This window comes from Serratia sp. 2723, from assembly GCF_050434425.1.
Taxonomy (GTDB): domain Bacteria; phylum Pseudomonadota; class Gammaproteobacteria; order Enterobacterales; family Enterobacteriaceae; genus Chania.
Genome location: NZ_JBNDIN010000018.1, coordinates 1 through 57,671, shown reverse-complemented (window position 1 = coordinate 57,671; position 57,671 = coordinate 1). Strand labels below are relative to the sequence as shown.

53 protein-coding genes and 2 pseudogenes (1 of these 55 running past the window's edge) are annotated in these 57,671 nt (G+C 53.6%); 25 read left to right on the top strand and 30 right to left on the bottom strand.

From position 1 onward, the window contains the following. Positions 1–46, bottom strand: the beginning of a protein-coding gene (gene lpxP / locus ABIE29_RS21320; protein ID WP_024483954.1) for a kdo(2)-lipid IV(A) palmitoleoyltransferase. The gene continues 875 nt to the left of window position 1, outside the view; 46 of the gene's 921 nt are visible here — the first part of the coding sequence; its start codon is at positions 44–46; the stop codon falls past the left edge of the window. Positions 47–409: 363 nt separating this feature from the next. Between lpxP and ABIE29_RS21315 the strand changes: the two genes are divergently transcribed. After that, entirely contained in the window at positions 410–3,733 is a 3,324-nt protein-coding gene (locus ABIE29_RS21315) for an autotransporter outer membrane beta-barrel domain-containing protein (RefSeq protein ID WP_429621077.1), read from the top strand. Positions 3,734–3,816: 83 nt separating this feature from the next. On the opposite strand, the gene fis is transcribed toward ABIE29_RS21315, so the two are convergent. The 17 genes from fis to ABIE29_RS21230 form a co-directional block, all read right to left on the bottom strand. Beyond that, a complete protein-coding gene (gene fis, locus ABIE29_RS21310) occupies positions 3,817–4,113 on the bottom strand; it encodes a DNA-binding transcriptional regulator Fis (protein WP_000462905.1) in 297 nt (98 codons plus the stop codon). Between the two features lie 21 nt (positions 4,114–4,134). Beyond that, on the bottom strand, positions 4,135–5,100 hold the full coding sequence (dusB, locus tag ABIE29_RS21305; RefSeq protein ID WP_429621075.1) for a tRNA dihydrouridine synthase DusB: 966 nt from the start codon (positions 5,098–5,100) through the stop codon (positions 4,135–4,137). 355 nt (positions 5,101–5,455) lie between these two features. Beyond that, entirely contained in the window at positions 5,456–6,190 is a 735-nt protein-coding gene (locus ABIE29_RS21300) for a carbonic anhydrase (RefSeq protein ID WP_429621072.1), read from the bottom strand. A gap of 191 nt (positions 6,191–6,381) precedes the next feature. Then, a complete protein-coding gene (prmA, locus tag ABIE29_RS21295) occupies positions 6,382–7,263 on the bottom strand; it encodes a 50S ribosomal protein L11 methyltransferase (RefSeq protein ID WP_429621070.1) in 882 nt (293 codons plus the stop codon). A gap of 10 nt (positions 7,264–7,273) precedes the next feature. Beyond that, on the bottom strand, positions 7,274–8,719 hold the full coding sequence (gene panF / locus ABIE29_RS21290; protein ID WP_429621068.1) for a sodium/pantothenate symporter: 1,446 nt from the start codon (positions 8,717–8,719) through the stop codon (positions 7,274–7,276). Then, positions 8,709–8,951, bottom strand: a complete 243-nt coding sequence (locus ABIE29_RS21285; RefSeq protein WP_024486310.1) for a YhdT family protein — start codon at positions 8,949–8,951, stop codon at positions 8,709–8,711. The genes panF and ABIE29_RS21285 overlap by 11 nt, the downstream gene beginning before the upstream one ends. Positions 8,952–9,128: 177 nt before the next feature. Beyond that, complete coding sequence (locus ABIE29_RS21280; protein ID WP_429621066.1) at positions 9,129–9,815, bottom strand: fimbria/pilus chaperone family protein; 687 nt, start codon at positions 9,813–9,815, stop codon at positions 9,129–9,131. Positions 9,816–9,861: 46 nt separating this feature from the next. After that, the gene (locus tag ABIE29_RS21275) at positions 9,862–12,207 is read right to left on the bottom strand and encodes a fimbria/pilus outer membrane usher protein (protein WP_429621064.1); all 2,346 of its coding nucleotides are present in this window, start codon (positions 12,205–12,207) and stop codon (positions 9,862–9,864) included. Positions 12,208–12,304: 97 nt separating this feature from the next. After that, positions 12,305–12,952: a DUF1120 domain-containing protein gene (locus ABIE29_RS21270; RefSeq protein WP_429621062.1), complete on the bottom strand. Its 648-nt coding sequence runs from the start codon at positions 12,950–12,952 to the stop codon at positions 12,305–12,307. Between the two features lie 65 nt (positions 12,953–13,017). Beyond that, entirely contained in the window at positions 13,018–13,659 is a 642-nt protein-coding gene (locus ABIE29_RS21265) for a DUF1120 domain-containing protein (protein WP_429621060.1), read from the bottom strand. A gap of 223 nt (positions 13,660–13,882) precedes the next feature. Next, on the bottom strand, positions 13,883–14,530 hold the full coding sequence (locus tag ABIE29_RS21260) for a hypothetical protein (RefSeq protein WP_429621058.1): 648 nt from the start codon (positions 14,528–14,530) through the stop codon (positions 13,883–13,885). A gap of 596 nt (positions 14,531–15,126) precedes the next feature. Beyond that, entirely contained in the window at positions 15,127–16,476 is a 1,350-nt protein-coding gene (gene accC, locus ABIE29_RS21255) for an acetyl-CoA carboxylase biotin carboxylase subunit (RefSeq protein ID WP_429621056.1), read from the bottom strand. An 11-nt stretch (positions 16,477–16,487) separates the two neighbouring features. Continuing rightward, positions 16,488–16,949, bottom strand: coding sequence for an acetyl-CoA carboxylase biotin carboxyl carrier protein (gene accB, locus ABIE29_RS21250; protein WP_429621054.1), 462 nt, complete (start codon positions 16,947–16,949; stop codon positions 16,488–16,490). Between the two features lie 32 nt (positions 16,950–16,981). Beyond that, entirely contained in the window at positions 16,982–17,434 is a 453-nt protein-coding gene (gene aroQ / locus ABIE29_RS21245; RefSeq protein WP_024483777.1) for a type II 3-dehydroquinate dehydratase, read from the bottom strand. A 285-nt stretch (positions 17,435–17,719) separates the two neighbouring features. Beyond that, the gene (gene msrQ / locus ABIE29_RS21240; RefSeq protein WP_429621051.1) at positions 17,720–18,319 is read right to left on the bottom strand and encodes a protein-methionine-sulfoxide reductase heme-binding subunit MsrQ; all 600 of its coding nucleotides are present in this window, start codon (positions 18,317–18,319) and stop codon (positions 17,720–17,722) included. Next, positions 18,320–19,321 (bottom strand): protein-methionine-sulfoxide reductase catalytic subunit MsrP, encoded by a 1,002-nt coding sequence (gene msrP, locus ABIE29_RS21235; protein WP_429621049.1) that lies wholly within the window; start codon positions 19,319–19,321, stop codon positions 18,320–18,322. A 134-nt stretch (positions 19,322–19,455) separates the two neighbouring features. Further along, complete coding sequence (locus ABIE29_RS21230) at positions 19,456–20,436, bottom strand: MDR family oxidoreductase (protein WP_429621047.1); 981 nt, start codon at positions 20,434–20,436, stop codon at positions 19,456–19,458. Between the two features lie 294 nt (positions 20,437–20,730). Between ABIE29_RS21230 and csrD the strand changes: the two genes are divergently transcribed. The 9 genes from csrD (at position 20,731) to tldD (ending at position 34,212) form a co-directional block, all read left to right on the top strand. Then, the gene (gene csrD / locus ABIE29_RS21225; protein ID WP_429621045.1) at positions 20,731–22,662 is read left to right on the top strand and encodes an RNase E specificity factor CsrD; all 1,932 of its coding nucleotides are present in this window, start codon (positions 20,731–20,733) and stop codon (positions 22,660–22,662) included. A 321-nt stretch (positions 22,663–22,983) separates the two neighbouring features. Next, positions 22,984–24,027: a rod shape-determining protein MreB gene (mreB, locus tag ABIE29_RS21220; RefSeq protein WP_021180765.1), complete on the top strand. Its 1,044-nt coding sequence runs from the start codon at positions 22,984–22,986 to the stop codon at positions 24,025–24,027. Positions 24,028–24,123: 96 nt separating this feature from the next. Continuing rightward, the gene (mreC, locus tag ABIE29_RS21215; RefSeq protein ID WP_429621043.1) at positions 24,124–25,113 is read left to right on the top strand and encodes a rod shape-determining protein MreC; all 990 of its coding nucleotides are present in this window, start codon (positions 24,124–24,126) and stop codon (positions 25,111–25,113) included. Further along, positions 25,110–25,598 (top strand): rod shape-determining protein MreD, encoded by a 489-nt coding sequence (gene mreD, locus ABIE29_RS21210; protein ID WP_024483772.1) that lies wholly within the window; start codon positions 25,110–25,112, stop codon positions 25,596–25,598. The genes mreC and mreD overlap by 4 nt, the downstream gene beginning before the upstream one ends. A 10-nt stretch (positions 25,599–25,608) precedes the next feature. After that, positions 25,609–26,193: a Maf family protein gene (locus ABIE29_RS21205; protein ID WP_024483771.1), complete on the top strand. Its 585-nt coding sequence runs from the start codon at positions 25,609–25,611 to the stop codon at positions 26,191–26,193. 85 nt (positions 26,194–26,278) lie between these two features. Continuing rightward, the gene (gene rng / locus ABIE29_RS21200) at positions 26,279–27,748 is read left to right on the top strand and encodes a ribonuclease G (RefSeq protein ID WP_021180761.1); all 1,470 of its coding nucleotides are present in this window, start codon (positions 26,279–26,281) and stop codon (positions 27,746–27,748) included. 344 nt (positions 27,749–28,092) lie between these two features. After that, positions 28,093–31,905 carry an AsmA2 domain-containing protein YhdP gene (gene yhdP / locus ABIE29_RS21195; protein WP_429621040.1) on the top strand — a complete coding sequence of 1,271 codons (3,813 nt, stop codon included), beginning with the start codon at positions 28,093–28,095 and terminating at the stop codon, positions 31,903–31,905. Further along, positions 31,902–32,759, top strand: a complete 858-nt coding sequence (gene nit1 / locus ABIE29_RS21190; RefSeq protein WP_429621038.1) for a deaminated glutathione amidase — start codon at positions 31,902–31,904, stop codon at positions 32,757–32,759. Before yhdP ends, nit1 begins: the two co-directional genes overlap by 4 nt. A gap of 7 nt (positions 32,760–32,766) precedes the next feature. Continuing rightward, positions 32,767–34,212: a metalloprotease TldD gene (gene tldD, locus ABIE29_RS21185; RefSeq protein WP_429621036.1), complete on the top strand. Its 1,446-nt coding sequence runs from the start codon at positions 32,767–32,769 to the stop codon at positions 34,210–34,212. A 142-nt stretch (positions 34,213–34,354) separates the two neighbouring features. Here the strand turns inward: tldD and ABIE29_RS21180 are convergent, their stop codons facing one another. From ABIE29_RS21180 to aaeR, 10 genes and pseudogenes are all read right to left on the bottom strand, one after another. Next, entirely contained in the window at positions 34,355–36,481 is a 2,127-nt protein-coding gene (locus ABIE29_RS21180; RefSeq protein ID WP_429621034.1) for a peptidase domain-containing ABC transporter, read from the bottom strand. Further along, positions 36,474–37,766 carry an HlyD family secretion protein gene (locus ABIE29_RS21175; protein WP_429621032.1) on the bottom strand — a complete coding sequence of 431 codons (1,293 nt, stop codon included), beginning with the start codon at positions 37,764–37,766 and terminating at the stop codon, positions 36,474–36,476. The genes ABIE29_RS21180 and ABIE29_RS21175 overlap by 8 nt, the downstream gene beginning before the upstream one ends. Before the next feature lie 180 nt (positions 37,767–37,946). Next, complete coding sequence (locus tag ABIE29_RS21170; protein WP_429621030.1) at positions 37,947–38,147, bottom strand: hypothetical protein; 201 nt, start codon at positions 38,145–38,147, stop codon at positions 37,947–37,949. Positions 38,148–38,172: 25 nt separating this feature from the next. Beyond that, positions 38,173–38,361: a hypothetical protein gene (locus ABIE29_RS21165; protein ID WP_429621028.1), complete on the bottom strand. Its 189-nt coding sequence runs from the start codon at positions 38,359–38,361 to the stop codon at positions 38,173–38,175. 79 nt (positions 38,362–38,440) lie between these two features. Continuing rightward, a complete protein-coding gene (locus ABIE29_RS21160) occupies positions 38,441–38,689 on the bottom strand; it encodes a hypothetical protein (protein WP_429621026.1) in 249 nt (82 codons plus the stop codon). A gap of 360 nt (positions 38,690–39,049) precedes the next feature. After that, positions 39,050–39,202: pseudogene (rihB, locus tag ABIE29_RS21155) on the bottom strand (ribonucleoside hydrolase); the annotation flags it as partial. Between the two features lie 33 nt (positions 39,203–39,235). Beyond that, positions 39,236–39,440, bottom strand: a pseudogene (locus tag ABIE29_RS21150) (zinc ribbon domain-containing protein); the annotation flags it as partial. Between the two features lie 738 nt (positions 39,441–40,178). Then, positions 40,179–41,522 carry an APC family permease gene (locus ABIE29_RS21145; protein WP_429621023.1) on the bottom strand — a complete coding sequence of 448 codons (1,344 nt, stop codon included), beginning with the start codon at positions 41,520–41,522 and terminating at the stop codon, positions 40,179–40,181. Between the two features lie 10 nt (positions 41,523–41,532). Beyond that, positions 41,533–42,435: an acetamidase/formamidase family protein gene (locus ABIE29_RS21140; protein ID WP_429621021.1), complete on the bottom strand. Its 903-nt coding sequence runs from the start codon at positions 42,433–42,435 to the stop codon at positions 41,533–41,535. Between the two features lie 399 nt (positions 42,436–42,834). Beyond that, positions 42,835–43,746: an HTH-type transcriptional activator AaeR gene (aaeR, locus tag ABIE29_RS21135; RefSeq protein ID WP_024483740.1), complete on the bottom strand. Its 912-nt coding sequence runs from the start codon at positions 43,744–43,746 to the stop codon at positions 42,835–42,837. A gap of 327 nt (positions 43,747–44,073) precedes the next feature. Here aaeR and aaeX point away from each other — a divergent pair, with 327 nt between their 5' ends. From aaeX to ABIE29_RS21110, 5 genes are all read left to right on the top strand, one after another. After that, positions 44,074–44,277, top strand: coding sequence for a p-hydroxybenzoic acid efflux pump operon protein AaeX (gene aaeX, locus ABIE29_RS21130; RefSeq protein ID WP_021180732.1), 204 nt, complete (start codon positions 44,074–44,076; stop codon positions 44,275–44,277). A 7-nt stretch (positions 44,278–44,284) separates the two neighbouring features. Beyond that, positions 44,285–45,220 carry a p-hydroxybenzoic acid efflux pump subunit AaeA gene (gene aaeA / locus ABIE29_RS21125; RefSeq protein ID WP_429621018.1) on the top strand — a complete coding sequence of 312 codons (936 nt, stop codon included), beginning with the start codon at positions 44,285–44,287 and terminating at the stop codon, positions 45,218–45,220. Continuing rightward, positions 45,220–47,187, top strand: coding sequence for a p-hydroxybenzoic acid efflux pump subunit AaeB (gene aaeB / locus ABIE29_RS21120; RefSeq protein WP_429621016.1), 1,968 nt, complete (start codon positions 45,220–45,222; stop codon positions 47,185–47,187). Before aaeA ends, aaeB begins: the two co-directional genes overlap by 1 nt. 206 nt (positions 47,188–47,393) lie before the next feature. Beyond that, positions 47,394–47,843: a ribonuclease gene (locus ABIE29_RS21115; protein WP_429621014.1), complete on the top strand. Its 450-nt coding sequence runs from the start codon at positions 47,394–47,396 to the stop codon at positions 47,841–47,843. Positions 47,844–47,847: 4 nt separating this feature from the next. After that, positions 47,848–48,150, top strand: a complete 303-nt coding sequence (locus ABIE29_RS21110) for a barstar family protein (RefSeq protein WP_429621012.1) — start codon at positions 47,848–47,850, stop codon at positions 48,148–48,150. A gap of 33 nt (positions 48,151–48,183) precedes the next feature. Here ABIE29_RS21110 and yjgA read toward each other — a convergent pair whose 3' ends face one another. Further along, positions 48,184–48,732 (bottom strand): ribosome biogenesis factor YjgA, encoded by a 549-nt coding sequence (gene yjgA, locus ABIE29_RS21105; protein WP_429621010.1) that lies wholly within the window; start codon positions 48,730–48,732, stop codon positions 48,184–48,186. A 201-nt stretch (positions 48,733–48,933) separates the two neighbouring features. On the opposite strand from yjgA, the gene pmbA reads away from it, so the two are divergent. Together pmbA and cybC are read left to right on the top strand one after the other, a co-directional pair. Beyond that, positions 48,934–50,274: a metalloprotease PmbA gene (pmbA, locus tag ABIE29_RS21100; protein WP_021180725.1), complete on the top strand. Its 1,341-nt coding sequence runs from the start codon at positions 48,934–48,936 to the stop codon at positions 50,272–50,274. Positions 50,275–50,559: 285 nt separating this feature from the next. Beyond that, the gene (gene cybC / locus ABIE29_RS21095) at positions 50,560–50,946 is read left to right on the top strand and encodes a cytochrome b562 (RefSeq protein ID WP_429621007.1); all 387 of its coding nucleotides are present in this window, start codon (positions 50,560–50,562) and stop codon (positions 50,944–50,946) included. Between the two features lie 66 nt (positions 50,947–51,012). Here cybC and rnk read toward each other — a convergent pair whose 3' ends face one another. Next, positions 51,013–51,423, bottom strand: coding sequence for a nucleoside diphosphate kinase regulator (gene rnk, locus ABIE29_RS21090; protein WP_021180723.1), 411 nt, complete (start codon positions 51,421–51,423; stop codon positions 51,013–51,015). A gap of 467 nt (positions 51,424–51,890) precedes the next feature. Between rnk and ABIE29_RS21085 the strand changes: the two genes are divergently transcribed. The 8 genes from ABIE29_RS21085 (at position 51,891) to dagF (ending at position 57,449) form a co-directional block, all read left to right on the top strand. Continuing rightward, entirely contained in the window at positions 51,891–52,193 is a 303-nt protein-coding gene (locus ABIE29_RS21085; RefSeq protein WP_370572534.1) for a glycine dehydrogenase, read from the top strand. 37 nt (positions 52,194–52,230) lie between these two features. Then, on the top strand, positions 52,231–52,596 hold the full coding sequence (locus tag ABIE29_RS21080) for a glycine-rich SFCGS family protein (protein ID WP_021180720.1): 366 nt from the start codon (positions 52,231–52,233) through the stop codon (positions 52,594–52,596). Continuing rightward, a complete protein-coding gene (locus ABIE29_RS21075) occupies positions 52,596–52,892 on the top strand; it encodes a DUF4312 family protein (RefSeq protein ID WP_429621005.1) in 297 nt (98 codons plus the stop codon). Before ABIE29_RS21080 ends, ABIE29_RS21075 begins: the two co-directional genes overlap by 1 nt. Before the next feature lie 85 nt (positions 52,893–52,977). Continuing rightward, the gene (locus ABIE29_RS21070; RefSeq protein WP_021180718.1) at positions 52,978–53,754 is read left to right on the top strand and encodes a DUF4311 domain-containing protein; all 777 of its coding nucleotides are present in this window, start codon (positions 52,978–52,980) and stop codon (positions 53,752–53,754) included. Positions 53,755–53,765: 11 nt separating this feature from the next. Beyond that, a complete protein-coding gene (locus ABIE29_RS21065) occupies positions 53,766–54,416 on the top strand; it encodes a DUF4310 family protein (RefSeq protein ID WP_024483730.1) in 651 nt (216 codons plus the stop codon). 54 nt (positions 54,417–54,470) lie between these two features. Then, entirely contained in the window at positions 54,471–55,610 is a 1,140-nt protein-coding gene (locus ABIE29_RS21060; protein ID WP_429621003.1) for an amidohydrolase/deacetylase family metallohydrolase, read from the top strand. Continuing rightward, complete coding sequence (locus tag ABIE29_RS21055) at positions 55,594–56,712, top strand: DgaE family pyridoxal phosphate-dependent ammonia lyase (RefSeq protein WP_429621000.1); 1,119 nt, start codon at positions 55,594–55,596, stop codon at positions 56,710–56,712. Before ABIE29_RS21060 ends, ABIE29_RS21055 begins: the two co-directional genes overlap by 17 nt. Continuing rightward, positions 56,709–57,449: a 2-dehydro-3-deoxy-phosphogluconate aldolase gene (gene dagF, locus ABIE29_RS21050; RefSeq protein WP_429620998.1), complete on the top strand. Its 741-nt coding sequence runs from the start codon at positions 56,709–56,711 to the stop codon at positions 57,447–57,449. Before ABIE29_RS21055 ends, dagF begins: the two co-directional genes overlap by 4 nt. Positions 57,450–57,671: the final 222 nt, after the last annotated feature.

The window sequence follows — 57,671 nt, the reverse complement described above, 5'->3', positions numbered from 1 at the left end:
AGCGTGGGTGTAGTAACGCACGTTTAAAAGTTTGTGGACGCTTCATATTAACTCTGTATGCGAAGTGGGGTAGAAACCTGTAGCGCATAAAGAAGCGACTCAATAGCGATACCATACTCTGACACCCAGTCATGACAATCGTTTAGCCATTGACTAAACCTTTACATTCGAAGGGCGGCTCGCATTGCTATCAGGCTTCGGAAGGACGGCTGCTTGCCAGCAAAGGGGGCTCTCGTGCTCATGATTATACCACACAAAACGTGGGTGTGAGAGTGGGTGGGTAATACGTCGCCAATATCACTGTCTGTGGGCCATTTGGCGTCTCTTGTTTGATCTATTTACTCTTTGTTTAGAGGAAGTATGACTTTCTATATTAGAAGGAAATGGTTCCTTTCTTTGCAGACAAAGGATGGTTGATTTGAAAAAGCTTTTCATCACGGCGGCGTTAACCAGTTTTTTCGCCAGTCACCATAGCTACGCCGGGGACAGCTATCTAGTTTATAACACCAATAATGTTGCTGTCTTCCAGGTACGTTTCTTTGATGTGGGTGATGGCCCTTTTATGCCGGACTTTCCGCGGCCAATTGAGTCGACCTGGGACCTGAATCGTCAGCAGAAAGAAAAAATACTGGATGCCATGCGGTACTGGGCTGAGATTATTACCCCCAGACCCGATCAATTACCTGCCATCATCAACGTAGGCACTTTTGAGGAGGTGAACGCTGCAGGTTCCAGCGAGTCGGTAACCGTAACCGATGGCGTAATCAGCATGACCCAATTGCAGGGGGCTTTGAACGGTGTTGATACCGGCGAGTTAACCCTCGGTTCTCATGGCCAATTTATGATGGGCAAATTGGATTTTGATAATATTCCCTATGTCCCTGCGCAACTCCCCCGTTCCGGAAAAACGGATCTGGTCAGTGTTGCCGTTCATGAATTGGCTCATGGGCTGGGTATCTCTAATATGGTCACCGATTGGGCTGGGGAGGGGACATTTACCCCGGCTTTTGACACCGATCTGCCTTTTGGTTCCTGGACTGCGCATCTGCGTGATGACAATGGAAACCCTGCTCGGCCAGGTCAGGTAATATTATGCGAGGGATGTAATAACTCATGGGATCCGCAAGGCTTTGATGTGCGCCTCGATAAGGGGTATTTCGCGGGTAAACATGTGGATCAAGTGCTGGCAGGGGCCATGCCCGGTGTTCCGGTGAAAATGCTGGATGACGATGGCTGGGTTGATGATAATTATATGAGCCATATCGAGCTGAAAAACAGCATGATGAGCCACCAGGATTACCGCAACTACACCACGTTTATGGAAGCCGAGCTGGCGTTATTGCAGGACATGGATTATCAGATCGATCGGCGTAATTTCTTCGGTTTTTCGCTTTACGGTGATGGGCAGACGCTGGTTAATCGACATGGTTACTTTTTACGTAACAAGCAGGGCGATGGCTACATTGCAGGGCAGTATAATACCGCGACATTGGGCGTTGGCCTGCATGTTTACGGCAGCAATAACCACATCTTTCAGCAAGCGGACTTGTTAACGCAGGGTTTCGGTGGGGCAGGTATTCGTATCGATGGGCAAAACAACACGCTGAGCGTTGAGCCTGGCACTCGCGTCTACGCAGATGGGATCAATGGCCGCGGCGTGATGTTTGCTTATGGCAAGAACCATAATCTTATTCAGCGTGGCGAAGTTCAAGCGTTGGGAGCTAATGGTGTGGCCCTCAGTTTTGATTTTGGCAATAACTTGATGGGCAACGATGCGGATTACCGGGGGTCCTGGATACATGATGTTGGCGGGGAGGCTGTAACGTTATTGCCGGAGCTACAGGGAGCGCTGGTAAATAATGTTGATATTAGCGGCCGGGTTGCCGCTAAAGGTGCGGCGATTTATATCTCGCCGAACGCACTGGTCGGCAATATTAATATATTAAACGGTGCTCGGCTGGAAGGTAATATCTACTCTCATTATGACGAGTTGGATAGTTATGGGCAGCAGCGTCTGACCCAGTTTACCTTTGGGCGTATGGCGAATTCGCAAGGGCAGGCCACCGATCAACCAGACCCCAATTTCAGGTTCGACTACCGAGGAAATATCTCTGGTATCGACAATCTGGCGCTGAGTACTCGCGGGGGGCTCACTTCGCTTAATGGTCACCACCAGATTTACAGCATGTCTATCGCACCAGGTTCCACGCTGGCGGGCAACAGCGATTATACCTTGAACCCGGCGGGGCGCTTTGTGAATGATGGTGTTCTCGCACCGGGTAATTCCCTGGGGAAAATCGAGATAACCGGCCTCTATCAACAGGGCGAGAAGGGGCAGTTGTTGTTGGAGGTCGATGGCCGGGGTGGACACGATACTCTCGTGGTTAATGGCCATGCGGAATTTAACGGTCAACTCACGTTTGCACCGCAGCCAGACTGGTACGCGACAGACTGGCGGCTGGATTCGGGCGATGTGCTGAAAACCACCTCGCATAGCGGAGAATTCCGCACGGTGAACGGTTTGCTCAGTTCACCTACGCTGACCTTGCAGGCAACGCCGCAGGGGGAGGATCGTTGGCAACTCGCGATGCTGCGTGCTGACAACGCCTACAGCCAGTATGCGCAGGACCGCAATGCGCGGCAGGTCGGCCAGGCGCTGGACCACATTGTGTCGGTCGCGGGGGCAGACATCCAGCCACTGTACCGGACGCTGGACTTTTCTGCCGCCGACGGTGGCAGCATCAGCAGCGCTTTGCCACAGCTCTCTCCAGCTGCGTACAGTGCGATGTTCGCCAGCTCTCTCAATCGTGAACAGCAGATTACGCGGATCGTCAGCGGTTCTCATCCCACCACGCCAGAGCAGCAGGTTGCAGGCGAATGGCATAGTTTTGCCATACCCTTTGGCGGCGGTTTTTGGCAGCAACGCGAAGGTGATCGGGTTGGCTATGATGCCAGCAGCTACGGCATAGTCTTCGGTGCTGAAAAGCATAGCGAACAGAATAGCGACTGGGTTTATGGCTTCCATGGTGCGGTCAGTGGGCAATCGGTAACGGTAAAATCGCCGGAAAACGCCAGCGGTAAAACTACGGCTTTCGATCTGGGTATCCAGGCCCGTTATGCCGCCGATCGGCGAGCGGGGATGTATCTATTCGGCAATGGTCGGTTTGGCATTGAAGATAGCCGCTTGGATCGCCGCATAAACATCGAAACTTATCAGGCGAACCAACATGCCAGTTGGACCGGATTGGCGGGTTCTGTTGCTGCTGGTGGCGGTTATCGTTGGGCGTTGAATGACCAATGGAGCGCTGGCCCGGTGGCCGCACTGAATTACACTACCCTGCATCGCCCAAGCGTGACAGAAACGGGCAACGACAGTAGTCGCTTGGCGCTAGGTTCGAGCACCTTTGATTCGCTCCGCTCAAGCATTGGGGTAAATAGCAGTTGGGATCTGCCGCTCTCTTCGGGCGCTGCTATCGCCGCCGATCTGCAACTCACCTGGGATCACGAGTTGCTGGATAGCGCTGTGTCGCAAAAGGCCGCTTTCGCCAGCTACCGCGCGGCGAGCTTTAGCAACCAGAATCAGGTGGTTGGGCGTAGCTCCATGGGGGTGAAAGCCGGGGTTCGTTATCAAATCAATAGGGATGTGGAGCTGGGCGTGGGGGTAGAGAGCGAGCTGTTCCGTTCTGGCTATGACTCGGTAGCGGGCAACCTTTCGGCCACCTGGCGTTTCTGACAGGCCGGTATCAGCAGACAAAGAAAAAGGCGCTTGACCCATGAGGTAAAAGCGCCTTTTTTCAACATCTTAACTGATTGTTATCAGTTCATGCCGTATTTTTTCAATTTCTTACGCAGTGTACCGCGGTTGATCCCCATCATCAGGGCAGCGCGGGTTTGGTTGCCACGGGTGTACTGCATCACCATGTCCAACAGTGGCTGTTCAACTTCAGCCAGTACCAGCTCATACAGATCGTTAACGTCTTGACCGTTCAGTTGAGCAAAATAGTTCTTCAGTGCTTGCTTAACCGAGTCACGCAGAGGCTTTTGAGTCACTTGGTCCTGTGAGTTCACGGTTGAAACGGTCAGTACGTCAGAATTTACGCGTTGTTCGAACATAGTTCTGTCAGCTCTTTTTTGTTACGCAAGATTTTCGAAATATGCCTCCAACGCCTCCAGCTGTTCGCTGGCATCCTCTATGGCGTTGAATGTGCGCCGAAACTGGTCATTAGGGGCATGCTCCTGTAAGTACCAAGAGACGTGCTTTCGAGCAATCCGGAATCCCTTGCCTTGGCCGTAAAAGCCGTGCAGTTCCCGAATATGCCCTAGTAACAAGCGCTTCACTTCGCCAAGTGGCATCGGTGGCAGCAGCTCCCCAGTGTCCAGATAATGCTGGATTTCCCGGAAGATCCAGGGTCTCCCCTGAGCAGCACGGCCTATCATCAGGGCATCAGCCCCAGTGTAGTCGAGCACTGCTCTGGCTTTATGCGGGTCAGTAATGTCGCCATTCGCGATGATCGGAATAGCGACACTCTGCTTAACTGCCCGAATGCTGTCGTACTCCGCGTTGCCGTTGAACAGGCAGGCACGGGTTCGGCCATGAATCGTCAGGGCCTGTATACCACAATTTTCGGCCAGTTGGGCAATTTCTACACAGTTACGGTTCTCTGGTTCCCAGCCGGTACGGATCTTAAGTGTTACCGGCACATCCACCGCGTTAACCACCGCGAGGAGGATCTGCTTAACCAGATCCGGGTACTGCAGTAACGCAGACCCTGCAAGCTTCCGGTTCACTTTCTTGGCTGGGCACCCCATATTGATGTCGATGATCTGAGCACCGCTGGCCACATTAATGCGCGCCGCGGCAGCCATATCATCAGGATCACATCCGGCTATCTGCACGGAACGGATCCCTGGTTCATCGCTATGTACCATACGCAGACGTGACTTATCCGTGCGCCAAACCTCCGGGTTGGAGGAGAGCATTTCGGATACAGCCATCCCAGCACCCATTGCATGACATAAGGTTCTGAATGGGCGATCTGTGATGCCGGCCATCGGGGCCGCAATCAGGCAATTTGTTAACTGGTGGTGTCCAATGCGCATAGACAAAGAGTGACCATACTGTGTCCGCAAGGGCGCGTATATTACGCATTTTTTCATTCAGATGAAAGGCCAAACTTTGACCAATCGCCAGTTATTGGGCAATAAAACTGCGCTTATGCCCCCTTGGTGAGAATATTGTGGTTATTTAACAATATGTTGGATTATTTTGCTTAATTTGCGTGCGCTAAAATATTCCATTAACGGCAGGATTTTATCTTTACCCGCTGGCAATAACAGATCGTAACATCAGGTTATTTGTAACATTGTCAGCTTAATACTTTGACAAATCGACAAGAATGGTGCTGGCAGTTACCGCCACCCTGGTGAGGGCAGCGGCAGTGGTAGCTGGCAAAGATCAATCGACGATGACGCGGCCGTTCAGCGGCTGTATCGGACGATTGTTGTCATGGTGGACTACCGAGTGGAATTGACTGATTTGTTCGGCAGAAGCGCTTACAGGCTGATCTAGCACCAACCAGCTGACCCCTTCAGAGCAAGGTGGCGTAGTCAGTGAACCGCTGAAGCGGTAGAAGTTAAACTGTTTCGGCAGCAACGCTTTGATATCCAACGGCTTGTTCAGCGCAGTGGTCTGATCGACGACGGCAGGCATTTGTTGCCAGGCCTGTGCCAGTTGCGGATTGGCTTTACCTTGCTGGAACATCAGAGCCAGCACTGCCAGGGCACCGTCTTTGTCCTTGTAGACAAAGTGCGCTTCCAGTGGGAACTGCTTGCCGTCGATCTCGTTTTCGCTCGGGGCATGGAAATGGAATTGTTGCAGCGTGAAAGTGTCGTTATCCAACCGTAGGGTGTAGCCTTCGCTGACGTTGATCTGGATGGTGTGTCCGTTGTTGACAATTTGCTGTTTGCCCGGCTGGAAAGCCAGCTCAAGCTTGCCGTGCTGGGTTTTCAGCGCGCCCTGGATGTTGACCGGGGACTGGTTTTTACCGGTTTCACACAGTGAAAAATCGGGTGAAAGCTTGCCCCAATGCGCCGGGTCTTCCTGGCCTTCATAACCCCAATGAGCATGTTCTGCGGCACCGATCGAGAAGCTGGCGGCCAACAGGGCGGCAAGCAACATTTTTCCTTTCATTTCCTAATCCTTGTCCAATGAAGATACCAATTATCCTGGGTGGGCGGCTCATATGCTGCGGGCCACCTTCACTCCGGGCTGGAGAATACGCCCAGCAAGTGTCGGGATAAACTGGCGGATTCTTAGGAAAAGGAAAAACCATCGGAACTGTTTAAATTTCCGATGGTTTTTGGCAGGTGGGGAAAATGTAACTAGTTGCGTTGGCCGGTGATGCGGCACCATTCTTCACGCTCGGCCACCGGGTCGAGGTTGAATTTATCCTGGTAGGCTTCGGCTACGCTGGCGGCCTGGGTTGCCAGTACGCCTGACAGGCCCAGATAGCCGCCGGGTTTTGGCAGATCACTGATTAGCGGTGCCAGCTCACGCAGTGGGCCGGCGAGAATGTTCGCCACCACCACATCGGCCAGCAGATCGGCCGGCTGGTCTTTTGGCAGGTACAGCTCCAGGCGCTCTGAAACGCCGTTACGCTGCGCGTTGTCGCGGCTGGCCTGAATGGCCTGGGGATCGATATCGATGCCAATGGCGCGTGCGGCACCAAGTTTTAACGCGGCAATCGCGAGGATGCCGGAGCCACAGCCGAAGTCGATGACGGTTTTGCCAGCCAGATCCAATCCATCCAGCCATTGCAGGCAAAGCGCGGTGGTTGGGTGTGTGCCGGTGCCAAACGCCAGGCCAGGGTCGAGCATGACGTTCACAGCGTCCGGATCGGGCACGTCACGCCAGCTTGGGCAAATCCACAGGCGCTCGCCGAAACGCATCGGGTGGAAGTTATCCATCCACTCACGTTCCCAGTCTTTATCTTCCAACTGCTCGATTTTGTGGCGGAAACCGCTGCCCAACAGCGGATGCTGTTCCAGTATGGCGACCACTTCGGCCATATCGGTTTCGGCATCATACAGGCCGATCACATCGGTATCGCCCCACAGCAGGGTTTCGCCTGGCAGCGGTTCAAACACCGGGTTGTCGTGGGTGTCCTGAAAGGTGACCGACACCGCGCCACTTTCAACCAACGCATCGCTCAGGTCTTCTGCCTGGCTGCCGGTGGTGTTCAGTTTTAGTTGGATCCAAGGCATAACAATTCTCTCAAGAGGGTAAGGACGACGCCAACTGGCGTTTTTCGCCGTAGACATTGCCGAGATAAAACGCCATCAGGCTGATTAACAGCGAGGGCACAATAGGGTGCAATCCGGCCAGGTGCAGATCGAAGCTGGCTAATAGCGTATAGCATAACGCACCGGTGACCATTGAGCTAAGAGCGCCCTGCGCGTTGGCGCGTTCCCAGTACAGGCCCAACACCAACGGCCAGAGGAATACGGCCTCCAGCCCGCCGAACGCCAGCAGGTTCAGCCAGATGATCATTTCTGGCGGACGCCAGGCGGCCAGCAGCACCAACAGGCCGAGGATCAGCGTAGTCAGGCTGGAGAAGCGTTTGATCATCTTCTCATTGTTCATCTGCAGCGGACGTACGCCCAGATAGAGGTCTTTGATGATAGTGGCAGAGGATTGCAGCAGCTGCGCATTGATGGTCGACATGATCGCCGCCATCGGTGCGGCCAGGAAAATCCCTGCGGCGTAAGGGGGCAGCACGGTGATCATCAACGTCGGGATCACCTGATCGGGGATCTTCAGATCCGGCAGCACCGCCCGGCCCAGGGCGCCAGCCAGATGCATACCAAACATCAGAATGGCCACCACAATGGTGCCGAGGATAATGCCACGGTGCACGGCTTTGCTGTCTTTATACGAGATACAGCGCACGGCGGTGTGCGGCAGGCCAATCACGCCAAAGCACACCAGGATCCAGAACGAAGCCATAAACGGCAGGCTGAGGATCTGATCGCCGCCTTGCGGTGAGACCAACGCCGGATCGATCTGTTGCAGCTTATCAACTGCGCTGTGCAAGCCGCCCGCCGCGTGGATCACCGCAACCAGCAGCAATATCGTGCCCAGTAGCATGACCAGCCCTTGCATGGCATCGTTCAGCACGCTGGCACGGAAGCCGCCAAACGCGGTGTACAGCGCAATGCTGATACCAAATATCAGCAGGCCGGTGTCGTAAGGAATGCCCGCCGCAGTCTCGAGCAGGCGGGCACCGCCGATAAACTGGACCGTCATCGCCCCAAGGAAGGCGACCAACAGACTTAGACTAGCTAGCCACACCAGCAAACGGCTCTTATAGCGAGCGAACAGCATGTCGTTAAGGGTGATGGCGTTGTAGCGCCGTGCCAGAATGGCAAACTTTTTCCCCAGCACGCCAAGTGAAAGCCATACGGCGGGCAGTTGGATCATCGCCAGCAGCACCCAGCCAAGGCCGTACTTATAGGCGGCACCAGGCCCACCGATAAACGAACTGGCGCTGATATAGGTGGCGGTCAGCGTCATGGCCAGCACAAAGCCGCCCATCGAACGGTTGCCGAGGAAATATTCACTCAGGAAGTTACCGCTCTGGCGACGGGTATAGGCATACACCGACAGGCCAAACACCAGCAACAGATAGGCAATCAGCGGCAGAATGACCTCAGTTTGCATCGCTATCCTCCAGGGGGATATCGCGGAAGATGCCGCGTACCATCAGCCAGCACAGGCCAATAAACAGCAGCGGTACCAGCAGGCAGGCCATTTCGAACCAGTGCGGCAGCCCGGTGATCCCGGCGTTGCTGTCTGGCAGATAGGCCGCCAGCGACCAGGCCAGCAGGTAAAGCAGCGTCAGGCCCAGTGCCCAGCGTGCTTCGCGGTTAGCTTGAACAAAGCGTTGTTCCATCCGTGCCTCCAAGGGGTTTACGGTGATGGATTGGCAAAGGAGGGGATTTTACGACAAGGGACGGTTTTGCCAAGCCGTTATGTTGCCATGTGGATAAAAAAACCGGCCAGGATTGGCCGGTTTTTATGCTGTCTACGCAATAAAAGGTGCGATCTGCGCCAGGTTTCCATTGGCCCCTTACTTCACGGGTAACGTGACATCGCTCTGTTTAAAACCATAACGGCTCAGCGGAGTGATGCTCACGGAGGTGACCTTACCTGATACGGTCAGTTTCTTTTCTTCACCCGCCATCAGGTAGTAATTATCCAATGCTGCGATTTGCTTTGATGGCAACAGGGTTAGCTGAGGGGATAAACGCACCACATGCAAGCCGGTATTCTTTACCATCAGGGTCGTCCCGGTTTGAGTCAGTTGCAGATCTTCCCAAGGGGTTTTGCTCACCGCCACCGCTTTCGGCTGCACAATCAGCCCAATACTCTGGCGTACCGGTATACGCGCACTGTTATCCACCGCCTGGCCTACCCCTTCAAAGGACGCCTTCAGCATCACTTCATGGGGTAACACCGTCCCCTGCTTCAGCACAAAATTCACCTGTTGGCTCTGGCCAGCCTCAATCCGGGCAATCGGCGGTGAAACCAGGACCAACTTGCCAAACGCCTTGCCATCCAGGTCTTCAACCTTGGTCGCCAGCAAAATTGGCTCAGAGGTCGTATTCTTGATACTGAAATTTGTCCGCCCGGTACTTTCCTCCAACACTATCCCCATACTTTCTAACTGGAAAGAGGCTAGGGCAGAGGGCATTCCCACCGCAATCAGTAATATAGTGCCGATAATTCGACTAAAGAACCACATTCTCTTGTTCATGTTTTATCCTATCTGATGACTCTTGATTATTGTGTGCAACAACGGTCTAACGGCAGACAGCGTCTCGTTCCTCATACAATACCGACGGGTCAAATTCCGTCGGTACGTCATAACTCACCTGACATTCATTCCTATTGACGCGACGCACGCGCAATGATTTGCCAATATCTTCATTGATTAGCATAAGGTTGCCTTCACCAATCAGGGTGCCCAACAGTTGCCCTTTCTCATCATGCACAGATGCCCCTGTGGGCAATATGTTCCCCTGCTCATCGCGGAGAGTCAGTAATAACTGGTGGACCTCGGTGACTCTAAATTGCCTTTTCGCCACGGTACCGCGCGCCAGTTCCAGCTCCAGAGCCGTACTGTCCAGGCGTAGGTTTAACGGTAATGACAAGGTATCTATTTGCGCTTTTAACGGCATATAGGGGGTGGCCGAGGGCAGTAACACATCACCGGCAAAATCGGTGATGCCATCACCTGCGCCTGTCACCCTGGTGCCAGACTGTCCTGGCACGCTGACGACCACCAAGGTATCGCCCACACGTTGAGGTGATGTCACCCAGGTACCGTTGGCCACGCCCATCGAACCCGAAGAGATCAAAGACTGCGAGAAAGTCCCCTGACTGGAACGCGATGCCCCCAACGACAAACGGGTGTAGGCGGTATTTCCACTCAGGTTGCCACTGGTCTGATACTCGCCGCTACTATCCCGGGCGATGTCCAGAGTTCCACTTAATTGTTCCCCGACAGCGCCCTGCCAGCTGCTTCCCAGCGTCATTTGATTGTTCCTGCGCAGTTGCAGACGGCTATTAACACTCCCTCCACCGAACGGTAAATTCACCCCGGCATAAACGACAGCGCGATCGTGAGGCGAGGATTGCACACTCAGGTTCAACATCGCCGTCCCCAGCCTTTTGTTGTAGGCCAGCGTTTGCATCCAGCCTGGCGTATTGTCGTGGTAATACCGTTCATGGGATAAACTGTAGGTAAACGCTCCCCATGCCTGGGTATTCCAGGACAAAGCCAGCCCCCCGGTATAATGCAAGCGTGAGCCCGAATACTCTTCGGGCCTGCCCACAGGCTGACGCAATGATTCATCCGCATCCCGGAATCCCAGGGTGCGATACTGTGAAGTCAGGGATAACGACAGGTTCTGGCTCACGGCCACCTGTCCCTGTGCATCTAGTTGCATACCCTGTTGGCGCCCCCGGCTGTACACCACGTTACCGGATAACCAATTACCCAGTTCATCCCCAAGGCCCGCCTGCCAAGCCAGCCGTTGGTATTTGGCCGAGGCCAGCCCCCCCACGCCCATCTGCCGGGAGCCACTTAAACTGAACTGTTTCTCTCCCATCAACAACGCTGGCGGAGAAGCGGAGTCTTGCTGCCCCCCCTGGATACGGTAGCGTCCCACAGCGAACTGATAGCCGCCTTGCCGATCTTGCCCACCGCCGAAGCTCGGAGTCACGGTAAAACGCTGTTGATACCCCTCGGCATCGGTCACAGTGACCTGTGTTTCTACCCCTGCGCTAGCCTGACCCAGGTTGTCCAGCGTAAAAGGGCCCGCAGGCAGCAACGTGCGATACATCACCTGTCCACGTTGTTTAACTTCCACCGTCGCCTGGCTTGATACTGTGCCTTGTAGGGGGACTAACAAGGTTGCATGAGAAAGTTGGAAACGTTCGCTGGAGAGTTGCAAACCGGTGATAGGCACCCCGCCACTCAATGCGCCACCGGCGCTGAACTCCCCGACCTGCGCAAATGCCCCCCAGTTTGGAAAATCCCGCGTCGCCGAGGTCTCATACACATCCAGCTGGCTCCCGAACTCACTCTTGCTGTAGCTGGAACGATTACGGACCACCCAGTTGCTGATATTCAGGCCTGGCTCCAACATGGCTTGCCACGATTGCTGGTTGCCATAACTGCCCTGTGTGCGGTTACCGTACAGATCATAATTCAGCATGACGGCATAACCCCCACGCTGCTCACTGCGCAGCTTGTCCGGATCAAATGCCTCTTCCGGTAAAGTGATCTCTACACGGAAGGTGCCGGGAAACACTCGGACCTGGGCCTGTGGCCAGCGTGATCCAATACGTTCACAGTTCCCAAGAGGTGATGTCAGGTGCAAACGCAGCGTTTCGGCTAAATGTGCATCCAGGCACAGCTCTCCCTCTTGACCAAAACGGACCTCTTCCTGATAGCGTTGTGCAGCATTCACCTCCAGCGTGACCCGCTGAACCCCTGGTAAAAACCGTGATGTCGAAAAAAACTCGGCGATATCCGCGTTATAGCCCAGTTGTTCAAGGGTTTTCACATCAAATCCAGCGGCCCCCGCACGCGCCATCAGCAGGGCCGACAACACCCATACCACCGATGTCTTTTGCCTCATGGGCAGATATGTTCCCTTGATTTTCCGACCTGCGTCGACATAAACAGAGGGGGAAATATCCCCCTCTCAATTAACCTAAAACATGGCCTGTCGAAATTTATAGCCCGAAGCCAAACTCCAAGGTGGCAGAACCGTCCAGGCTTACATCTTCACTAATGCCACCCTGCATCTCGCTCTTTTTTGCCAAGAACGCTTTTGAAGTTAGAGGAAGCTCAAATTGTTTCCCGATAGCCAGCTCCGTAGGATTGCCCATAGCCCTCCAACCAAGGCGTTGACCACTATGCTCAAGCGTCGAGGACATTGGCGCACCCGAGATCGTTCCGTTTGGCGACACCACAATTATTGCGGCTGGTTGCCCATCAACAAAACCAGCCCCCGTATTTAGGGTGTAATAGCCCAGTTTCCCGCTACCGTTTACATTACCAAGGCCAAAATATTTGCTCCCAGCCATACTGGCTGTGCCTAACCGATTATCTGTTAGTTTGAATGTCAATGGAGTAGGAGCACTACACTGCACTTTTACCGTATCGTTTAAATCATTTCCCAACGAGGTCGGTTGCTTATCATTGATTAGCGTTTGGTTGATCTTGCCATAATCAAACACGCCATTTTTATTCAGCGTCACGTCACATGTTGGCGTAATCAATTCGCCAGTCACTTTGATCTCAGCGCTTGGGGCCGCTAGCGTCGCAGCAGAAAGCAGTAGCGATGAAAGGGCTGTTATTTTCAGCACGCTTTTTTTCATCAATAAGTATCCTTATGTATATCCTTCCCTTAATAATCAGGAAGCGTATTTATCCGTAGTAGAGATCAGAGACCGTAGCTAAAGTTCAGCGTGGCTGAGCCATCCAGTTTGACATTATCCGAAATCGGGCCACCCATAACGCTTGACGACGCCAGTACGGGCTCCATACTCATAAGAGCCATGAAATGCTTACCACTAGCCTGAACATTTCCCGATTTTGCCCAACCGGTTACTTTGTTTTTATCAATATAGGTCTCTGATGTTGCAGAAAATGAAGAGCTACCTTTATTGGCGCTATAAAGAGATGTGGCGGTACTATCAACTACAGCACTTTTCAATTTCATTTTGTAATAGCCTAATTTCCCGTCGCCGTTCACATTCCCGAGACCGAAACTGGTACTTGCGGTTGAACTGGACGTACTTGCACGATTATCAACGACGGTGAAGCTCAAGAAGGTGTCAGCTTCACAGATAACATTTAGATTATTACTCATTGTTTTCAAAGAGGTATCCTTGTTAGGACTAATCAATGAATTGGAGATTTTTCCCAAATCATAAACGCCATCATTAGCGATTGAAACCTGGCAAGAAGGTACGGCCATCTGCCCTTTCACTTTTAATTCTGGCGACATATTTGCCGCCATCGCTGTCCCCATGCTCATCATTACAACGGAAATGATCGCACCAGAAATCATTGTTTTTTTCATAAAAATATCCATATAGTTCATTAAATTATATTCGCCGCCCACCATCGGGCATAGGCAAGACCAGAGAGTGATAATCCCTCTCTATACTTTATTACCGACCAGGTTTCCCCTACAGCAATGAGTATAAAAGCGCACCTCCTCTATATAAAGAGAAATAAATGGAGGGCGTTCTTATATATCAAGGATGAAATTCAACGTCACAGAGCCTAAATAGAATGTGTTCTTATATACCAAAGATAAAATCTAACGTCACAGAACCATCCAGTGACACGGCTTCCGTCACGGCGCCTTGAGGAATTGTCAACCGTGGGGAAACCGTGATATCCAGGGAGAAGACTCTTCCCGCCCGCATCACGTTTTCCGGCATCAACCAACGAGTACGCATACCGGGGATAAGTGGCATAACACCGCTCCGCGATTGGGCTTGCCCGGCAGTTTGTGACATGGCTACTGCTCGGTCAATCTGAGCGTTACTCACCCCTAATCTGTAATTACCCAGCGTATGAACACCATTTCCCCCAAGGCTAAAATATGGCGTACTTATGCCATTGGCAGCCCTGTTTCGGTTATCCTGCGGAATAACTTCCAGATACGTCGCGTTGTCACACTTCACCCGCCAAGATTGGGTCATATCAGGCAAGCTGACTGGGTTATCGGATCCGGTTGGCAGTTTTATTTTCCCAAAATCATACACTCCATTATTAGGTGCAATAATTTCACAACGAGATGAGGCTATTTCTCCGGTTACTTTTACATCACTTGATGGCACGCCAGCCAATGCATTCACCGATGATAAACCTATTACTCCGACCATCCATTTGAGTTTTTTTATATTCAGGAAGTGACCTCCATTTATATATCCCAATCCCATAAAAGCATTAACTTTAAAATCTGAACGACTTCATTTAACAGACGATAAACAGTCTAAACAAAGTAATAAAAAATGGAAATGTTTTTAATATTGGAGGATTCTCAAAAAAAAAGGGAAAAAATGCCACCAAAAATAGAGTGTAAAGTTACATCAATAATATAAATAAAGAATTTTATTCTAAAAAATAAATAAAATATAGATATTTAAACTTTTTATTAAATTAAAAATAGATTTATATCTTTGATTTGGCATGGAGGAATGGAATACAAAAGTTAGGATCATCAAAATACCACTTCGAAGATTCTGGTACCTTGTCGGTCAGACCCATATGCAGGCACTAGCGATAGGTGAGATTAACCTGGATTCTCTTGGCCAGACGGCATTGATTGGGAATGTCAAAGCGATAGCCCAGCAGATTTTAATCAGGCGAACAGGTTCAATAGCGGGGTTGCCACTGTCAGGGGGAAGGGGTCTTTGAGTATGGTAGGTAGTTCATTTTTTTGCACTGACCTAATGAGATCAAAGTCCTGGCGTCGCCGCCAGGACTTTGTCATCAATCTGACACCGTATAGAGGGTTATGCGGTGCTTTTTGTTATCAGGTTTCCTGCAGACCCAGCTTCTTCTCCAGATAGTGGATATTGGTGCCACCATGCTGGAAGTTTTCGTCGGTCATGATCTTTTGCTGCAGTTCAACGTTGGTTTTGATGCCATCGATGATCAGCTCAGCCAGGGCGTTCTTCATGCGGGCAATCGCCACGTCACGGTTTTCACCGTAGGTGATCAGCTTGCCAATCATGGAGTCATAGTACGGCGGCACGGTATAGCCAGCGTAGATATGAGATTCCCAACGCACGCCGAAACCACCAGGAGCGTGGAAGCGGGTGATCTTGCCTGGGCTTGGCAGGAAGGTGTTCGGGTCTTCGGCGTTGATACGGCATTCCACCGCATGGCCTTGTACCTTCACTTCATCCTGTTTGATCGACAGCGGCTGACCGGCAGCGATACGCAGCTGCTCTTTGATCAGATCCACGCCGGTGATCATTTCGGTAACCGGGTGTTCCACCTGGATACGGGTGTTCATTTCAATGAAATAGAACTCGCCGTTCTCATACAGGAACTCAAAGGTACCCGCACCACGGTAGCCGATTTCCACACAGGCTTTTGAACAGCGTTCGCCAATGTAGCGGCGCAGCTCTGGGGTGATCCCCGGCGCTGGTGCCTCTTCGACCACTTTCTGGTGGCGGCGCTGCATGGAGCAGTCACGCTCAGCCAGATAGATGGCGTTGCCCTGGCCATCTGCCAACACCTGAATTTCGATGTGGCGTGGGTTTTCCAGGTACTTCTCCATATACACCATGTCGTTGTTGAAAGCCGCTTTGGCTTCCGCTTTGGTCATGGAGATGGATTGTTCGAGATCTTTGTCGCCGCGCACAACGCGCATGCCGCGACCGCCGCCGCCGCCGGAAGCCTTGATGATCACCGGATAACCGATGCGCTTGGCGAAGGCACGGTTTTTGTCCATGTCATCGGTCAGCGGGCCGTCGGAGCCAGGTACGCAAGGTACGCCAGCTTTTTTCATCGCGTTGATGGCCGAAACCTTGTCGCCCATCAGGCGAATGGTTTCGGCGCGTGGACCGATGAAGATAAAGCCGGAGCGCTCGACCTGTTCGGCAAAGTCGGCGTTCTCGGACAGGAAGCCATAGCCCGGGTGGATCGCCACGGCGCCGGTAATTTCGGCGGCGGAGATAATGGCCGGGATGTTCAGATAGCTTTTAACCGACGGTGCAGGGCCGATACAAACGGTCTCGTCCGCCAGCAGAACGTGTTTCAGATCGCGGTCGGCGCTTGAGTGAACGGCAACGGTTTTGATGCCCAGTTCTTTACAAGCGCGCAGGATACGCAGCGCGATCTCGCCACGGTTGGCGATAACAATTTTATCTAGCATGGTGCGCCTCGTTATTCGATGACGACCAGTGGCTCGTCAAATTCAACCGGTTGGCCGTTTTCTACCAGGATCGCTTTAACCACACCGGATTTGTCCGCTTCAATCTGGTTCATCATTTTCATGGCTTCAACGATGCACAGAGTATCACCGGCGTTCACTTTCTGGCCCACTTCCACGAAGGCTTTCGCGTCCGGGCTTGGGGTGCGGTAGAAGGTCCCTACCATTGGTGAACGAACGATATGGCCACTCATGGCCGCTGGTGCTGCTGGGGTTTCTGCGCCAGCAGGGGCAACGGCGGCGGCCAGAGCAGGTTGCTGCTGAGCTGGCGTTGCGTACTGTTGCATCATTGGGTAAGCCTGCACCGGTGCGGCACGGCTGATGCGAACCGACTCTTCGCCTTCAGAGATTTCCAGTTCAGAAATGCCTGATTCTTCAACCAGTTCGATCAGTTTCTTGATTTTACGAATATCCATGAGTGTGATTCCGTACTCTTTTTGTGTAGCAATTAGTGGGTTTTTGACAAACGGCGAACCGCTGCCTGTAAAGCAAATGTGTAGCCATCCGCGCCGAGGCCACAGATCACGCCTACCGCGATATCTGACAGATATGAGTGATGGCGGAAAGGCTCACGAGCGTACACGTTGGACAGGTGGATCTCGATAAACGGGATCTGCACTGCCAACAGTGCATCGCGCAGCGCCACGCTGGTGTGCGTGAATGCAGCAGCGTTAATCAGGATAAAATCCGTATTGCCGCGTGCCTGATGAATGCGATCGATGAGCGCATGCTCGGCGTTGGACTGCAGATGGCTCAGGGTAATATCTAGCGCGAGCGCCTGGTTTTCCAATCCGTTAACAATCTCTGCCAGCGTAGCGCTGCCGTACTTTTCCGGCTCACGTGTCCCCAGCAGATTTAGATTGGGGCCGTTCAGAAGCAAAATGTGAAACTTATCCGCCATTGTGCAGGTATCTCCGGCAATAAAACCATCATCGTAGAAAATAACCCGATGTCACCGATTTGTCACCTGTTACACGCAGATTTTACAGCTGCGACAGGAACAAGGTCGGGCATTATAACGATATCGTGGCAATTCGCAGCTAAATACTGGTCTTATCAGCGAAGATATTCAACCCTAAATCAGCAAACACCAAGTGCCGCTATTGGATTATGAGGGGTAGAACACAGAAAATTTCCGCGCCCCTGTAAGGGGGTTTTACCGTCAATCTTGCCGGTTTTAGCGCGGTTAGCGCCACCACGAGCGGAATTTTTTGTAACGCAGAGCTAACAGCAGCAGCGCCAGCGACGCGTAAATAAAAGGCTGCGGTGATAACGTTTTTACCGACCATAAATAATGGATCGGTGCCAGGATCGCCACCAGATAGACGAAGTTATGCAACTTCTGCCAGTTGGCCCCCAATTTGCGCTGCGCCCATAGGGTTGAGGTGGCCGCCAGAGCCAGCAAGATCAACCAGCAGAGGATACCTAGCGTCAGATAAGGGCGGGTCAGCAGCTCGCGCCCCAGCAGGCCAATGTTGCTCAACCCCAGTTCCAGCGTCGAGTAGCTTACCAGATGCAGGCTTCCCCAGGCAAAACACCACAAACCCAGCAGGCGTCGGCAACGGATCAGCAACGGCTGGCGCGCATAGCGGGCCAATGGAGTGACAAGCAGGGTGGCCAGCAGCAATTTCAGCGTCATCCTGCCGGTAAAATGCTGGATATCCTTCGCCGGATCGGCGCTGAACCAGCCCTGATCGACTGACAACAGTAGCCAGAGAAAGGGCAGGAACGCCGCCAGGTAGATGGCTACTTTTAGCCAGGTGATCTGCTTGGGGGTTAAGCGCACTCAGAAGTTCTCCCGTAAATCGAGGCCGTGATACAGCGAGGCCACCTGCTCGGCATAACCGTTGAACAGCAGCGTCGGTTGCCGTTTCACATCCAAAATGCCGCCGGATCCGATGAAGCGTTCGGTAGCCTGCGACCAGCGAGGATGATCGACATGGGGATTCACGTTGGCGTAAAAACCATATTCGTTGGGCGCAGACAGATTCCAGGTGGTTGGCGGTTGTTCTCGAGTCAGGGTGATCTGTACGATGGACTTGATGCCTTTGAAGCCGTACTTCCATGGGGTGATCAGGCGCAGTGGCGCACCGTTTTGCGGTGGCAGCATCTTGCCATACACGCCCACGGTCAACAGGGCCAGTGGATGCATGGCTTCATCAAGGCGCAAACCTTCGACATAGGGATACTTGAGGCCACCACCAATAAAGCGATCTTTCTGGCCGGGCATCTGTTCTGGATCGTACAGCGTTTGAAAGGCCACGTAGCGTGCGTTGCTGTTGGGCTCGACCAGCTTAAGCAGTTTGCCCAGTTCAAAGCCGATCCACGGCACTACCATCGACCAGGCTTCGACGCAGCGCATGCGATAAATACGTTGCTCCAGCGGGAATCGCTTGAGTAAATCGTCGATATCCAGCGTCATTGGCTTACCGACTTCGCCGTCGATTTTTACCTGCCAGTCCGCTGTTTTCAGGGAGCCCGCGTTGGCGGCAGGATCGGCCTTGTCCAGACCAAATTCGTAAAAGTTATTGTAACCCGAGACTTTCTCTTCAGGCGTCAGCGGCAGATTGGCTTGCCAGATTTCGGGTTTGCTGAAGTCCAGCGCTTTACCCGGCGGGGCTGGAGGCCGATCGTTACCTTTGAACCATGACAGCAAGTCGGCCTGTGCCTGGATGGGCAAAGCCAGCGAGGCGGCCGTGATCCCTAGCGCCTGGAGTACTTTGCGCCGCTGATAGAACACGCTTTCCGGCGTGACATCGGCTTCGGTCAGTTTTCGCTGTTGTTTCATTTTTTTCTCCGCAAGTGATGCTGTAAGCATGGCGTGAAAGCCAACTTTCTGCGAGAGGATGGATGTAAAGAGAGGTAAACGAGAGGTAATTTGTTGTGGGGGATAAGCAGGCGCCGCAGGCGACGCCCCACAGATTATGAACGGATTTTTACCAGGGTGCGGCCAGTGATCTGATTGTCCATCAGCGCAGTGGCCGCGGCGGGCACGTCTTCCAGCTGAATTTCCTGCGTGGCTTGTTCATAGAAGCTTTCCGGTAAAATACCGGCCAGACGTTCCCAGGCGGTTTGGCGACGATGCAGCGGCGTCAACACTGAATCAACGCCTTGCAGACGCACGTTACGCAAAATAAACGGCATCACGGTAGTCGGCAACTGGTAGCCTCCCGCCAGGCCGCAGGCGGCAACGGTGCCGTTGTAATTCATCTGCGCCAGCACGCGAGCCAGCAATTTGTCGCCGACGGTGTCGATGGCGCCGGCCCACAGCTGTTTCTCCAGCGGACGCGGCGTTTCAATATACTCGCTACGGGGCAGGACGGTTTTGGCACCGAGGGATTTCAGATAGTCGGTATTGCTGTCGCGCCCGCTGATGGCGGTGACGCTATAGCCTAATGCGGACAGTAGGGCGACCGCCGTGCTACCCACGCCGCCGCTGGCTCCGGTGACCAGTATGTCGCCGTCCTCCGGTTTCACTCCGCCTTCTTCCAGTGCCATCACGCACAGCATGGCGGTAAAACCGGCGGTACCGAGGATCATCGCTTTGCGTTCACACAGCCCTTTTGGCAGCGGTACCAGCCATTCTCCACTAACGCGGGCCTGTTCGCCCAACCCGCCCCAGTGATTTTCGCCAACGCCCCAGCCGGTGAGCACTACGCTCTGGCCTGGTTTAAACCGCGGGTCTTTGCTGCTGTGCACCTGGCCGGCAAAATCGATACCAGGCACCATTGGAAAGTGACGAATGATTTTCCCCGTGCCGGTGATCGCCAGGGCATCCTTATAGTTGAGGCTGGACCAGTTGACATCGACCGTCACATCCCCTTCTGGCAACCGTTCGCTATCAATATTCTTGACTTTTGCCAGGGTTTTTTCGCCAACTTGTTCCAACAATAATACACGCATGTCATTGTTCCTCATTTTTCATATATTATATGAATGTATGATTCAGTATTGTCTGACTATATGCATAATAAAAAAGCCTGTCCTGATAAAGGACAAAAAAATAGTGCTTAATGGTTTTCTTCGTCGGCCAGGCTTGATAGCTTTGTAAAGCTAACCTGATGCTTGGCAAAGAAATTGAATTTGCTTCATGATTTTTAATATCAGGGTATTGCGTTGTTTTCAATCGAGCAGGAACGGGGCCTTGGCACATCAAAAGGTGACTCTTCATTTTATCATCGCGCAGAAGGCACAGGGATGAGATTTACAACCAAACTCTCTGCTTTAATCACCCTGCTCGTCGCATTGGCTATGTTCTTGATGCTGATGGGGTGTTCATACAGTTTCTTTTACGTGACTCAGGAGCGCCTCGAGCGCCGTTTTGAAGCCCTGGCCACCTCCATCGATCAGGCAATGCTGCTCCAACCTCTGCAGACTCAGGATAACTGGCTGCCCTTGGTGATGCGGCCGCTAGGCATCGTGGCGATTCATGTCGATACCGAAACCAGCAATCTTTTCTCCTACAGCCTGCCGACCATCAAAGCCCCCTGGGCATCGCTGACTGGCTATCGCCAAACCTCGTTAACCATGATGCATCACCCGGGCACCCGGGTAAATGTCACCTACCTCGATCCGTTCGCCAGCGATGTGCGTTCATTGCAGTCCACGGCAGCGGTAACGCTGTCGATCGTCATCATGGTGGTGATCCTGCTGTTCAGCTTACGCTGGCTGCGCGAACAGGCGGTAGGTGAAGATCGTCTGGAGCGCCGGGCGCGGCGCATTCTCAACGGCGAGCGTGAACAGGTGCTGAAGGGCGACGTTCGTGAATGGCCTGCCAGCGTCAGCGGTGCGTTGGATTGCCTGCTGGCCGATCTGGCCGAAGCGCGTGAGGAGCGCAGCCGGGTCGATACCTTGATCCGTGCTTTTGCCGCTCAGGATGCCAAAACCGGCCTTAATAACCGCCTGTTCTTTGATAACCAGCTCACTACTCAGTTGGAGGATGTCGGATCACATGGCATCGTCATGATGGTGCGTCTGCCGGATTTCGATACCCTACGTGAAATTCACGGCAACGCGGCGGTGCAGGAGCTGATGTATTCGTTGGTCAACCTGCTGTCCACCTTTGTCATGCGTTACCCTGCCGCCTTACTGGCTCGTTATTTCCACAGTGATTTTACCGTTCTGTTGCCACACCGTACGCTGAAAGAAGCGGACGGCATCGCGGCGCAACTGGTCAACGCGATCGACTCCTTGCCCTCAACGGCGCTGATTGACCGTGAGGCGTTCCTGCATATCGGTATTGTTGCCTACCGGAGCGGGCAGACCACGGAAGAAATCATCGATTACGCCGAACAGGCGACCCGCCATGCCGTGCTGCAAGGCGAAAACGGCTGGTACGTTTATGATAGCGATGTGCCAGAGAAAGGGCGCGGCAGCGTTAAATGGCGCACGCTGCTCGAACAGGTGCTGGCGCGTGGCGGCCCTCGTTTATATCAAAAACCGGCGGTGACGGTGGAAGGCGATGTGCATCACCGCGAAATCATGAGCCGGATTTATGATGGCGCACAGGAACTGTTGCCTGCCGAGTATATGCCGCTGGTCAATCAGCTTGGGTTGGCGGAAAGCTATGACCGCCAGCAGATGAATCGGATTATTCCTTTATTGGCACTGTGGCCGGAAGAGACGCTGGCATTTCCACTATGCGTTGATTCATTATTGCAGCGCAGTTTTCAACGTTGGCTGCGCGATACCCTGTTACAGTGTGAAAAAAGTCACCGCAGGCGAATTCTGATTGAACTTGCAGAGGCAGATGTGTGTCAACATATCGACCGTTTGCGTCCGGTGCTGCGATTGCTGACCGGATTGGGCTGTCGTCTGGCGGTTTCTCAGGCCGGGTTGACGGTGGTTAGTACCTCTTATATCAAGTCGTTACCGGTGGAGATCGTCAAGCTTCACCCAGGGTTGGTGCGGAGTATTGATCGGCGGGATGAGAATCAGTTGTTTGTTCAGAGCCTGACCGGTGCCTGTGAAGGCACTCAAGCGAAGGTTTTTGCCGCCAGCGTGCGTACGCGCAACGAATGGCAGACGCTGAAAGAGCGCGGGATCCTCGGTGGGCAGGGGGACTTTTTCGCCTCGCCAGAGCCGATTGACATAGCTCGCAAAAAATATTCGCGTCGATATCGTGTTTAACCTGATGACCGGGCAAAAATTAACGTAGAATGGCCCGTCTTTTCCTGTGGGCGTCAGTAGGTGCTTACCACCGGTGACAATCAGGAAAAATGTTAGATTTTATGAGCTGTGTTACGCCGTTTGGTACGTTGACTTGGTGGCTAGCTGAGCCTTTGTTGAGGGATATCAGGCCCCATTCGCTTTCCGTGCATTCGGTCACAAATAACGCAGACTATTTTTCACCGAAGTAGGACGTTTTTGCGCCTTGTCGCTGCTTCGTGTGGTTGGTAAAGTAGGCGGATTTTATTTTCCGCCCCCAGCTTGCAGGATTATCCTTTCGTTATGTTTAAGAAATTTCGTGGCATGTTTTCTAATGACTTGTCCATCGACTTGGGTACCGCCAATACCCTGATTTATGTTAAAGGACAAGGCATTGTACTGAATGAACCGTCGGTGGTTGCCATTCGCCAGGATCGTGCTGGCTCGCCCAAGAGCGTTGCGGCCGTAGGTCATGACGCCAAGCAGATGCTGGGGCGTACGCCTGGCAATATAGCGGCTATTCGCCCAATGAAAGACGGCGTCATTGCCGACTTCTTTGTCACCGAAAAAATGCTACAGCATTTCATCAAGCAGGTTCACAGTAACAGCTTTATGCGCCCAAGCCCGCGCGTACTGGTTTGCGTACCTGTTGGTGCCACCCAGGTTGAACGCCGTGCGATCCGTGAGTCCGCTCAGGGTGCAGGCGCGCGTGAAGTCTTCCTGATTGAAGAACCTATGGCTGCGGCTATCGGTGCGGGTCTGCCAGTATCGGAAGCTACCGGCTCCATGGTGGTTGATATCGGTGGTGGTACCACTGAAGTGGCGGTGATCTCGCTTAACGGCGTGGTGTACTCCTCTTCCGTGCGTATCGGCGGTGACCGTTTTGACGAAGCCATCATTAATTACGTGCGCCGTAACTACGGTTCACTGATCGGTGAAGCTACCGCAGAACGTATCAAGCACGGTATCGGTTCGGCCTATCCGGATGACGAAGTGCGTGAAATTGAAGTGCGTGGCCGAAACCTGGCCGAAGGCGTGCCGCGTGGGTTCACCATGAACTCCAACGAAATTCTCGAAGCTTTGCAGGAACCACTGACCGGTATCGTCAGCGCGGTCATGGTTGCGCTGGAACAGTGCCCGCCGGAACTGGCTTCCGACATCTCCGAACGCGGTATGGTGCTGACCGGTGGTGGCGCATTGCTGCGTAACCTGGATCGCCTGCTGATGGAAGAGACCGGTATCCCGGTGGTGGTGGCAGAAGATCCTCTCACCTGCGTGGCTCGCGGTGGTGGCAAGGCGTTGGAAATGATCGACATGCATGGCGGCGATTTGTTCAGCGAAGAATAGTGAGCAGCCCCAGAACGGAGGGAGCGTAGCGGATGACGGCATTAACCTGGCATCTGGTGCGTTCCCCTTTCTGTTGTCGAGGAACGTGCATAATTTATGAAGCCGATTTTTAGCAGGGGGCCTTCCCTGCAACTACGACTTTTCCTGGCAGTGATCGTGGCGATTGCGCTGATCGTTGCCGACAGCCGGCTCGGTACGTTCGTTAAAATACGAAACTACATGGATACCGCCGTCAGCCCTTTTTACTTCTTGGCTAATGGGCCGCGTAAAGTTTTGGACAGCGTATCGGAAACGCTGGCTACCCGCCAACAGCTAGAGCTGGAAAACCGTGCTCTGCGGCAGGAACTGTTACTCAAAAACAGCGATAATCTTCTTCTTGGCCAATTCAAACAGGAAAATGCCCGTTTGCGTGAGCTGCTAGGCTCGCCGTTGCGCCAGGACGAACACAAAATGGTCACGCAGGTGATCTCCACCGGTTCAGACCCCTATAGCGATCAGGTAGTGATTGATAAAGGGTCGGACAACGGGGTGTATGAAGGCCAGCCGGTTATCAGTGATAAAGGCGTGGTCGGGCAGGTGGTGGCGGTGGCTAAAATGACCAGCCGCGTCCTGCTGATCTGTGATGCTTCCCATGCGCTGCCGATCCAGGTATTGCGCAATGATATCCGGGTAATTGCCGCAGGCAGCGGCTGCACGGATGACCTGCAACTGGAACATCTGCCGGGCAATACCGATATCCGCGTCGGGGATGTGCTGGTCACCTCCGGGTTGGGGGGGCGCTTCCCGGAAGGGTATCCGGTAGCTGTGGTGTCCTCGGTAAAAGTGGATAACCAACGCGCCTATACCGTGATCCAGGCGCGGCCAACAGCGGGTCTGCAACGTCTGCGCTATCTGTTGTTACTGTGGGGCGCCGATCGCAACGGCACCATGCCGCTGCCGCCGGAGGAAGTTCATCGTGTCGCCAATGAACGCCTGATGCAGATGATGCCGCAGGTATTGCCACCGGCCGATGCCATGGGCCCACCGGCTCCGCTGCCAGCTCCCGCTACCGGTACCGTTCAGCCACCGGCGGGGGCAACCCGATGAATCGCTATCGCAGCAACGGGCGCTGGATTATCTGGTTGTCATTCCTGGTGGCACTCGTGCTGCAAATCATGCCGTGGCCGGAGCAAATCTACATGTTCCGGCCATCCTGGCTGCTGCTGATCCTGACTTACTGGGTGATGGCGTTACCCCATCGGGTTAACGTCGGTACCGGGTTTATCCTGGGGTTGATCATGGATCTGATCCTGGGTTCCACGCTCGGCGTACGTGCGCTGGCCATGGGTATCATTGCCTATCTCGTCGCGTTCAAATTCCAATTATTCCGCAATATGGCACTGTGGCAGCAAGCGCTGATCGTCGTGCTGCTATCATTGGCTATGGACGTGGTGGTGTTCTGGGCGGAGTTTTTAGTGATCAACGTCTCTTTCCGCCCCGAGGTGTTCTGGAGTAGTGTGGTCAACGGCGTGCTTTGGCCGTGGTTATTCCTGCTGATGCGCAAAATCCGCCGTCAGTTTGCCGTACAATGAGGTTATAACGATGTTTTCGCTCTACCTTGCTTCCGGTTCTCCCCGTCGTCATGAACTGCTGACTCTGCTCGGCGTACCGTTCGAAGTCATTCTGACGCATACTGAAGAGCAGCGGCAGGAAGGGGAAGCGGCGGAAAATTACGTTCGCCGTCTGGCGCAGGATAAGGCCAGGGCGGGTGTATCCCTGGCGCAACAGGATTGGCCCGTGTTGGGCGCAGATACTATCGTGGTGTTGAACGGCCAGGTGTTGGAAAAACCCCGGGATGAAGAGCATGCGGCGCAGATGCTGGCAGCCTTGTCCGGGAAACAGCATCAGGTAATGACCGCCGTGGCGATCGCCGATAAACAGGGCGTTTTATGCCAGTTGGTGGTCACCGACGTGACGTTCCGTAATCTGTCACCACAGGATATCTGCGACTATATCGCCACGGGCGAACCGATGGATAAAGCGGGCGCTTACGGAATTCAAGGCAAGGGTGGTTGTTTCGTCAGAACGATAACCGGAAGTTATCACGCGGTGATGGGGTTGCCGCTGGTCGAAACACATGAGCTGCTCAGTCATTTTGTCGCATTACGAGAGGTAAGAACCGGTTGATGCCACTACTGGATTTCCCGTCGCCGCCATAGCATGAGCGCAGGAAAGATAAGGGGCAGCGCTACACCGGCTCTGAGGAGAAAGCATGACAGCTGAGCTACTGGTAAATATCACGCCGTCGGAAACGCGGGTTGCCTATATTGACGGCGGCATTCTGCAAGAGATCCATATTGAGCGCGAAGCCAAGCGAGGCATTGTGGGCAATATCTACAAAGGGCGTGTCAGCCGCGTGTTACCCGGCATGCAGGCGGCCTTTGTCGATATTGGCCTGGATAAGGCGGCCTTCCTGCACGCCTCCGATATCATGCCGCACACCGAGTGTGTTGCCGGTGATGAACAAAAGAATTTCTCCGTGCGTGATATCGCCGAACTGGTGCGTCAGGGGCAGGATCTGATGGTCCAGGTGGTGAAAGATCCGCTTGGCACCAAGGGGGCACGCCTCACTACCGATATCACTCTACCTTCGCGCTACCTGGTCTTTATGCCGGGCGCTGCGCACGTGGGGGTTTCCCAACGTATTGAGAGCGAAGCCGAACGCGAGCGTCTTAAGCGCGCCGTGGCGGGATATTGCGACGATCTGGGTGGCTTTATCATCCGCACCGCGGCGGAAGGGATCGGCGAAGAAGAACTGGCGCAGGATGCCGCCTTCCTCAAGCGCTTGTGGACCAAGGTCATGGAGCGCAAAAAGCGTAACCAGACCAAGTACAAGCTGTATGGCGAACTGGCGTTGGCGCACCGTATCCTGCGTGACTTTGCCGGGGCGGCGCTGGATCGTATCCGCGTCGATTCACGTCTGACGCATGACCAACTGGTGGAATTTACCGGCGAGTACATCCCGGATATCACCAATAAGCTGGAGCTGTATACCGGTAGCCAGCCGATCTTCGATCTGTACGACGTCGAGAACGAGATCCAGCGTGCGCTGGAGCGCAAGGTTGAATTGAAGTCCGGCGGTTACCTGATCATCGATCAAACCGAAGCCATGACCACCGTGGATATCAATACCGGGGCCTTTGTCGGCCACCGCAATCTTGATGAAACCATCTTCAATACCAACATCGAAGCGACGCAGGCCATTGCCCGCCAGCTGCGGCTGCGCAATCTGGGGGGCATCATCATCATTGATTTCATCGATATGAACAATGATGAACATCGCCGCCGGGTATTGCACTCGTTGGAGCTGGCGCTGAGTAAAGATCGGGTAAAAACCACGATCAACGGTTTCTCTCAGCTAGGATTAGTGGAGATGACGCGTAAACGCACGCGTGAAAGTATTGAGCATGTGCTGTGTAACGACTGCCCGACCTGCCAAGGGCGCGGAACGGTGAAAACGGTGGAAACCGTCTGCTATGAGATTATGCGTGAGATCGTGCGCGTGCATCATGCTTACGATTCCGATCGTTTTCTGGTCTATGCATCTGCGGCCGTGGGTGAAGCGCTGAAAAGTGAAGAGTCACACGCGCTGGCGGAAGTGGAAATCTTCGTTGGCAAACAGGTCAAGGTGCAGATCGAACCTTTATACAGCCAGGAACAGTTTGACGTGGTGATGATGTAATACCCCTCACCCCAACCCTCTCCCATAGGGAGAGGGAGCTGTCAGTTGGTGGTAAAGAAGTCATCTCAGCAACCGCGATCGTCCCCTTATCCAAGGTGGATCAGTCGGTGCTCATCAAGGATCACAACCCTCTCCCATAGGGAGCGGGAGCTGTCAGTCCCTGATCTTTGGAGGTAAAGAAGTCATCTCAGCAACCGTGACAGTCCCCTCATCCAAGGTGAATCAGCCGGTGCTCATGAAGGATCACAATACTTTCAGCCCAACTCGATCGGTCCCCTCTCCTTTTGGGAGAGGGTTAGGGTGAGGGGAACAAGGTTATATTTTTGATCATTAAGGAGAAATGCGTGAGGCGACTGCCCGGGATCCTGTTAGCCACAGGCGCCAGTTTGATTGTTGTTGTGGCGTTGCTGATCAGCGGGTTGCGTCTGGTGCTGCCTGAGCTTAACCACTATCGTCCGCTATTGCTGGAGAAGGTGCAGGCGATCGCTGGGGTGCCCGTCGAGGCCGACTTTGTCCAGGGTAGTTGGGAAACCTTTGGCCCAACGCTGGAAGCCCGCAACATCCGTTTGGCCCTGCCAACAAGCAAGATCCAGATCGAGCGCGTCACGCTGGCGCTGGACGTGTGGCAATCCCTGCTGCATTGGCGCTGGCAGTTCCGCGATCTCACCTTTTATCAACTGCAGCTCGATCTTGATGCGACGCTCGGGGGGGAAGGCAGCAATGGCAATGGCCTTACTCCGAACGGGGTCAGCGATCTGTTCCTGTATCAATTGGATCACTTTGATCTGCGCAACAGCCGTCTCTCGTTCCTGACCCCATCCGGTTCCCGTGCTGAATTCCACATCCCGCAAATGACCTGGCTCAACAGCTATAACCGCCATCGCGCGGAAGGTCAGATCAGCCTGAGCAGCCTGAATGGCCAGCACGGTGCGGCACAGTTACGCCTGGATCTGCGGGATGAGCAGGGGTTACTCAATACCGGCACCATCTATATGCAGGCCGATGATATTGACATGAAGCCCTGGTTCAGCCGTTGGCTGCAAACCAATACCGGCCTGGAAAGCGCCGATTTCAGCCTGGCCGCCTGGCTCAATATCAAAAATGGCGAAATCTACAGCGGTAATGCCTTACTTAATAAAGGCACCGCCAACTGGTCGGTGGGCGGCGACCAACACTGGCTGGATGTTGATAATCTGGCGCTGGCTCTGAGCCGTCAGGGGAACGGCTGGCAGGTGCATGTGCCTGCCCTTAACCTGAAAACCGATGGCCAAGCCTGGGCACCAGGCACCCTTACTGCGCTGTGGTTGCCGGAAAATACCCAATTTATCGGGCCAAACCAGAATGAGGAACTCCGTATCCGTGCCACCGGCATCCAGCTGGAACGGCTGGAAGCGTTGCTGCCTACCTTCTCGTTCCTCAGCCCGGAAGTGTTGGAGCACTGGCAAGACTTACAACCTCGCGGCATGCTCAGGGCGCTGGCGCTGGATATCCCACTACAACAGCCGGAAAAAACCCGTTTTCAGGCGTGGTGGCAGGATCTGAGCTGGCAACACTGGAAACTGTTGCCGGGCGTCGATCACTTTTCCGGCGCGTTAACCGGGGGGGTGGAAAACGGCCGTCTGACGCTGGGGCTGAACAACAGCACGCTGCCTTATGGTGATATGTTCCGGGCACCGTTGGAGATCGGCCGTGCGAGCGGAGCATTGACCTGGCAAAACAACGCTCAAGGCTGGCAATTGGCAAGTCAAAGTCTGGATGTACAGGCCAAATCCCTGTGGATTAACGGTGATTTCCGCTATCGGCAACCGGCCGACGGCGAGCCTTGGCTGGATATTCTGGCTGGCATCCGTTTGTATGATGCCGCCGATGCCTGGCGTTATTTCCCTGAACCGCTGATGGGTAAACATTTGGTGGATTATCTCTGCGGGGCGATCCAGGGTGGGCAGGTTGATAATGCTTCCCTGATTTATGCGGGTGATCCGCAGCACTTCCCGTATGAGAAGAACGAAGGGCAGTTTCAGGTGTTTGTCCCACTACGCCACGCTACCTTCCAGTTTCAGCCTGAGTGGCCAGCGCTGAACGATCTGGCGATCGACCTCGACTTTGCCAACAATGGCCTGTGGATGAACGCGCCGCAAACCAAACTGGGCAATGCGACGGGCAGAAATATTAGCGCCGTTATTCCGGACTATCGCAAAGAACGCCTGTTGATTGATGCCGACGTTGCGGGCACCGGGCAAGATATCCATGACTATTTCATGCAGACCCCGCTGGATGATTCGGTCGGTGCTGCGTTAGATGAGCTGCAGGTGGGCGGTGGGGTTAGTGGGCGCTTACACTTGGATATCCCTTTGAACGGCGAGCTGGTTAATGCCAGCGGTGAGGTTACGCTGAACAATAACTCGCTGTTGGTCAAGCCGCTGGAGAGCCAGCTAGAGAGAGTGAGCGGTAAGTTTCGCTTCAACAATGGCAACCTGCAGAGCGATACCCTGACGGCCAACTGGTTTGGGCAGCCGCTGGCGGTCAACTTCGATACGTTGGAAGGCAAACAGGATTATAAGGTTAACGTTGGGCTGAAAGGTGATTGGCAACTGGCCAAGGTTGAAGGTCTGCCGCCAGAGTTTGCCAAAAAGCTGGCAGGCAGCGCCGCCTGGCAGGGTAAAGTGGCGATCAACCTGCCGCATAAAGGCGAGCCGAACTATGAGATTGGTGTGAATGCCGATCTGAAAAAAGTAAGCAGTTACTTACCTTCTCCCCTAAATAAAGCCGCAGGGGAAGCGTTACCGGTTAGCGTAAAAGTGAACGGCGGCCTGCAAGGATTTATGCTCAATGGCAGTGCGGGTAAGCAAAACCACTTCAACAGCGAATGGCTGCTGGCCAAACAGCAGGTGACGCTGGCACGTGCCGCCTGGCAAACCGGCGGTTCCTCTACGCCACCGTTACCCAAAGATAAATCCCTGGTGCTCAACCTGCCTGCGCTGGATGGCGAGCAATGGCTGGGGCTATTGGCACCAGCGATGAAGCAAAGCAGTGGCGCAGGCAAGGTGGGCAGCTTTGTATTCCCAACCAGCGTAACGCTCGAAACCCCACAGCTGACGCTGGGCGGACAGGCGTGGCATAACCTTCAACTGGCGGTCGTGCAGCAGTTGGCAGGGACGATGGTCACCGCCAAGGGTAAAGAGATTGATGGCAGCCTGTCGATGCCGGATAACGGCGTGTGGCGTGCTGATCTCGCTTATCTTTACTACAATCCGCAGTTTGCCAGCGGCGACGGCAGTGCTGGCGGTACCAACCCGCTGGACTCGGCGGAACGGATCTCGTTCCAGGGTTGGCCTTCACTGATGTTGCGCTGTAAATCCTGTTGGATGATGGGGCAGAACCTTGGCACGGTGGAGGCCGATGTTAAACACGATGGTGACTCGCTAGTGTTAAGCCATGGCCTGGTGGACACCGGCTATGGCCGTATGAGCGCCACCGGCCTGTGGAAACAGAACGCTCAGGAAGAGCGCAGTGCGTTAAAGGGCAAACTGCTGGGCAGCAAAATCGATCATACCGCCAGTTTCTTTGGCGTGATCATTCCATTAAAAGACGCACCTTACGATATCGATTTTGATCTGCACTGGCATGGGCAGCCATGGAAACCGCAGATCAACACGCTCAATGGCACCATGAAGGTCGATCTGGGCAAAGGCGAGATCGACAACGTCGGCGGTGGCCGGGCTGGGCAGCTGTTACGCCTGGTCAGCTTTGATGCCCTGCTGCGCAAATTACAGTTCGATTTCCGTGATACCTTCGGGAATGGATTTTACTTTGACTCCATACGCGGCACTATCTGGGCGAAAGATGGCATAATGCATACAGATAACTTTTTGGTGGATGGTCTGGCGGCGGACATCGCCATGAGCGGCCAGATCGACCTGGTGAAGGGCCAGATTGATATGCAGGCCGTGATAGCGCCAGAGATCTCGGCTACGGTGGGGGTGGCGACCGCGTTTGTGATCAACCCGATTGTGGGCGCGGCGGTGTTTGCGGCCTCCAAGGCACTGGCGCCGCTGTGGAACAAGATCTCGCTGATCCGCTACAACATTACCGGCAGCCTGGACCACCCAAGTATTCATGAGGTGTTGCGTAAGCCAAAAGAGGATAAGTCGCCATGAAAAATGCTAACGTTGCGTTATTACAGCTGTGTAGCGGTGAGCAGGTACGGGACAACCTGGCCCAGATTGAGCAGCAGATCAAACAGCTCAATTCCGGGATAAAACTGGTGATGACTCCAGAGAACGCTTTGCTGTTTGCCAACTCGGCTGCCTACCGTGAACATGCGGAAACGGAGGGGCACGGGCCGTTACAGCAGGCGGTGCGCGATATGGCTCGCCGATATGGGGTGTGGTTGCTGGTTGGCTCTATGCCACTGATCAGCCGCGAAGATCCGACACGCATCACCACCAGCAGCCTGCTGTTTGACGATCAGGGTGAAATCCGTGGCCGTTATGACAAACTGCACATGTTCGACGTGGATATCAATGATATCCATGCCCATTATCGCGAGTCGGATACCTATCAGCATGGCCAGCAATTGACGGTGGTTGATACGCCGGTGGGCCGCCTGGGCATGACGATATGCTACGACCTGCGCTTCCCTGGCCTGTATCAGGCGCTGCGTGCGCAAGGTGCGGAACTGATCTCGGTGCCCGCCGCATTTACCCGCGTGACCGGTGAGGCACACTGGGAGATTTTGCTGCGTGCCCGCGCTATCGAGAACCAGTGTGTGATCCTGGCTCCCGCACAGGTTGGCCGTCACGGGGCCACCCGCCGCACCTGGGGCCATTCCATGGTGGTAGACAGCTGGGGCAATGTGCTGGCAGAAAACCCCGATGCGGTCTCCGCGCTGAAAGTGCGCGTGGATACCGGCAAGTTGCACACCATCCGCAAACAGATGCCGGTGATGCAGCACAACCGATTCCAGCCGACGCTGATTGCGCCGGTTGAAAACTCCTCCAATAAAGAGTGAAAAAATTATGAGCCTGTCGTTTGTCAGTGAGCAGTTACTCGCTGTGAATAAGCTGAGTCATCAAGACTTGTTCTCCGTATTGGGTCAACTGGCAGAACGCCGCCTCGATTACGCTGACCTCTATTTTCAGTCCAGCTACCACGAAGCCTGGGTGATTGAGGACGGCATCATCAAAGATGGTTCGTACAATATCGATCAGGGCGTTGGCGTGCGAGCGGTCAGCGGTGAAAAGACCGGTTTTGCCTATGCGGACCAAATCACCCTGAACGCCCTGAACCAAAGTGCTCAGGCCGCTCGCAGCATTGTACGTGACAGCGGCAATGGCAAAGTCCATACGCTGGGCGAGATCGGCTATCAGGCGCTGTATCCTTTGCTCGATCCACTGCAAAGTCTGCCGCGGGAAGAGAAGATTGCGCTGTTGCACCGGGTCGACAAGGTAGCGCGTGCTACAGACAAGCGTGTGCAGGAAGTGACGGCCAGCATCACTGGCGTGTATGAGCAGATACTGGTTGCGGCAACGGATGGCACTCTGGCGGCGGACGTTCGCCCGCTGGTGCGTTTCTCCGTCAGCGTGCTGGTGGAACAAGACGGCAAGCGTGAGCGCGGAGCCAGCGGTGGCGGTGGCCGTTTTGGCTATGACTACTTCCTGGAGGTGGTGGACGGCGAAGTGCGTGCTGATGCTTTTGCCAAAGAAGCGGTGCGTATGGCGCTGGTTAACCTCTCTGCCGTGGCTGCCCCTGCGGGCACCATGCCTGTGGTACTGGGCGCGGGTTGGCCGGGCGTGTTGCTGCATGAGGCTGTCGGTCACGGGCTGGAAGGTGACTTCAACCGCCGTGGCACCTCGGTATTCAGTGGCCAGATGGGCCAACTGGTGGCTTCTGAACTGTGCACCGTGGTGGACGATGGCACCTTACAAGGCCGCCGTGGTTCGCTGGCGATCGATGACGAAGGCGTGCCGGGTCAATACAACGTGCTGATTGAGAACGGCATCCTGAAAGGCTATATGCAGGATAAGCTCAACGCACGGCTGATGGGCGTTGCGCCTACCGGCAATGGCCGCCGCGAGTCTTATGCTCACCTGCCGATGCCGCGCATGACCAACACCTACATGCTGGCGGGCAAATCGACGCCGGAAGAGATTATCGCCAGCGTGGAATATGGCCTGTACGCGCCGAACTTTGGCGGTGGCCAGGTTGATATCACCTCCGGGAAGTTTGTCTTCTCCACCTCTGAAGCCTATCTGATCGAAAATGGCCGCGTCACCAAACCGGTGAAGGGGGCTACACTGATCGGTTCCGGTATTGAGGCGATGCAGCAGATTTCGATGGTGGGTAACGATCTGGCGCTGGATAAGGGCGTGGGCGTGTGTGGTAAAGAAGGGCAGAGCCTGCCAGTGGGGGTTGGCCAACCTACGCTGAAGCTGGATTCACTTACCGTGGGTGGTACGGCGTAATTAAAGATCGGCCCTGGTCCACAGCGGTCAGGGCATAAAGACAAAGATCCCGACCAACTGGCCGGGATCTTTGTCTTTATGCCCTGAAAGCGCTATCTTCTCGCCGCCGAAAGCCAGCAACACTGGCCTCTTTGCCGTGCGATCAGCCCGTGACCTCCGGCTCCTCTGCGCCTCCCAGACGGATCACTTTCTCTGCCGAAGCAATCGTTGAAGGCCGATGTGCCACGATGATACGGGTGATCTTCAATTGTGATATCGACTGGTTGACGATGGCTTCGTTATCCAGATCCAAATGGCTGGTGGCCTCATCCATAAAAATCACGTTGGGTTTTCTGTAGAGTGCTCTGGCAATCAACAGCCGTTGTTTCTGCCCACCGGAAAGCCCGGTCCCCAACTCACCCAACAAAGTCTCATAACCCATTGGCAGGCGTGCAATTTCATCATGAATATTGCAATGTTTGGCACAGGTTTCAACGAGTTCATAATCGGGTGCCAAGTCGAAGCCGCAAATGTTGTCGGCGATCGAGCCAGAGAATAGCTTGTCATCCTGTAACACGCAGGAAACGCAATCTCGGTAGTTATCCAGCCCGACTTTCTTGATATCCATCCCTTCGATCAGTACGGTGCCACTGGTCGGCGGGAGCAGGCCCGCCATCACTTTCAGCAAGGTGGTTTTGCCTACGCCGGAAGGCCCAATGATGGCAATGCTTTGCCCTGCTTCAACGCTAAAACTGAGATTGTCGAAGATCGGAGGTGTCACACTGTCGTATTGATAGCTGAGTTCCTTGATTTCAAACCGTACGGGTTCGTTAGGCGCAAAGATTTTTCGGGTAGGCACTTCCTCTTCCGGCTCGGTAAAGGCGATATCCGAGATCCTTTCATTGTGCAATGACAGCACTCGCAGCTGCATAAACAAATCGACCAGGTCGGCAGCCCGCTGTGAGAATTGCCCACGGTAGGCATTGAAGGCGATAAACATCCCCAGCGACATGCTGTTATCGACCACCATTAATGCACCTAGCCAGAGAATGGCGATCTGATCCAGGGAGGTAATAAAGGTATTGATACCTCCGATCAGCATGTTAAAGCGGGTCAGCCTGATGTTGGTGTTGGCGGCATCCACGTTCAGGTTGAGCCAAAAACCCGCGCGTCGCTTATATAGTCCCAGCGCCTTGATCGCGGCGATACCATACAGTGTCTCCATAAAATGCGAGTTGGCTTTCGCATCTTTGACGATCTTCTCTTCCGACATACGGCGATAAAAGCCGTAGGTCGTCATGCGCAGAATGATATAGCACGCGGTAAAGCCGAGCACCACCCAGGACAACCAGCCGCCATAGAACGCCATCATGGTGATCAAGCCGACAGCCATGATGCTGTCTATCAACCCACCAATGATGTTGTTGGTAAAGGTATTGCGGATCACCTCCAGAGAGGAGAAGCGCGACTGAATATCGCCTAAATGCCGTTTCTCGAAGAACGACAGCGGTAGCCTCATCAAGTGATCAAAAAAAGAAGACTTCCATTGCAGGTCAATCATGCTGCCCGTTACCAGCGATATCCAGCCGCGGATCATACTGACAAAGGCGTGGAAGATCAGGAAGAACAGTAGGCCGATACAGATGATTGAAAGCAGATTGGTATCTTTGGCCTGAATAACGTGGTCGGTAACCAGCTGCGTACCCACGGGGATCAGCAGGTTGATCGCCTCAACCACCACCGACAGGAAGAAGATCTTGACCAGGGTGCCTTTTAAGCCGGTCACGCTTCTGACCAGATCCCACAGCTTGACCTTGCTCTTTAACTTGGCCTTCTTGAACTCGCTGTTTGGCCACAGCTCTAATGCTACACCGGTAAAGTGATTCGAGAGCTCTCTAATGCCGATAATACGTTTCCCACTGGCGGGATCGTGGATCACTACGGACGATCGTCTTACCGCCACCAGAACCACAAAGTGGCTCATGTCCCAGTGCAAGATGCAGGGCAACTTGAGTTCTTTGACTTCGTGTAGATCCAGCGCCAGGGCACGGGTTTGCATATTGACCATGGTTGCCGCCTGCACCAGCGTGTTCAGGTTTGCCCCCTGGCTGGAGACGCTGAATTTGCTGCGCAGATTGAAGATATCAATATTCAGGCCGTAGTAGCCACAAATCATCGCCAGGCTGGCCAGACTGCATTCTGACGTTTCCGTCTGCAATATCTGCGGTACCCGGCGGAATAGGCCAAAGTTCAATTTCCGGGTAATATGCTCGAATACATGCTCACTCATCTATCTTCCCCGATATGCTGTTTTTAATGCCATAGAATGGAACAAACATCCATTGATATAGGGGACGACTTTCCAGGAAGACAATGACGTGGGCCTTTAATCCACTCGATAAACTCATCTGCTTGCCTTTATCGCTGAATTCCGTCTCTTTCATGGCTATCAAGACCTTGTAATAATTATCCATCACTATACCATTAGTGTTCGCGGCAGGGATGTTGTAGTCGGATATTTCCTGATTGGTGACCGGGATGCTCGAGATCGAAACTACCCGACCAGGGAATTGGCCAAACTTCTCTGAAGGGAAGGCGTCATAGCGAATATTTACGCCGTCTCCTTTCTTGATGTAAGGCAGACTGTTGTTCGGCAGCCAGATCACCAGAAAATATTTGACGTCTTCAGTTGGCCGTATTTTCGCCAGACTGCCGCCTGCGCTCACCATTTGCCCGTCGGTGACGCTCAATGACTCCACAATACCGGTGATCTGCGCACTGATAATGTTGGTATCTTCCGCATCGGACTCGACGATTTTTCTTTTTAGCTCACTCAGCTGATACTCATATTCTGAGATTTGATTATCGAAGCCGGCGGATTGCGTGAGGATCTCGCTTCTCAGCTTTGATATTTCCAACCCTTCTTGAATACTTTGGCTGTTTAACGCTTGGAAACCACTTTGTTGTTGATAGAACAAGTAACGTTGGTTGTTCAGTTGGTCCTTGGTAATTAGCCCTTTGTCACGGTATTTCTCGTAACTCGCCATCCCGCTACGCATGTGTTCAACCCCTTCACGGGCGCTGGCAACCAGTTTTTTGGTATCTTCATGCGAAAGCATGTACTGGTCTAATTGCCCCTTCAGGTTAAGCAGGGTGACTTCTTTTGAATTTTTCAGCTTCGAAACAATGGATTCAATACTGGCGATCTGCTCTTCCAGTGCGGTTTTTCTTGTCGCACTGAGATCCCCTGAACGTGTCAGCCGCGACGTGCTGATTTCATATAAGGGATCCCCTTGCTTGACGCGATCGCCGATCTGCACATAGCTTTTTTTTACATAGCCTTGTGTTGGCGTATAAATATTGATCGAATGCGGGTAGGTAATGACTTCACCACTGACATCGACTCTTCTGGTGTATTCAAAATGATAGGCAAGAAAACACAGTACAATAACAAAAAGGCTGGATAAGACAGCGATCATCCAAGCAGGGGCTCCTTTCTTTAGCAGGACTTTCCCTTTCCATTTTTGTTGCTGATTTTCAATGACTTCCCGACGGAAAATTTCTTTTCTTTCCATAGCATACTTATGATAACGCTTAGAGGTAGCCCCGAAATGCCAACCGGATATTCACCCAACAGCCAATTTTTCGAAGAAGAAAAGAGCAAACCCAAACGGATTTGCTCTGAAAGCCAATGATGACACTAGAGGGCTATTTATATTGGTTTTCAATATAAATTGATGGTCATCTATAATGGCTTACTTGGTATTGTAACGACCTTCCCAGAAACCTTTAACCGCATTAAAAACAAAATCGGTGAAGACTTTGCCGGTTTCAACGAAAATGCTACCAAGACCTTTTAACGCGCCTTCAGCACCTGTGGTTAAATTACCCATCAGGTCACTCCAAAAACCTGCGCCAGAGACTTCTTGCATTTCAACTTTAGACAGTTCTCTCATGATTTATCCTTAATCAATAATAGGCTTATTCAGCGCAATAATCCATTTTTACAGGCTTGCTTGAAGTGGTGGTATTGCCCCACTTGTCTTCACAGGCAACGGAAATATTGCAGATGTCCTCACCTTCAGCATTCTTCATCTTGTGATACACTTGCACACAGCCCATAGCGCCACCAACAACGGCCATGGCTTTTTGGTCATTAACTTTTTTCACTGTAATATCCTTATTGACTTACAAAGCTTACTAAGAATAAGTATCACTAGGCTCAAGTTATTGAGCGAATAGAATGATATTAATTGCTGTTGCTGTTGCTGTTGCTGTTGTTGTTGCGGCCGAAGAGCTTGCCGATGCCTTCCAGGAAGCCCAGGCCGATACCCACTGTGGCACCAAGAGCATTGCCAAGACCGCTAGTCCAAGCGCTTACCGCACTGGCAAGAGAGTGAATGGCTGAATTGGCTAGTGAGCCAACAGCATTAGCGATATTGCTCAACAGACCTGCGCCAGAAACTTCTGCCATTTCAGTTTTAGATAATTCTCTCATGAATGTAGTCTCTCTATTTATAAGGTTAGATGATGTTGTAATACACAACGTATACAAATGAAACAGCAATAATTGATGCTTCAAATGTCTTGGTGAAGATATTAAAAATCCGGAATGATAATACCTTCAACAATTTCGGAGTATACACTCGTGTTTATGGCGAAATAAACCTATACACGGTGTCAACGATCCATTTAAGGAAAAATCTTATTTATTTCGCGGCTTTCTTTGGTTGTTATCTGATTGCTTCCGACAGAAAATTCTTTCGGATTAATGCTGTCATTTACCGCGTGTATATTCCGTGAAGAGCTTTGCCATATTATCACTGAAAATTGCTCGATATCTGAGGGGGCTGTAACGTCACACGTCGATTTCACCAATCCTTTCTAACGTGTCTACCACCAGGTTCCGGAAGACCATTTGAGCTAGTTTAACAGCAGCTTGAGTATGGCAATCTGCCGGGGCAGGGAAGCGGAAATCGGCGAGCGTCATGCCCAATGTCAGATTACCGGTCCCCGCTGCAAACGGCGAGGCTCCCACTTCTCTGGCCGCAACCGTCTCTGTGACGGATTTACGCTGGCCTCCATGGGCAGAAACGACGAGTCCCGCCGCCTACAATTCCATGCCCGTTGACCGCTGCGTTGATGTCGCGATCATGTTCAACTCCGCACTTTGGGCATTGCCATATCCGCTTGTGTAGCGGCATATCCCGCATTTTGTGACCACAGCAATAACAGCTTTTCGACCTGGCGAGGATTGTTCACCTTGCCGCTGTCTGATTTGATGGCGTAAATGATAACTGGACTGCTTTCCATGTTTTCGTTTTGTCGCTCTTAACATCATCAGTGCTCATTAATATAGTGTATTTGTTTTAACAGGTTAGATGGATATATTAATTGGGTAATCAGCATCTGTTAGGCCAGTAATTTGGTTGAAGGAACGCATACACATATTTTTTATGGATCATAAAAAATCTCTAATCTCATTTTTATCTTAATCTGAATAAGGTTGTCAAATGGGGCGTTGAGTTGTGATGGGGGAATTAAGTTATGGTGATGAATTTAGATTGTAACCATCAGGCATCGTTAAATATATCGAACTTTGGGCTATGATCGGGGCTGGATTCGGGATTCTCTGATGGAATACTTGTGTCTGCTGGCAAAGTAAAATTTTAAAATAATCTTCGGGTCTAAAATTCTTGATGATGTTTATCCGAAGCTTGTATGTGAAAGTGCAGAGTAAGATAAATACCCGGTTAGAGTATTACGTGTCTTATATAGGATGAGATTATTTAATATATACATTTTTTTGTTCAGTACATCAGGTTTGAATTAAATTCTCATCTGACTATCACGTCTTTAGATAATACAAATGCCTTCTGATATGAGGGGCAGGTCAATTTGTTAATGTCATCAAAGGATTGGTTCAATCAACCCCCACCCTAATCCACATTGAGATGGGGGGTGAGGGGCGTCACTAGCCTATAGGCTTAGTCCTCCAGCTTCAGCACCGGCTCTCTCTTCAGCACCACGCGCAGCACAAAGTAATACACGATACCCACTGCCAGCCAGCTAAGGCCAAGGATCTTGGCTTCGATATCCATCTCGTACAGCACAAAGGCGATGATCGACAGGCCGACCAGTGGGAACAGCAGGTGTTTTACCCAGGCCTTGGATTTCTGGCGGATGATGTAGTGGTTAATCACCGACAGATGCAGGATCAAAAAGCCCATCAGCGCCCCGAAATTGACCAGCCGGCTTAGGTTGTCGATGCTGCCGTTGAAGTACAGACCGGAACCGAGGGAGATCACCGCGACCAGCAGGGTACTGACGTAAGGCGTTTTAAAGCGTGGATGCACCTTGGCCAGGATCTTCGGCAGTTGTCGGTCACGCCCCATGGCGAACAGAATGCGAGAGATGGCTGCCTGCGCGACTAACGCATTGGCAATCCCCCAGGAGAGCGCTGTCGCCCAGATGGTGGCCTGTTTTAACCAGGAGCCGCCCGCCAGGTTGGCGGTATCATAGAACGCGGTATCCAGGTTGGTGAAGTTTTGGCCCATGGCCAAATCGGCGGCGATCCAGGTTTGCAGAATAAACAGCGACCCTACCAACAACAGCGCATACAGCGAGGCTTTCCCCACGGCATCGGCCCCGCCTTTGCTCTCTTCGGACAGCGTTGAAATACCGTCAAAACCCAGGAATGACAGCACCGCGATCGACACCGCACCCATCACCAGCGGCAGGCTGAATTGCTCGGCGTTGTAGAGCGGGTTCAGCGTCAGGCCACCGGCACCTTCGCCGGAATAGAGCGCCGTCAGGCCCATCACCACAAAGAGGGTCAGGATCACGATCTCCGCCACCAGGATGTAGCGGTTGGCCTTGGCGGTGAACTGGATCCCCACCAGGTTGATCGCGCTGTTGATCACGATAAAGGTCACGATCCACACCCAAGCGGGTACTTCTGGCAGGATCGGTCCGAGCGCCGCCGCGCTGACGATATACAGCAACGAAGGTACCAGGATGTAATCGAGCAGGATCAACCAGCCGGCAAAAAAGCCGACGGTTTCATGGATGCCGCGCTGGGCGTATGCATAGACCGAGCCGGAAACCGGGAAAGCGCGGGACATCGACCAGTAACTCATGGCGGTGAAGAACATCGCTACCATGCCGATCAGATAGGCCAGCGCCACCATGCCCTGTGAGCCTTCCCAGACGTAGCCAAACACGCCAAACGGCGCAATCGGCACCATAAAGATCATGCCGTAAATCACCAGATCTTTCAGGGTGAGGGTGCGGTGCAGTTCCTGTTTATAACCAAATTGTTCTACAGACATGGCGCTACCCCTAATCCAGCTGGATGTTTAACTGCTTGGCAACGCTGCGCGGCAGCGCGAAACGGCAGGTTTTCAGCGGATCGACCACCTGACAGATTTGCAGATCGCCGGTGATGCTCAGCAGGTTGATGGCGTCGGCCAGCGAGACCCGGCTATAGTCCGCCACGAAGTGCGCCATATTGCGCGTTGCCAATTCGGCAGCTTCGTCCAGCGTTTTGGCGGATGCCAGGGTATAGAGCGTATCGGTGGTGCTCATCATCGGGGTTGGCAGCGCGCGGTTTTTAACTACCGTCAGGTTCACCACCACTTCGCCGGGAATTTCCAGCCCGCATACCGAGACTTCACCATCGCCCATCGCGGCATGCAGATCGCCGAGCGCAAACAGCGCGCCGGGAACGTTAACCGGCAGCCACAGCGTGCAGCCTTCGGTGATGATTTTGCAGTCCATGTTGCCGCCGTGGGCATCTGGTGTACCGCAGGAGACCGGCTCTTCGGCTGGGGCGACGCCAATTACGCCGATCATCGGCTTTAACGGCCAGCGAACGCCGCCAGGCAACAGTGCGAAGCCGTCTTCCAGCGGCACGGTGCGGATCTGTGGCTGTTGCAGCTCATCGCCAATGACGCCCAGGCCCGGAGCGGTGACCATCACTGCCTGATGGCTGGTTGGGGTAATACGTTTAATTTCTACCCGTAACACATCGCCGGGGTTCGCATCCTGCACGTAAACCGGCCCGGTAGCCGGGTTGATACGGCTCCAGTCCAGTTCGGTGAAGGCGGCCAGTTCGGAGGCGATTTGATCTTCGAAGCAGTCACAGGTTTCAAAACAAACGTCGCTGCCGCTGGCAACGGTAGCCACAGGGGCGTTATCGCGCGACATGGCATATACCACGTGCGTACGTGAGATCTTTTCCATGGTGATTCCTATAATGAATAATGAAGCCGAGTTTTTATTATTTATGGCGGTAATGGTAATTTGGCGATACAGCGCCAATCATCAATAAATCACACCCACCGGGGCGGAAGCAAGCACCAGAAAACAGCGGCAGAATGGGCATTTCTGTCAAATTGGCAGGATATGCTTAAAATAATTGTCACGACGGTTTAATACCTTTAACTATGGCGGAGATTTCCGCATAACCGATCGGGAAGTGAGAAAAAATACAGCAGAGTCACCAGCAGAGAATCAACATCATCTGAAAGCAAATGCTTTCGATAATTAACCTGAATAAAATGAGTAACGGGTTTTATAGCTTTAAACGCTATATATGAGAGCGATCCCCCTGGATGACCCCCCAGGGGTAAAAGGGGAGCCTCAGCGATAGCCCTGATACACTTCCGCCACGCGTTTAAAGTACTCCGTCAGGTAATTGATACACACCTGTACCTTGAGCGGCAGCTTGTCCTTCTCGGTGTACAGTGCGTAAACCGGGCGGGGTTCTGAATGGTAGCGCTTGAACAGGATCTCAATCTCGCCGCGTTTGATCTCTTCGATTACCCACATCAGTGGCGCATAGGCAATCCCGGCCCCGGCCTTGAGCCAACGGATCATGGTTTGTGAATCGTTGGTCACGAAGCGCCCCTGTGGGGAAATGCGCGTGCTGATGCCTTCGGGAGCCATCAGTTCAAACTCACTGTCGGGCCGTACGCTGTATTCCAACCAGGAAAAATTCACCATATCCGCCGGTTTTTGCGGTGTGCCATGTTGAGTCAGGTAGCTTTTGGCGGCGCAGACCACCATCGGCATCGAGCCCAGGCGTTTGGAAAACAGGCTGGAGTCCTGCAGTTCGCCAGTGCGGATCACCACGTCCAGGCCATCGGCAATCAGATCCGGGGCGGGAATGCCGGTGACCAGATTAACCGTCAAGCCAGGGTATTCTTGCAGCATGTCGGCGGTCATGGTCGCCAGGACGTTTTGCGCCATGGTGGAGGAACTGCCGATACGCAGCGTGCCGATGGGCGTATTGTTCAGCGCATAAAGCTGCTCATGGACCTCGGCGGCTTCCTGCAGCATGCGGCGACAGCCTTGATAGTAGATTTTACCGGCTTCGGTCAGGCCGATACTGCGCGTGCTGCGGTTAAGCAGCTTCACCTGTAGATCATTTTCCAGTTTGGACACTGTCTGGCTGATGGATGAAACGCTCATGTCGAGCTGGCGTGCCGCCGCGGTAAATGACCCACATTCAACGACTTTGGCAAACACGGACATCCGTTTTAGTCTTTCCATTGTTCACTCTGGCTTAAAAGTGATTTAGATCACAGATTATAGATGAGTTGATAGTAAGCAGGCTAATATAACGCGTCGGGTGTAAAGATCTTCTGAACGCTTGAGCGTGGTCAGCTATGTCGCGGTATACTGCCGTGGTCGCACGATCCCTCCGGTTATCCATACATTCCCTCTCGCGGAAGCCTGCTGTTAGCTTAACCCTTTTTCAGGTTTTTGACCTGGTCCACTACCAGATCGTAACGTTTGGCGTCCGTGCGCTAGAATGTAAATGGAATGTGAAATCAGCAGGGAAAACCCCCGGTGTAGTAAACAATTAAGGATAAAGTGATGAGTTTGCTTCCGGTTATGGTCATTTTTGGACTGTCGTTCCCGCCGGTATTTTTTGAGCTGTTAGCGTCGTTGGCCCTGTTCTTCGTCATACGCCGCCTGTTGCAGCCGACCGGGATTTACGATTTTGTCTGGCATCCGGCGTTGTTCAATACCGCGCTGTATTGCTGTTTGTTTTACCTGATTTCGTGTCTTTTCGTTTGAGGCTGCTGTGAAAACTCTGTCATTAAAAATACTCCGCATCGCCATCACCTTGCTGCTGGTCCTGTTGGCGGCCATCGCCGTGTTCAAAGCCTGGGCGTTTTACACTCAATCACCGTGGACGCGTGATGCCAAATTCACCGCCGACGTGGTGGCGATTGCTCCAGATGTCAGCGGTTTGCTGACCGACGTGCCGATCGCCGACAACCAACTGGTGAAACAGGGCCAGATCCTGATGGTGATCGACCAGCCACGTTACCAACAGGCACTGGCCGAAGCCAACGCCGATGTGGCCTATTATCAGACGCTGGCGGCCGAGAAGAAGCGTGAAGCGGGCCGCCGAGTGCGCTTGGGGATCCAGGCGATGTCACAAGAAGAGATCGACCAATCCAATAACGTGCTGCAAACCGTGCAGCATCAGTTGGCCAAGGCGATCGCCGTGCGCGATCTGGCGCAGCTGGATCTGGAACGGACCACGGTGCGTGCGCCAGCAGACGGTTGGGTCACCAACCTGAACGTCCACACGGGGGAATTTATTACCCGTGGCTCTACGGCGGTGGCGTTGGTGAAGAAAAACAGCTTCTATATCATCGCCTATCTGGAGGAAACCAAGCTTGAAGGGTTGGAAAAAGGTGATCGTGCCGAGATCACCCCGTTGGGCAGCAACCGCATCCTGCACGGCACCGTCGATAGCCTGGCTGCGGCGGTGAATAACAGCAGCAGTACCCCAAACAGCAAGGGGCTGGCGTCGATCGACAGCAACCTGGAGTGGGTGCGTCTGGCACAGCGCGTGCCGGTGAAAATCCTGTTGGATGAGAAAGATCAGCAACACTCTTACCCGGCAGGCACCACCGCGACCGTGGTCATTACCGGTAAGAACGATCGTAACGTCGACAGCGGCTCGCCGTTTATCCGGCTGATGCATCGGTTGCGTGAGTTCGGCTAATGAACAGCCCAACCTTTCTGCGGCTGCGGTTTGCCTGCAAGCTCAGCTTTGCGATTGTCTTCGCCCTGTTTGTCGGATTTCACCTCAATCTGGAAACCCCGCGCTGGTCGGTACTGACGGCTGCCATTGTGGCTGCCGGCCCCGCCTTTGCCGCCGGGGGGGAACCTTTCTCTGGCGCGATCCGCTATCGTGGCTGGCTGCGTATTATCGGCACCTTTATCGGCTGTTTTGTCGGTTTGCTGATTATCGTGACCTGTGCGCGAGCGCCGGTGGTGATGCTGATGCTTTGCTGCGCCTGGTTGGGGGTCTGTACCTGGATCTCCTCGCTGGTGAAGGTCGAAAACTCCTACGCCTGGGGTCTGGCGGGTTACACGGCGCTGATTATCATCGTCACTTCCGCTACCACTACCACCTCGCTGCTGGCCGCACCACAGTTCGCCGTAGAGCGCTGTAGCGAGATCGTGCTCGGTATTCTCAGTGCGGTACTGGCCGATCTGCTGTTTTCCCCACGCTCGATCAAACAGGACATCGATCGTGCGGTGGATCAGTTGCTGGTGGGGCAGTACAAACTGATGCAGATGTGTATCAGCGATGCCGGGAAAGAGGACATCGACCGCGCCTGGAGCGATCTGGTAAAAAGCACCACCGCCATCAACGGGATGCGCAGCAACCTGATGCTGGAATCGTCGCGTTGGCAGCGGGTTAACAGCCGCTTGCATGCGTTACATACGCTTTCGCTGACGCTGATCACCCAGGCCTGCGAAACCTATCTGATTTTGCTTAATCATCCGGATGCGGTGAAGGAAAATATCCGCGAACTGCTGATGGTCCCGGCGGAAACCGCGCAGGAGGTGCATAAGCGCCTGAAGCTGGTGCGCCAGGTGTTGGCAATCAACCGTAGCGATGAACTTCTGCCAACGGTTACCGGCTGGGTTGGCGCGGCGACGCGCTATCTGCTGGTAGCAAAGGGCGTGCATACCAACAGCGGCATCAATGCGGTAGAAAACGAGATACTGGCCGGGGAAGTGGTGGTGAAAAGGCCGTCGGCGGAAGGCCACCATGCGATGATTAACGGGCTGCGATCCTGGGCGGCGACCTCAATTGGCTGCCTGTTCTGGCTGTGGACCGGCTGGACGTCTGGCAGCGGCTGTATGGTGATGATCGCCATTGTGACCGCATTGGCGATGCGTACGCCAAATCCAAAAATGATGGCGCTCGACTTCCTGTTGGGCGTGCTGGTGGCGTTGCCGCTTGGTGCGCTGTTTTATATGTTTATTCTGCCGGAAACCCAGCAAAGCATGTTTTTGCTGTGCCTGAGCCTGGGCATCATGTCTTTTATCATCGGTATCGAAGTGCAGAAACGACGCCTAGGATCGCTGGGCACCTTGGCGAGTACGATTAACATCATCGTGCTGAGTAACCCGATGAGTTTCCATGTCTCCTCGTTTATCGACAGCGCCATCGGCCAGATTATCGGCTGCTTTGTGGCGATGATCGTGCTGTTCCTGATCCGTGATACCTCACGTGAACGTACCGGCCGCACGTTGATGAATCAGTTGGTCAGCAGCGCCGTTTCTGCGTTGACCACCAAGGCGGCGCGCCGTAAGGAAAACCATCTGCCCGCGCTCTATCAGCGCCTGAACCAGTTGCTGATGATGTTCCCGAACGACATTGCCAAGTACCGGCTGGCACTCAACCTGATTATTGCCCACCAGCGGATGCAGATGACCGAGATCCCCGCTCGGGAAGAGCTTTCGGTGTTCCACAAGCAGATCCGCAGCACCGCCGATCACGTAGTCACCGCCAAGAACGATGTGAAGCGGGCTTACTACTACGACCGGTTACTCAAAGAGATGAATGAATATCAACAAAAGCTGGTGGATAACCTCGCTCCGCTTAGCGTCACCGGGCCGGTAAAACGCCTGGCCGATATGCTGCATCGCTACCGTCACGCGCTGATTGATTGATATCTTCACCTTCCTGCCAAAGGCTATACTGCATGGTTTACGTCCCCCGGCTACGGGGGCTAAAATGTAGGCAGGAGGGCCTTACTACCCATAATAATTCCGTATCAATTGCGGCTTTTGCTCGGGCGTCAGGCCTTTTGGCAGTGAAATGGTTACATCTTGGTCATCTTTGATTCATTAATTTTTGCTATATATGCAGGGACGGTATGAATAAACGTACGCTTATTGCGATGTTGATTGCTTTGGTGGTGGCGGGTTTCAGTGCGCTGCATGGGGATGGCGATCGGGCTATTACCAACGTTGTAACCCCTGCGGCAGAGAGCATTGAACAACTGACGCAGCAGCAGCGGGTGGTCAGTTATGTGCAACAGCACCAGCGTCTGCCGGACTACTACATCACCAAAAAACAGGCACGTGAGCAGGGTTGGGATGCGCGCGACGGTAATCTGTGCAAGGTATTGCCGGGCAAGGCCATTGGTGGCGACCGTTTTTCCAACCGTGAAGGGCAGTTACCTACCGCCAACAACCGGGTATGGCGCGAAGCGGATATCAACTACCAATGTGGCCGACGCGGTGCCGATCGGCTGTTGTATTCCAGTGACGGTCTGATTTATGTCACGCGCGACCATTATAAGAACTTCATACGGATGGAGTGAGCCGATGGGGAAAATAGAGTTCGATTTTAACCAGATAGCGGACTTACCGACGTTCTATCGCCACTTTGCCGAGCGGTTTGCACTGGGGGAAGAATTTGGCGCCAACCTGGACGCGTTGTGGGATGTCGTGACCGGCGACATCAGCCTGCCGGTCGAGATTGAATTTCTCAATCTCAACGCCCGCAGCAAACGCCGCTTTGGTGCCATTATTCTGTTGTTTGAAGAAGCGGAGGAAGAGCTGGAGGGCAACCTGCGGTTCAATATCCGTGAAACGAGCAGCAGCGCAGCGATGCATCAGCGGGGATGAACGGGGTCCATCCCGCTGCGATGCCGCTGACGATCACTGCTGTGCCTCGGCCAGGTCTCGCAAGTACTGGAAGATTTGGCGGAATGATTTTGGCGGCTTGTTAGCGGCCTGCTCTTTCTGCGCGTTACGTATCAGGGCGCGCAGTTGCTGGCGATCGGCCTCTGGATACAGATCCAGCACGGATGGGATCGCGTCATCACCTTCGGCTACCAGGCGATCGCGCAGTGCTTCCAGCTTGTGGAACAGCGAAACCTGTTGGTTATGGCGGTTCTTCAGCTTGTCGAGCGCGGTCTGGATCGGTTCGACATCGCGAGCACGCAGCATTTTGCCGATCAGTTGGATCTGGCGGCGGCGACCTTCTTTCTTGATCTTCTGCGCCAGTTCGATGGCGGCACGCAGATCTTCATCCAGCGGGATGCGCTCCAACGCGTTTTTACCCAGTTCAACCAGTTCGGTTCCCAGGTCTTTCAGCGCTTCGGCATCACGTTTGATTTCACTTTTACTGACCCAGATAATCTCGTCATCGTCCTCGTTTTCGTTCTCCGGGACTTCGTCGAGCCAGTCTTCAGGCTGTTTGTTCATGGTAGGCTCCGTTAAAAAGAGGCTAATCCTAACAGGTTGCCGGCTTTATGCGAAATTCCGCGCAGTTCCTGTTAGACTCAAAAGTACATCGGGCTGTGGCCAGCGGGCGCAGCCTGAAATTATTTTGGCGCGTTATTGCGCGCAAAACCATGCCGACACGGCACTTTTCTCAACGATTTTCTGATTAAGTATGGCCGATCGATGAAAGTAGTCACCCAAGTTGCAGAGCAGCGCAAAGCGCTGGAACACGCCGTTTCACAGGCGCTGGAGCTGGCGCGCGCCGGTTCCGATGCGGCAGAAGTTGCCGTGAGCAAAACCACCGGTATCAGCGTCAGCACTCGCTTTGGCGAAGTGGAGAACGTCGAATTCAACAGCGACGGTGCGTTAGGCATTACCGTCTATTATCAGAACCGCAAAGGCAGCGCCTCTTCCACCGATCTTAATCCGGATGCCATTGCCCGCACCGTGCAGGCGGCGCTGGATATCGCTCGTTACACTTCACCAGATCCTCATGCTGGCCCGGCGGAAAAAGATCTGCTGGCGTTTGACGCGCCGGATCTGGACCTGTTTCACCCCACCGAGCTGGATGCCGAACGCGGTATCGAGTTGGCAGCCCGTGCCGAGCAGGCTTCGCTGGCGGCTGACAAGCGTATTACCAATACCGAGGGCGGCAGCTTCAACAGCCATTACGGTATCAAGGTCTTCGGCAACAGCCACGGTATGCTGCAAAGCTACTGCTCCAGCCGCCACTCGCTCTCCAGCTGTGTGATCGCCGAGCATGATGGCGATATGGAGCGGGATTACGCCTACACCATTGGCCGGGCGATGAATGATATGGCCAGCCCTGAGTGGGTCGGCCAGGAATGCGCCCGCCGCACGCTGGCACGCCTCTCCCCACGCAAGCTGTCAACCATGAAAGCGCCGGTGCTGTTCGCTTCAGAAGTGGCAACCGGTCTGTTTGGTCACCTGGTTGGCGCTATCAGCGGCAGCAGCGTCTATCGCAAGTCTACTTTCCTGCTCGATTCGTTGGGTAAACAGATCCTGCCGGAGTGGATGACCATTGAAGAGCATCCGCACTTGCTGAAAGGGCTGGCGTCCACGCCGTTCGACAGTGAAGGCGTACGTACCCAGCGCCGCGACATCGTCAAAGACGGCGTGCTGGAAACCTGGCTGCTGACCAGCTACGCGGCGCGTAAACTGGGGCTGCATAGCACCGGCCACGCGGGCGGGATCCATAACTGGCGCATTGCCGGTCAGGGTGATGATTTTGCGGGCATGCTCAAACAGTTGGGCACCGGTCTGGTGGTCACCGAACTGATGGGGCAGGGTGTCAGCGGTATTACCGGCGATTATTCACGCGGGGCTTCGGGCTTCTGGGTAGAAAACGGTGAGATCCAGTATCCGGTCAGCGAGATCACCATTGCCGGCAACCTGAAGGATATGTTGCGCAATATCGTCAGCATCGGCAGCGATATCGAGCTACGTAGCAATATCCAGTGCGGTTCCGTGTTGCTGCCGGAAATGAAGATCGCAGGGCAGTAATCCCCCCTCACTCCAACCCTCTCCCATAGGGAGAGGGAGCTGTCCAGAGTACGTGGTTGGTCCGTACTGCTTCGGAAAGTCGGGAGTAAGAACAAAGAAAGCAAGGTATTACGCAGAGCAATCAACGAACTCGATTGGTTCCCTCTCCCTTTGGTAGAGGGTGAGGGCTGATATGCTCCTCCCAACTCCCCGCTTCAACCTTCCTTACAAATATCAGGTATCGGTTTTACCGTTCCATGCTTATGTTTATAACGGGTTAACTAAAACAATAACTGGAAGGTGAGCATGAAGAAGACATTGAAAGTGTTGGCGGCACTGACGCTGCTGGGAGCCAGTTCATGGGCGATGGCGGCCGATCTGGACGATGATATGGATACCTTGGCCGCCAATTACAAAACCGTACTAAACACCGATTCTACCGACACCTTCAAGCAGAGCCTGCAGAATATGCGCGCTGCGGCTACGGATGCCCAGAAAGGCACTCCGCCGAAGTTGGAAAGCAAAGCGCCGGACAGCCCGGAGATGAAGGAATTTCGTCAAGGGTTGGCGACGCTGATCGGGCAGATCGATCAGTCAATGGCGCTGGCGAATCAGGGCAAACTGGAGGACGCGCGTAAAGTGGCGCAGGGCTTCAAGCAAACCCGCGATGCCAATCACAAGAAATTTCGTTAAGCGTACTAAGGCAATCAATGTAGCCTTGATAAACAGGGCGGCTGAATGGCCGCCCGGAAACCTGACTTAGCGGTGATACTCGCCCGCAGCCTCAGGTTGATACAGCAATTCCAGCACTTCAATGCGGGCTTCTTCGCCGTTTGGCAACTGCCAATTGATCTGTTTACCCACGTGCATTCCCAGCAGAGCTGCACCCAGCGGTGCCATCACCGACAGCTGTTCAGCGCTGTCTTTGAGCGAGGCAGGGTAAACCAGCGTGCGCACATGCTCTTCTGAGGTATGCAGATCGCGAAAGCGTACGCGGCTGTTCATGGTGACAACGTGTGCAGGGATCTGCGATGCCGGCACGATGTCAGCGCGATCCAGTTCAGCGTTCAGCGCGGCGGCGACGTCAGTATTGGCAAAGGCTGGCTGTGCCAGTAGCGCATCCAGGCGTTCCGCATCCAGCTCATTAATGGTAATGGTTGGTTTGGTCATTCCACTCTCCAGTCCAATCAAAGGGCGCCCTTTCTGCGCCATAAATTCGGAAAACAACACAAAAGCAACACCCCCGCACCTTTGGGAGCGGGGGTGTGAAAAATGTCGGTTTGTCCTATTGATAGTAGGCTGTTAGGACAGGAAAAGAAAGAGATCTCGATCACGAAGTTTTTTGCGCCTCAACGCCAACTGGCAACTCTGCGTTGCAAACTCTTTTTGCAATCTCATTTACTTAGCGTAGAACCTCCCTGTTTTGCGAAATGGATCCCTTGGCGTCACTTAATTTCCAGTTCGAACTGGAAAAAAACGCGCTACACAAGCAATGTCCCAAAGGTTAGGGTAAAGACATCAAAGAAAGCGGGTAAAGGTAAAGCGCTTTACCGTTAACGGATAAATAGCTGGGATCCAGAGGTGACTGCAAAGTGAATGACGGAACTGCTTCGGTAAGTAACAGGGAACAGACTGATATCAGTGAGGCCGCAGCGATTACCACTCAACTGCTGGCCGATATTACCGCCATGTTGGGTGAAGAGAATATTTATACCAATGCGGTGCAACAACAAATGTTGGAGTCCCATATCCGCGCGATGGTGTTGCGCTCAATAACGGGTGAACCCTTGCCGGAAGTTGATAAATCACTGTTTGATGAAATTTCTGCCGGATCGATGCAACTGGCAGAGCGAGTGGTAAATAAGTTTGCCACGTTACCGATTGAAGAGGCGTATCTGCTTTCGGTTCATTTTGAAGTGGCTAAAGATAACGACCAATAACGTTTAATTCATTAAAATTATTCAGGAGAAAAAACCCATGGGACAAATAACCGTAGTGATTGGCGATCGGCTGGGTAAAGGCCAGAAAGTAGGTCAAGGCGTTGAAAATGCCGGTGCCAAGGTGATTGTGATCCCTGGCATGGCGGCGGATATGAAGCTGGGTGACGTGATGAAAGCAGAAAATGCGCAACTGGGCATTTCCTTCTGTGGCAGCGGTGGCGCTGGGGCGATCACTGCACAAACCAAATACGGTTATAAATCCAGATATGGTATGCGTTCTATCGAAGAAGGCGTGACGGCAATTAACGAAGGCTGCAATGTATTAGGCTTTGGCTTTATGGATAAAGAAGAGTTAGGCCAGCGGCTAGTGGAAGCGTATGTCAAAAAATACGGCAATCCTTAATGAAAGAGACTTATACCACCTCGGTTAACGTGGAGGGCAAAGGTGATAGTAAAGCTAAAGCCTTTGCCAGTGCATTAGCGAATGTACAGGGCGTGATTTTAAAATCCACCAATAATGTTCTGCTGCGTATTGAACCGCAGGACGTCAAAATATTAAAGGCGGAAGAGAGAACCACCAAAGAAAAATTTCTATTCTTCTTCCTGGCGCGTGAAAGAAAAAGCTATGCCGTTTCATTGGAAATAACCGTGAACGTGACGATCATCAATACCGAAAAGGTGGTCTTCACCCAGAAATAAAAACGTTATATCCGTCGTATTTCAAGCCACAGCGCTATGGCTGCGTCTTGGGATCCACTGGGCATGACATAAGAAGGATATTCTGATGTTTTTAATCATCTTATTTAAGTCGATTATTATCGGCGGGCTGGTTGGCGTCGGTGTAGGGGCCGGTGCCGCACGTATGTTCCACGCTCCGACGACACAGGGTATGGGAGCATTCCGTACCTTGGGTGAGTTGAATTCCTGCGAAGGCGATCCGGCTTCTCATTTCTCATTTGGTCTGGGCTTTTTCTTCAACGCCTGGGCGTCTTCTGTGGCGGCGGGGGCCTTCACGCAGGACGTTGATCATCGCATCATTCCTAACTGGGGCGCGGCAGCCCTGATGATCAAAAACCGCAATGTTGCAGAAACGATGCACGATCCAAAAAAGATGGCCATCGCTTGCGGCATCATCGGCATTCTGGTGGTGGCGTTTCTTAATACCACCGCCTCGGCAGTGCCTGCGGCCTTGCAGGTCACGGCCATCAAAGTGCTGGTTCCGGCGGCCAACCTGCTGGTGAACACCGTCATGCCGGTGATCTTCTGGCTGGCGGCGATCGAAGCGGGCAAACGTTCTGGCTTCTGGGGCACCATCTTCGGTGGTCTGGCACAGCTGATTATGGGTAACGCCGTACCGGGTCTGGTGCTGGGTATCCTGATTGGCAAGGGCGTTGAAGAAAGCGGCTGGAACAAAGTCACCAAAATCATGATGGTGGCGATTGTGCTGCTGTTCGTGCTGAGCGGCTTCTTCCGTGGCTTTGATATGAAAGTTCTCGAATCCTTCAGCCTGGGCGTGCCTGGCTGGCTGGATGCCATTCATAACACCCTGAGCGGAAAATAAGGAGCTGAATGATGGAAGCACAAGCAGACAAAGGCTTCTGGTATGCCGACTGGTCGTTCCCGATTTTTGTTGGCCTGCTCTCGTCCGGCGTGTTCGCCGGGACACACATGTATTACCTGTATGGCATAGGCGCGTTTAACGAAGTGGCTTTCGTTTCCATGCTGCGTGCCGGGATGGACACCGGGGTTTACGGTGCGGTGGCGGCGTTCGGTGCCAGCTTCCTGTTTGCCCGTATTATCGAAGGTTCTCTGGTAGGGATCCTGGATATTGGCGGGGCGATCCAGACCGGGGTTGGTCTTGGTGTTCCTGCGCTGTTGTTGGGGGCGGGGATTGTTTTCCCGGTAGCCAACTTTGCCGCTTCGCTGGTGACTGGCCTGGTCATTGGCCTGGCGATTGGTTACCTGATTATCCTGGCGCGTAAATTTACCATCAATCAGAGCAACTCCACCTACGGGGCGGACGTGATGATGGGGGCTGGTAACTCTTCCGGGCGTTTCCTTGGGCCGTTGATCATCCTGTCTGCCATGGCTGCTTCGATCCCGATCGGCCTGGGTTCCCTACTGGGTGCGCTGCTGTTCTATATCTGGGGCAAGCCGATCACCGGCGGCGCGATCCTGGGGGCCATGATCTTGGGAGCGTTCTTCCCGGTAGCCATTTCTTAATCAAGTCCCAAACCCTGGGTCAACCGCCCAGGGTTTGGCAAGGAGTAGCGAAGCATGTATGACCTAATCATCCGGCGCGCCAGGCTGGTGGACGACACCCTGGCCGATGTGGCTATTGAGGTGGGAAAGATTGCCGTCGTCGGGCAGTTGGCGGCCGATGCCCGTGCCCACAAACAACTGGATCTGGCGGGAAACTACCGCCTGAGCGCTGGCTGGATCGACTCTCACGTACACTGTTATCCCTCTTCACCGATTTATCATGATGACCCGGACCTGGTGGGTGTGAGCAGCGGCGTCACCTCGGTGGTGGATGCTGGCAGCACCGGCACTGACGATATCGATGAATTCTATGCCCTGACGCGCAGCGCCAAAACCAACGTCTTTGCCTTCCTCAATATCTCGCGTATCGGTCTGCTAAGGCAGAATGAACTGGCCGATATGGCGGATATCAATAAGCAGCAGGTCAAGCAGGCCATCGACGGCAAGCCGGGATTTGTCATTGGTATCAAGGCACGTATGAGCAGCAGCGTCGTGGGCCAGAACGGCACCAAACCGTTGGTGTTGGCCAAAGAGATCCAGCAGGAAAACCAGCAACTGCCGCTGATGGTGCATATCGGCAACAACCCGCCGGATCTGGACGAGATCGCCGATCTGCTGACCCAGGGCGACATCATCACTCACTGCTACAACGGCAAACCGAACCGCATTCTGACCCCGGCAGGTACGCTGCGCGAGTCGATCCAACGTGCGTTAAAACGTGGCGTGCTGCTTGATGTGGGCCACGGTTCGGCCAGCTTCAGCTTTGAGGTTGCCCGCCAGGCCATCGCGTTGGGGATCTTCCCACATACCATCAGTTCCGATATCTACTGCCGCAACCGCCTGGCTGGCCCGGTGCATAGCCTGGCGACGGTGATGTCCAAATTCTTTACCGTCGGGCTTTCTCTGGCGCAGGTCATTGGCTGCGTAACGGAAAATGCCGCTGCGGCATTGCGCCTGACTACCAAGGGGCAGCTGAAACCCGGCTTTGATGCCGACCTGACCATTTTTGATCTCCGCCAAGGGCCGCAGGTGTTTGCCGACTCCGAAGGGGAGTCCGTAAATGGCGAACAACTGTTGGTGCCGCTGGCTGCCGTAGTGGCCGGGGAAGTCCTATTAACCGATCAAGGAAAAGCCGCTCATGTCTTCAGTCTATGAAAAATATAACTTAAAGCAGGTGATCAATACTTCTGGCCGCATGACCATTCTCGGCGTTTCTACGCCACGCCAGGAGGTGATTGACTCTGTGGATTACGGCCTGAATCATTACTTTGAAATCAAGGATCTGGTCAACAAGACCGGCGCCTATATTGCTGGCCTGCTGAATGTGGAAGACGCGGTGATTGTTTCCTGCGCTTCTGCCGGTATTGCCCAGTCGGTAGCGGCGGTGATCGTCAAGGATAACGCCAACCTGCTGGTCAACCTGCATTCCGCTACGGTGAACGAGCCGCGTGAGATCGTGTTGCCGCGTGGCCATAACGTCAACTTTGGTGCGCCGGTAGATACCATGGTCGCCCTTGGCGGCGGTAAGGTGGTGGAAGCCGGTTATGCCAACGAATGTTCCCCTGAACAGATTGAAGCCTGCATCACCCCGCAGACCGCGGCCATCCTGTACGTCAAGTCTCACCACTGCGTGCAGAAAAGCATTCTCTCCGTCGAACAGGCGGCCGTGGTGGCGCGTAAGCATAACCTGCCGCTGATCGTCGATGCCGCTGCCGAAGAAGATCTGATGTGTTACTACCAGATGGGTGCCGATCTGGTGATCTACAGCGGTGCCAAGGCTATTGAAGGGCCAACCAGCGGGCTGGTGATCGGCAAGAAGCAATACGTAGAGTGGGTGAAGCAGCAGTCAGGCGGTATTGGCCGGGCGATGAAAGTGGGCAAAGAGGGCATCCTCGGCCTGACGCAGGCTATCGAAAGCTACCTGACGTCGGAGAAAACCACCGGTGCGCAAATGGTAGAGCGCATGACGCCGTTTATCAGCCAACTGAATACCCTGAATGGCATCAGCGCCAAAACCGTCTGGGACAGCGCAGGGCGCGATATTGCCCGCGTTGAAATCACCTTTGATGAAGCGGTGTTGGGGATGTCGACTGTGGAAATCGTCCAGCGGCTGAAAACCGGTGATATCGCCATCTATTTCCGTGGCTACAAGGCCAACGAAGGCAAGATTGAGGTGGATGTCCGCAGCGTGAACGAGCAGCAGTTGATGACCGTCTTTACCTGTATTAAAAATCTGTTTACGGAGAACCAAGCATGAAGCTGAAGCCTAATTACTATAAAGACCGCGTTTGCCTCAACGTGCTGGCTGGCTCAAAAGCCAACGCGCAGGACATCTATAATGCGGCGCAGGGACACGTGCTGGTGGGAGTTCTTTCCAAAAATTATCCTGACGTTGAGAGTGCCGTGGCGGATATGTCGCGTTACGCGCGCCTGATCGAGAACGCGCTTTCCGTGGGTCTGGGAGCAGGCGATCCCAAGCAGTCGAATATGGTCAGCCTGATCTCCGAGCACGTCCAACCGCAGCATGTGAACCAGGTGTTTACCGGCGTCGGTGCCAGCCGTGCATTGCTGAAGCAAAGCCAAACCGTGGTGAACGGCCTGGTCTCCCCGACCGGCCGCGTGGGCTGGGTGAAGATTTCCACCGGGCCGCTGAGCGCTCATGCAGCGGATGGCATCGTGCCAGTAGAGACTGCCATTGCGTTGTTGAAAGATATGGGCGGCAGTTCGATTAAGTATTTCCCGATGGGTGGCCTGAAGCATCAGGACGAATATGAGTACGTGGCAAAAGCCTGTGCCGAGCATGACTTTATGCTGGAGCCGACCGGGGGCATCGATCTGGAAAACTTCGAACCGATCCTTGAGATTGCGTTGAAAGCCGGTGTTAAGCAGGTGATCCCGCATATCTACAGTTCCATCATTGATTCCACCAGTGGCGATACTCGCCCGCAGGATGTCAAAACTCTGCTGGAGATCGCCAAACGGCTGGTGGGGTAAATCCGCGACCCCTCACCCCAACCCTCTCCCACAGGGAGAGGGAGCTGGTACGGAGCTGTGGTTAGGTGTGGTGTAAAGCAGTGGCATGTTCGATTTGATGTGGCGGTTGGGTACTGGAGTTAAGTTTTGGCACGTTCGGTCCCTCTCCCACAGAGAGAGGGGGCTGGTACGGAGTTGTGGTTAGGTGTGGTGTAAAGCAGTGGCATGTTCGATTTGATGTGG

What these genes read in the sequence shown, in the direction of transcription:
- ABIE29_RS21145 (WP_429621023.1), bottom strand. Translation starts at nt 41,522, where the DNA reads ATGTCTGTAGAACAATTTGGTTATAAACAGGAACTGCACCGCACCCTC.
- aaeR (WP_024483740.1), bottom strand. Translation starts at nt 43,746, where the DNA reads ATGGAAAGACTAAAACGGATGTCCGTGTTTGCCAAAGTCGTTGAATGT.
- tldD (WP_429621036.1), top strand. Translation starts at nt 32,767, where the DNA reads ATGAGCCTGTCGTTTGTCAGTGAGCAGTTACTCGCTGTGAATAAGCTG.
- prmA (WP_429621070.1), bottom strand. Translation starts at nt 7,263, where the DNA reads ATGCCTTGGATCCAACTAAAACTGAACACCACCGGCAGCCAGGCAGAA.
- ABIE29_RS21265 (WP_429621060.1), bottom strand. Translation starts at nt 13,659, where the DNA reads ATGAAAAAAACAATGATTTCTGGTGCGATCATTTCCGTTGTAATGATG.
- csrD (WP_429621045.1), top strand. Translation starts at nt 20,731, where the DNA reads ATGAGATTTACAACCAAACTCTCTGCTTTAATCACCCTGCTCGTCGCA.
- ABIE29_RS21205 (WP_024483771.1), top strand. Translation starts at nt 25,609, where the DNA reads ATGTTTTCGCTCTACCTTGCTTCCGGTTCTCCCCGTCGTCATGAACTG.
- ABIE29_RS21270 (WP_429621062.1), bottom strand. Translation starts at nt 12,952, where the DNA reads ATGAAAAAAAGCGTGCTGAAAATAACAGCCCTTTCATCGCTACTGCTT.
- ABIE29_RS21285 (WP_024486310.1), bottom strand. Translation starts at nt 8,951, where the DNA reads ATGGAACAACGCTTTGTTCAAGCTAACCGCGAAGCACGCTGGGCACTG.
- ABIE29_RS21115 (WP_429621014.1), top strand. Translation starts at nt 47,394, where the DNA reads ATGAATAAACGTACGCTTATTGCGATGTTGATTGCTTTGGTGGTGGCG.
- ABIE29_RS21055 (WP_429621000.1), top strand. Translation starts at nt 55,594, where the DNA reads ATGTCTTCAGTCTATGAAAAATATAACTTAAAGCAGGTGATCAATACT.
- panF (WP_429621068.1), bottom strand. Translation starts at nt 8,719, where the DNA reads ATGCAAACTGAGGTCATTCTGCCGCTGATTGCCTATCTGTTGCTGGTG.
- ABIE29_RS21180 (WP_429621034.1), bottom strand. Translation starts at nt 36,481, where the DNA reads ATGAGTGAGCATGTATTCGAGCATATTACCCGGAAATTGAACTTTGGC.
- pmbA (WP_021180725.1), top strand. Translation starts at nt 48,934, where the DNA reads ATGAAAGTAGTCACCCAAGTTGCAGAGCAGCGCAAAGCGCTGGAACAC.
- mreB (WP_021180765.1), top strand. Translation starts at nt 22,984, where the DNA reads ATGTTTAAGAAATTTCGTGGCATGTTTTCTAATGACTTGTCCATCGAC.
- mreD (WP_024483772.1), top strand. Translation starts at nt 25,110, where the DNA reads ATGAATCGCTATCGCAGCAACGGGCGCTGGATTATCTGGTTGTCATTC.
- ABIE29_RS21260 (WP_429621058.1), bottom strand. Translation starts at nt 14,530, where the DNA reads ATGGGATTGGGATATATAAATGGAGGTCACTTCCTGAATATAAAAAAA.
- mreC (WP_429621043.1), top strand. Translation starts at nt 24,124, where the DNA reads ATGAAGCCGATTTTTAGCAGGGGGCCTTCCCTGCAACTACGACTTTTC.
- aroQ (WP_024483777.1), bottom strand. Translation starts at nt 17,434, where the DNA reads ATGGCGGATAAGTTTCACATTTTGCTTCTGAACGGCCCCAATCTAAAT.
- accB (WP_429621054.1), bottom strand. Translation starts at nt 16,949, where the DNA reads ATGGATATTCGTAAAATCAAGAAACTGATCGAACTGGTTGAAGAATCA.
- dusB (WP_429621075.1), bottom strand. Translation starts at nt 5,100, where the DNA reads ATGCGCATTGGACACCACCAGTTAACAAATTGCCTGATTGCGGCCCCG.
- ABIE29_RS21170 (WP_429621030.1), bottom strand. Translation starts at nt 38,147, where the DNA reads ATGAGAGAACTGTCTAAAGTTGAAATGCAAGAAGTCTCTGGCGCAGGT.
- aaeX (WP_021180732.1), top strand. Translation starts at nt 44,074, where the DNA reads ATGAGTTTGCTTCCGGTTATGGTCATTTTTGGACTGTCGTTCCCGCCG.
- msrP (WP_429621049.1), bottom strand. Translation starts at nt 19,321, where the DNA reads ATGAAACAACAGCGAAAACTGACCGAAGCCGATGTCACGCCGGAAAGC.
- ABIE29_RS21230 (WP_429621047.1), bottom strand. Translation starts at nt 20,436, where the DNA reads ATGCGTGTATTATTGTTGGAACAAGTTGGCGAAAAAACCCTGGCAAAA.
- ABIE29_RS21275 (WP_429621064.1), bottom strand. Translation starts at nt 12,207, where the DNA reads ATGAGGCAAAAGACATCGGTGGTATGGGTGTTGTCGGCCCTGCTGATG.
- ABIE29_RS21280 (WP_429621066.1), bottom strand. Translation starts at nt 9,815, where the DNA reads ATGAACAAGAGAATGTGGTTCTTTAGTCGAATTATCGGCACTATATTA.
- yjgA (WP_429621010.1), bottom strand. Translation starts at nt 48,732, where the DNA reads ATGAACAAACAGCCTGAAGACTGGCTCGACGAAGTCCCGGAGAACGAA.
- fis (WP_000462905.1), bottom strand. Translation starts at nt 4,113, where the DNA reads ATGTTCGAACAACGCGTAAATTCTGACGTACTGACCGTTTCAACCGTG.
- ABIE29_RS21065 (WP_024483730.1), top strand. Translation starts at nt 53,766, where the DNA reads ATGGAAGCACAAGCAGACAAAGGCTTCTGGTATGCCGACTGGTCGTTC.
- ABIE29_RS21110 (WP_429621012.1), top strand. Translation starts at nt 47,848, where the DNA reads ATGGGGAAAATAGAGTTCGATTTTAACCAGATAGCGGACTTACCGACG.
- ABIE29_RS21175 (WP_429621032.1), bottom strand. Translation starts at nt 37,766, where the DNA reads ATGGAAAGAAAAGAAATTTTCCGTCGGGAAGTCATTGAAAATCAGCAA.
- ABIE29_RS21140 (WP_429621021.1), bottom strand. Translation starts at nt 42,435, where the DNA reads ATGGAAAAGATCTCACGTACGCACGTGGTATATGCCATGTCGCGCGAT.
- ABIE29_RS21060 (WP_429621003.1), top strand. Translation starts at nt 54,471, where the DNA reads ATGTATGACCTAATCATCCGGCGCGCCAGGCTGGTGGACGACACCCTG.
- ABIE29_RS21070 (WP_021180718.1), top strand. Translation starts at nt 52,978, where the DNA reads ATGTTTTTAATCATCTTATTTAAGTCGATTATTATCGGCGGGCTGGTT.
- ABIE29_RS21075 (WP_429621005.1), top strand. Translation starts at nt 52,596, where the DNA reads ATGAAAGAGACTTATACCACCTCGGTTAACGTGGAGGGCAAAGGTGAT.
- rng (WP_021180761.1), top strand. Translation starts at nt 26,279, where the DNA reads ATGACAGCTGAGCTACTGGTAAATATCACGCCGTCGGAAACGCGGGTT.
- ABIE29_RS21300 (WP_429621072.1), bottom strand. Translation starts at nt 6,190, where the DNA reads ATGAAAGGAAAAATGTTGCTTGCCGCCCTGTTGGCCGCCAGCTTCTCG.
- dagF (WP_429620998.1), top strand. Translation starts at nt 56,709, where the DNA reads ATGAAGCTGAAGCCTAATTACTATAAAGACCGCGTTTGCCTCAACGTG.
- ABIE29_RS21080 (WP_021180720.1), top strand. Translation starts at nt 52,231, where the DNA reads ATGGGACAAATAACCGTAGTGATTGGCGATCGGCTGGGTAAAGGCCAG.
- accC (WP_429621056.1), bottom strand. Translation starts at nt 16,476, where the DNA reads ATGCTAGATAAAATTGTTATCGCCAACCGTGGCGAGATCGCGCTGCGT.
- cybC (WP_429621007.1), top strand. Translation starts at nt 50,560, where the DNA reads ATGAAGAAGACATTGAAAGTGTTGGCGGCACTGACGCTGCTGGGAGCC.
- ABIE29_RS21315 (WP_429621077.1), top strand. Translation starts at nt 410, where the DNA reads ATGGTTGATTTGAAAAAGCTTTTCATCACGGCGGCGTTAACCAGTTTT.
- nit1 (WP_429621038.1), top strand. Translation starts at nt 31,902, where the DNA reads ATGAAAAATGCTAACGTTGCGTTATTACAGCTGTGTAGCGGTGAGCAG.
- rnk (WP_021180723.1), bottom strand. Translation starts at nt 51,423, where the DNA reads ATGACCAAACCAACCATTACCATTAATGAGCTGGATGCGGAACGCCTG.
- ABIE29_RS21160 (WP_429621026.1), bottom strand. Translation starts at nt 38,689, where the DNA reads ATGAGAGAATTATCTAAAACTGAAATGGCAGAAGTTTCTGGCGCAGGT.
- aaeB (WP_429621016.1), top strand. Translation starts at nt 45,220, where the DNA reads ATGAACAGCCCAACCTTTCTGCGGCTGCGGTTTGCCTGCAAGCTCAGC.